General features: G+C 68.3%; 52 protein-coding genes and 1 pseudogene (1 of these 53 running past the window's edge). 26 read left to right on the plus strand and 27 right to left on the minus strand.

Annotated elements, in window-relative coordinates; translation table 11 throughout:
- Nucleotides 1–200, minus strand: a pseudogene (locus CKY51_RS03420) (GGDEF domain-containing response regulator); the annotation flags it as partial.
- A gap of 43 nt (nt 201–243) precedes the next feature.
- Nucleotides 244–864 carry a DUF4126 domain-containing protein gene (locus tag CKY51_RS03425; protein WP_022973634.1) on the minus strand — a complete coding sequence of 207 codons (621 nt, stop codon included), beginning with the start codon at nt 862–864 and terminating at the stop codon, nt 244–246.
- A 127-nt stretch (nt 865–991) separates the two neighbouring features.
- Between CKY51_RS03425 and CKY51_RS03430 the strand changes: the two genes are divergently transcribed.
- The 5 genes from CKY51_RS03430 (at nt 992) to CKY51_RS03450 (ending at nt 4,549) form a co-directional block, all read left to right on the plus strand.
- Nucleotides 992–1,732, plus strand: coding sequence for a DUF6776 family protein (locus CKY51_RS03430; protein WP_031340449.1), 741 nt, complete (start codon nt 992–994; stop codon nt 1,730–1,732).
- 3 nt (nt 1,733–1,735) lie between these two features.
- Entirely contained in the window at nt 1,736–2,200 is a 465-nt protein-coding gene (locus CKY51_RS03435) for a bactofilin family protein (RefSeq protein WP_022973636.1), read from the plus strand.
- Nucleotides 2,201–2,240: 40 nt separating this feature from the next.
- A complete protein-coding gene (erpA, locus tag CKY51_RS03440; RefSeq protein WP_022973637.1) occupies nt 2,241–2,627 on the plus strand; it encodes an iron-sulfur cluster insertion protein ErpA in 387 nt (128 codons plus the stop codon).
- A gap of 77 nt (nt 2,628–2,704) precedes the next feature.
- Nucleotides 2,705–3,592 (plus strand): NAD(+) diphosphatase, encoded by an 888-nt coding sequence (gene nudC / locus CKY51_RS03445; protein ID WP_022973638.1) that lies wholly within the window; start codon nt 2,705–2,707, stop codon nt 3,590–3,592.
- A 63-nt stretch (nt 3,593–3,655) separates the two neighbouring features.
- A complete protein-coding gene (locus tag CKY51_RS03450; protein ID WP_022973639.1) occupies nt 3,656–4,549 on the plus strand; it encodes a cobalamin biosynthesis protein in 894 nt (297 codons plus the stop codon).
- 107 nt (nt 4,550–4,656) lie between these two features.
- Here the strand turns inward: CKY51_RS03450 and CKY51_RS03455 are convergent, their stop codons facing one another.
- The 4 genes from CKY51_RS03455 to CKY51_RS03470 all read right to left on the minus strand — a co-directional run bounded on the left by CKY51_RS03455 (nt 4,657) and on the right by CKY51_RS03470 (nt 8,825).
- Nucleotides 4,657–5,067, minus strand: a complete 411-nt coding sequence (locus CKY51_RS03455; RefSeq protein WP_022973640.1) for a DUF2752 domain-containing protein — start codon at nt 5,065–5,067, stop codon at nt 4,657–4,659.
- Nucleotides 5,067–5,411: a CD225/dispanin family protein gene (locus CKY51_RS03460; protein ID WP_022973641.1), complete on the minus strand. Its 345-nt coding sequence runs from the start codon at nt 5,409–5,411 to the stop codon at nt 5,067–5,069. The genes CKY51_RS03455 and CKY51_RS03460 overlap by 1 nt, the downstream gene beginning before the upstream one ends.
- A gap of 265 nt (nt 5,412–5,676) precedes the next feature.
- A complete protein-coding gene (locus CKY51_RS03465; RefSeq protein ID WP_022973642.1) occupies nt 5,677–7,599 on the minus strand; it encodes an MFS transporter in 1,923 nt (640 codons plus the stop codon).
- Nucleotides 7,600–7,919: 320 nt separating this feature from the next.
- On the minus strand, nt 7,920–8,825 hold the full coding sequence (locus CKY51_RS03470) for a LysR family transcriptional regulator (protein ID WP_022973643.1): 906 nt from the start codon (nt 8,823–8,825) through the stop codon (nt 7,920–7,922).
- A 99-nt stretch (nt 8,826–8,924) separates the two neighbouring features.
- Between CKY51_RS03470 and CKY51_RS03475 the strand changes: the two genes are divergently transcribed.
- Nucleotides 8,925–10,121 carry an MFS transporter gene (locus tag CKY51_RS03475; RefSeq protein WP_031340450.1) on the plus strand — a complete coding sequence of 399 codons (1,197 nt, stop codon included), beginning with the start codon at nt 8,925–8,927 and terminating at the stop codon, nt 10,119–10,121.
- Here the strand turns inward: CKY51_RS03475 and yccS are convergent.
- The 4 genes from yccS to purH form a co-directional block, all read right to left on the minus strand.
- The gene (gene yccS / locus CKY51_RS03480) at nt 10,093–12,348 is read right to left on the minus strand and encodes a YccS family putative transporter (protein ID WP_152248897.1); all 2,256 of its coding nucleotides are present in this window, start codon (nt 12,346–12,348) and stop codon (nt 10,093–10,095) included. The two genes, CKY51_RS03475 and yccS, sit on opposite strands and share 29 nt — an antisense overlap.
- Nucleotides 12,349–12,410: 62 nt before the next feature.
- Nucleotides 12,411–13,697, minus strand: coding sequence for a phosphoribosylamine--glycine ligase (gene purD, locus CKY51_RS03485; RefSeq protein ID WP_022973646.1), 1,287 nt, complete (start codon nt 13,695–13,697; stop codon nt 12,411–12,413).
- Nucleotides 13,698–13,728: 31 nt separating this feature from the next.
- Nucleotides 13,729–14,580, minus strand: a complete 852-nt coding sequence (locus CKY51_RS03490; protein WP_031340451.1) for a hypothetical protein — start codon at nt 14,578–14,580, stop codon at nt 13,729–13,731.
- Nucleotides 14,581–14,592: 12 nt separating this feature from the next.
- Nucleotides 14,593–16,179, minus strand: coding sequence for a bifunctional phosphoribosylaminoimidazolecarboxamide formyltransferase/IMP cyclohydrolase (gene purH, locus CKY51_RS03495; RefSeq protein ID WP_022973648.1), 1,587 nt, complete (start codon nt 16,177–16,179; stop codon nt 14,593–14,595).
- A 73-nt stretch (nt 16,180–16,252) separates the two neighbouring features.
- On the opposite strand from purH, the gene CKY51_RS03500 reads away from it, so the two are divergent.
- The 9 genes from CKY51_RS03500 to CKY51_RS03540 all read left to right on the plus strand — a co-directional run bounded on the left by CKY51_RS03500 (nt 16,253) and on the right by CKY51_RS03540 (nt 25,488).
- Nucleotides 16,253–16,870 carry a CDP-alcohol phosphatidyltransferase family protein gene (locus CKY51_RS03500; protein WP_022973649.1) on the plus strand — a complete coding sequence of 206 codons (618 nt, stop codon included), beginning with the start codon at nt 16,253–16,255 and terminating at the stop codon, nt 16,868–16,870.
- Entirely contained in the window at nt 16,867–18,654 is a 1,788-nt protein-coding gene (locus tag CKY51_RS03505) for a bifunctional alpha/beta hydrolase/class I SAM-dependent methyltransferase (RefSeq protein WP_022973650.1), read from the plus strand. Before CKY51_RS03500 ends, CKY51_RS03505 begins: the two co-directional genes overlap by 4 nt.
- Nucleotides 18,651–19,988 (plus strand): phosphatase PAP2/dual specificity phosphatase family protein, encoded by a 1,338-nt coding sequence (locus tag CKY51_RS03510; RefSeq protein WP_022973651.1) that lies wholly within the window; start codon nt 18,651–18,653, stop codon nt 19,986–19,988. Before CKY51_RS03505 ends, CKY51_RS03510 begins: the two co-directional genes overlap by 4 nt.
- Complete coding sequence (locus CKY51_RS03515; RefSeq protein ID WP_022973652.1) at nt 19,985–20,425, plus strand: hypothetical protein; 441 nt, start codon at nt 19,985–19,987, stop codon at nt 20,423–20,425. The genes CKY51_RS03510 and CKY51_RS03515 overlap by 4 nt, the downstream gene beginning before the upstream one ends.
- Nucleotides 20,422–21,906: a TIGR04222 domain-containing membrane protein gene (locus tag CKY51_RS03520; RefSeq protein ID WP_022973653.1), complete on the plus strand. Its 1,485-nt coding sequence runs from the start codon at nt 20,422–20,424 to the stop codon at nt 21,904–21,906. Before CKY51_RS03515 ends, CKY51_RS03520 begins: the two co-directional genes overlap by 4 nt.
- Nucleotides 21,906–22,550, plus strand: a complete 645-nt coding sequence (locus tag CKY51_RS03525; RefSeq protein WP_022973654.1) for a CDP-alcohol phosphatidyltransferase family protein — start codon at nt 21,906–21,908, stop codon at nt 22,548–22,550. Before CKY51_RS03520 ends, CKY51_RS03525 begins: the two co-directional genes overlap by 1 nt.
- A complete protein-coding gene (locus CKY51_RS03530) occupies nt 22,547–23,179 on the plus strand; it encodes a lysophospholipid acyltransferase family protein (protein WP_022973655.1) in 633 nt (210 codons plus the stop codon). Before CKY51_RS03525 ends, CKY51_RS03530 begins: the two co-directional genes overlap by 4 nt.
- Nucleotides 23,176–24,150 (plus strand): phosphatidate cytidylyltransferase, encoded by a 975-nt coding sequence (locus CKY51_RS03535; RefSeq protein WP_022973656.1) that lies wholly within the window; start codon nt 23,176–23,178, stop codon nt 24,148–24,150. Before CKY51_RS03530 ends, CKY51_RS03535 begins: the two co-directional genes overlap by 4 nt.
- A gap of 255 nt (nt 24,151–24,405) precedes the next feature.
- Nucleotides 24,406–25,488 carry a sterol desaturase family protein gene (locus tag CKY51_RS03540; RefSeq protein ID WP_022973657.1) on the plus strand — a complete coding sequence of 361 codons (1,083 nt, stop codon included), beginning with the start codon at nt 24,406–24,408 and terminating at the stop codon, nt 25,486–25,488.
- Nucleotides 25,489–25,801: 313 nt separating this feature from the next.
- On the opposite strand, the gene fis is transcribed toward CKY51_RS03540, so the two are convergent.
- From fis to CKY51_RS03555, 3 genes are all read right to left on the minus strand, one after another.
- A complete protein-coding gene (gene fis, locus CKY51_RS03545) occupies nt 25,802–26,074 on the minus strand; it encodes a DNA-binding transcriptional regulator Fis (protein ID WP_022973659.1) in 273 nt (90 codons plus the stop codon).
- Between the two features lie 115 nt (nt 26,075–26,189).
- Nucleotides 26,190–27,215 carry a DUF3426 domain-containing protein gene (locus CKY51_RS03550; protein ID WP_152248898.1) on the minus strand — a complete coding sequence of 342 codons (1,026 nt, stop codon included), beginning with the start codon at nt 27,213–27,215 and terminating at the stop codon, nt 26,190–26,192.
- Between the two features lie 90 nt (nt 27,216–27,305).
- Entirely contained in the window at nt 27,306–27,683 is a 378-nt protein-coding gene (locus tag CKY51_RS03555; RefSeq protein WP_022970707.1) for a helix-turn-helix domain-containing protein, read from the minus strand.
- A 146-nt stretch (nt 27,684–27,829) separates the two neighbouring features.
- On the opposite strand from CKY51_RS03555, the gene CKY51_RS03560 reads away from it, so the two are divergent.
- Nucleotides 27,830–28,300 carry a hypothetical protein gene (locus CKY51_RS03560; RefSeq protein ID WP_031338332.1) on the plus strand — a complete coding sequence of 157 codons (471 nt, stop codon included), beginning with the start codon at nt 27,830–27,832 and terminating at the stop codon, nt 28,298–28,300.
- A 1-nt stretch (nt 28,301) separates the two neighbouring features.
- On the opposite strand, the gene prmA is transcribed toward CKY51_RS03560, so the two are convergent.
- Complete coding sequence (gene prmA / locus CKY51_RS03565) at nt 28,302–29,222, minus strand: 50S ribosomal protein L11 methyltransferase (RefSeq protein WP_022970709.1); 921 nt, start codon at nt 29,220–29,222, stop codon at nt 28,302–28,304.
- Nucleotides 29,223–29,407: 185 nt separating this feature from the next.
- On the opposite strand from prmA, the gene CKY51_RS03570 reads away from it, so the two are divergent.
- The 3 genes from CKY51_RS03570 to CKY51_RS03580 are packed head-to-tail and all read left to right on the plus strand — an operon-like array spanning nt 29,408 to nt 30,980.
- The gene (locus CKY51_RS03570) at nt 29,408–30,340 is read left to right on the plus strand and encodes a hypothetical protein (protein ID WP_425479844.1); all 933 of its coding nucleotides are present in this window, start codon (nt 29,408–29,410) and stop codon (nt 30,338–30,340) included.
- Nucleotides 30,337–30,699 carry a hypothetical protein gene (locus CKY51_RS03575; protein ID WP_022970711.1) on the plus strand — a complete coding sequence of 121 codons (363 nt, stop codon included), beginning with the start codon at nt 30,337–30,339 and terminating at the stop codon, nt 30,697–30,699. Before CKY51_RS03570 ends, CKY51_RS03575 begins: the two co-directional genes overlap by 4 nt.
- A gap of 59 nt (nt 30,700–30,758) precedes the next feature.
- Nucleotides 30,759–30,980 (plus strand): hypothetical protein, encoded by a 222-nt coding sequence (locus CKY51_RS03580; RefSeq protein WP_022970712.1) that lies wholly within the window; start codon nt 30,759–30,761, stop codon nt 30,978–30,980.
- Between the two features lie 262 nt (nt 30,981–31,242).
- Here CKY51_RS03580 and accC read toward each other — a convergent pair whose 3' ends face one another.
- The 10 genes from accC to CKY51_RS03630 form a co-directional block, all read right to left on the minus strand.
- Complete coding sequence (gene accC / locus CKY51_RS03585; protein ID WP_152248899.1) at nt 31,243–32,610, minus strand: acetyl-CoA carboxylase biotin carboxylase subunit; 1,368 nt, start codon at nt 32,608–32,610, stop codon at nt 31,243–31,245.
- Between the two features lie 138 nt (nt 32,611–32,748).
- Entirely contained in the window at nt 32,749–33,231 is a 483-nt protein-coding gene (gene accB / locus CKY51_RS03590; protein ID WP_022970715.1) for an acetyl-CoA carboxylase biotin carboxyl carrier protein, read from the minus strand.
- 86 nt (nt 33,232–33,317) lie between these two features.
- Nucleotides 33,318–33,764 carry a type II 3-dehydroquinate dehydratase gene (gene aroQ, locus CKY51_RS03595; protein ID WP_022970716.1) on the minus strand — a complete coding sequence of 149 codons (447 nt, stop codon included), beginning with the start codon at nt 33,762–33,764 and terminating at the stop codon, nt 33,318–33,320.
- Nucleotides 33,765–34,210: 446 nt separating this feature from the next.
- Entirely contained in the window at nt 34,211–36,196 is a 1,986-nt protein-coding gene (locus tag CKY51_RS03600) for a TonB-dependent receptor (protein WP_031338339.1), read from the minus strand.
- Nucleotides 36,078–36,806, minus strand: coding sequence for a DUF2946 family protein (locus CKY51_RS22930; RefSeq protein ID WP_162141689.1), 729 nt, complete (start codon nt 36,804–36,806; stop codon nt 36,078–36,080). The genes CKY51_RS03600 and CKY51_RS22930 overlap by 119 nt, the downstream gene beginning before the upstream one ends.
- A gap of 24 nt (nt 36,807–36,830) precedes the next feature.
- Nucleotides 36,831–37,538, minus strand: a complete 708-nt coding sequence (locus CKY51_RS03610; protein ID WP_022970718.1) for a superoxide dismutase — start codon at nt 37,536–37,538, stop codon at nt 36,831–36,833.
- 77 nt (nt 37,539–37,615) lie between these two features.
- On the minus strand, nt 37,616–39,094 hold the full coding sequence (locus tag CKY51_RS03615; protein WP_022970719.1) for a PepSY-associated TM helix domain-containing protein: 1,479 nt from the start codon (nt 39,092–39,094) through the stop codon (nt 37,616–37,618).
- Between the two features lie 460 nt (nt 39,095–39,554).
- A complete protein-coding gene (locus CKY51_RS03620) occupies nt 39,555–40,046 on the minus strand; it encodes a membrane protein (RefSeq protein ID WP_022970720.1) in 492 nt (163 codons plus the stop codon).
- Between the two features lie 210 nt (nt 40,047–40,256).
- On the minus strand, nt 40,257–41,012 hold the full coding sequence (locus CKY51_RS03625) for an SDR family NAD(P)-dependent oxidoreductase (protein WP_022970721.1): 756 nt from the start codon (nt 41,010–41,012) through the stop codon (nt 40,257–40,259).
- 99 nt (nt 41,013–41,111) lie between these two features.
- The gene (locus CKY51_RS03630) at nt 41,112–41,666 is read right to left on the minus strand and encodes a type 1 glutamine amidotransferase domain-containing protein (RefSeq protein ID WP_022970722.1); all 555 of its coding nucleotides are present in this window, start codon (nt 41,664–41,666) and stop codon (nt 41,112–41,114) included.
- A gap of 219 nt (nt 41,667–41,885) precedes the next feature.
- Here CKY51_RS03630 and CKY51_RS03635 point away from each other — a divergent pair, with 219 nt between their 5' ends.
- Complete coding sequence (locus CKY51_RS03635; RefSeq protein ID WP_022970724.1) at nt 41,886–42,794, plus strand: LysR family transcriptional regulator; 909 nt, start codon at nt 41,886–41,888, stop codon at nt 42,792–42,794.
- Nucleotides 42,795–42,881: 87 nt separating this feature from the next.
- Here CKY51_RS03635 and CKY51_RS03640 read toward each other — a convergent pair whose 3' ends face one another.
- The 3 genes from CKY51_RS03640 to CKY51_RS03650 form a co-directional block, all read right to left on the minus strand.
- Nucleotides 42,882–45,203 carry a protein-disulfide reductase DsbD family protein gene (locus CKY51_RS03640; RefSeq protein WP_022970725.1) on the minus strand — a complete coding sequence of 774 codons (2,322 nt, stop codon included), beginning with the start codon at nt 45,201–45,203 and terminating at the stop codon, nt 42,882–42,884.
- A gap of 5 nt (nt 45,204–45,208) precedes the next feature.
- A complete protein-coding gene (cutA, locus tag CKY51_RS03645; protein WP_022970726.1) occupies nt 45,209–45,541 on the minus strand; it encodes a divalent-cation tolerance protein CutA in 333 nt (110 codons plus the stop codon).
- Nucleotides 45,542–45,712: 171 nt separating this feature from the next.
- A complete protein-coding gene (locus CKY51_RS03650; protein ID WP_022970727.1) occupies nt 45,713–47,482 on the minus strand; it encodes an endonuclease in 1,770 nt (589 codons plus the stop codon).
- 271 nt (nt 47,483–47,753) lie between these two features.
- Here CKY51_RS03650 and CKY51_RS03655 point away from each other — a divergent pair, with 271 nt between their 5' ends.
- The 6 genes from CKY51_RS03655 to CKY51_RS03680 all read left to right on the plus strand — a co-directional run.
- Nucleotides 47,754–48,041 carry a co-chaperone GroES gene (locus CKY51_RS03655; protein ID WP_022970728.1) on the plus strand — a complete coding sequence of 96 codons (288 nt, stop codon included), beginning with the start codon at nt 47,754–47,756 and terminating at the stop codon, nt 48,039–48,041.
- Between the two features lie 133 nt (nt 48,042–48,174).
- On the plus strand, nt 48,175–49,815 hold the full coding sequence (gene groL / locus CKY51_RS03660) for a chaperonin GroEL (protein ID WP_152248900.1): 1,641 nt from the start codon (nt 48,175–48,177) through the stop codon (nt 49,813–49,815).
- Nucleotides 49,816–50,009: 194 nt separating this feature from the next.
- Nucleotides 50,010–50,588, plus strand: coding sequence for an RNA polymerase sigma factor (locus tag CKY51_RS03665; RefSeq protein WP_022970730.1), 579 nt, complete (start codon nt 50,010–50,012; stop codon nt 50,586–50,588).
- On the plus strand, nt 50,585–51,646 hold the full coding sequence (locus tag CKY51_RS03670) for a FecR family protein (protein ID WP_022970731.1): 1,062 nt from the start codon (nt 50,585–50,587) through the stop codon (nt 51,644–51,646). Before CKY51_RS03665 ends, CKY51_RS03670 begins: the two co-directional genes overlap by 4 nt.
- Before the next feature lie 196 nt (nt 51,647–51,842).
- Nucleotides 51,843–54,653 (plus strand): TonB-dependent receptor domain-containing protein, encoded by a 2,811-nt coding sequence (locus tag CKY51_RS03675; RefSeq protein WP_162141690.1) that lies wholly within the window; start codon nt 51,843–51,845, stop codon nt 54,651–54,653.
- An 86-nt stretch (nt 54,654–54,739) separates the two neighbouring features.
- Nucleotides 54,740–55,901, plus strand: partial view of a ComEC/Rec2 family competence protein gene (locus CKY51_RS03680; RefSeq protein ID WP_022970733.1) — the 5' portion only. The gene runs 137 nt beyond the window's last position; 1,162 of the gene's 1,299 nt are visible here — the first part of the coding sequence; it begins with the start codon at nt 54,740–54,742; its stop codon lies beyond the right edge, outside the window.

Below are 55,901 nucleotides of genomic sequence, written 5' to 3' on the forward strand. Positions count from 1 at the left end.
ACGGGTGCAGGGCTGGCTGCTGTAGCCGTGGCCGGCGCCGGGATGATCGCGGCGCTGACCGGGGTGGCGGCCGGCGCGTCGCTGGAGGCGTCGGCCCAGCGCTGCCAGTAGTCCGGCGGCGGGGTCTCGGCGCGCAAGGGGCGGTTGCGCGTGGCGGTGTCGTCACGGGTGGGGGGGGGAACCGGGTTACGAGCGGCCATCGAGACTCCCTGCAGTCGTGCAGATTATGCGATGAAGTTCACGTTAGTGGGAGCGGTGCGGAGCCGTGGTCGCGACACCGCGCACGGGCGCCACCAGCCGACGCATGCCGCGCCACAGCAGCCGCCATGTCCACCACACCAACAGGGCGGCCAGCACGCTGGCCGATACCGACAGTCCCAGCGCCAGCCAAGGATGCGCCAGTGCCAGTGCGAGCGCTGTGGTGGCGATGGTGTCTTCGGCCAGCGAGGCGATCCAGTTGCTGGCCGGTTCTGGCGAGGTGTTGAGCAGGGCGCGGCTACCGGCCTTGAGCGCGTGGCTGGTCAAGGCGATGCCGCCACCGGCCACCAGGGTGCCGGTGGCCAGGTCGCCGTCGGGCGAGAGCGTGGCGGCCGCCAGGAAGGCGCCGGCCGGGACCCGCGCCAGCGTCTGCAACAGATCCCAGCCAGAATCCACGCCCGGGATCTTGTCGGCGAAGAACTCGGCGATGGCCAGCGCGCCGGACGTGCCGAGCACCCACCACGACTGCGCCGGCTGCAGCGCCGGTGGCAGCGCGATCCAGCCGAGCAGGCCGGCCAGGCCGACGCCGAACACGGTCAGGTAGACCCGGATGCCAGCCAGCCAGGCCAGCAGGATGCCGATGACGAACAATTGGGCTTCGCCCATGGCCTGGCTCCGCGCGAACAAGACGGAACTATCGGATAACCGGCCGCCGCACGCCAGCACGGCGACTGTGCCGGCTCTGGCACACTACGCCGCCGACCCCAGCGCCGGCCTGGCCGGCTCGATGCCCATGAGACCAGCGACACGCGTGCACATCGTCCAACGTGACCGCAGCGGTGGCCCGGCGCCCCGCCGCTGGCCCTGGGCGGTGCTGCTGGCCATCGTCTGGCTGGCGTCGCTGGGCGCGGTGTGGTGGGTCGCCACCCGCAGTGCCGCGCCGCGGTTGGCCGATGCCGAAACGGCGTTGCAGCAGGCACGGCAGACCCAGGCCCAGCAGCGACGGCAGATCGAGCAACTGCAGCAGCGCCAGGTCAACCTGGCGATGTCCGACAAGATCAGCCGTGCCGCCAATACCGAGGTGCAGACCTCGTTGGCCGAGCGCGACGAACAGATCGCGGCATTGCGCGCGGACGTGGCCTTCTATGAGCGGCTGGTGGGTTCGACCGCGCAGCGCAAGGGGTTGAACGCGCATTCGGTGCAGTTCTCGCCCGAAGCCGGCGGTACCTGGAGCTATAGCGTGGTGCTGACCCAGAACCTGAACCGTGGCGCGATCAGTCAGGGCCAGCTGCGTTTTGCGGTGGAAGGCGTGCGTGCGGGCAAGTTGACCACGGTGAGCTGGAACGAATTGCACCAGAAGAACGAGGCTGCCGGGCAGCCGTATTCGTTCCGTTATTTCCAGCAACTGGACGGCAGCGTGATGTTGCCGAAGGATTTCACTCCGCAACGTGTCAAAATCACCCTGAGCGGCGACGGGGCGCCGATCAATCAGACCTTCGATTGGAAAGTCGCCGGCAACGGCGCGGGGGAGTAGCTCATGTTCGGTAACAAGTCCAACCGTGGTGGCCAGACCGTGGTCGATACCTTGATCGGCCCACAGGTGGTCATTCGCGGCGATCTGCTGTTCAGCGGCGGCCTGTATGTGGAAGGTCGCATTCTCGGCAAGGTGTTCGCCGAGGACGGCGCCAGCGCCACCCTGACCATCGCCGAGCAAGGCAGCATCGAAGGCGAGGTGCGTGCGCCGGTGGTGGTGATCAATGGCCAGCTGACCGGCGATGTCCACGCCGCCGAGCGGGTCGAACTGGCCGCCAATGCGCGTGTACAGGGCAATGTGCACTACCAGGTGGTGGAGATGAGCGCTGGTGCGCAGCTCACCGGTCGGCTGATCCATGCCGCCGCCGCGGTGACCGCCGCGCTGCCGGCGCCGGATGCCAGCGCAGCGAGCGAGAGTCCCGCCGCCGAGCCGGCAAAGTCGCGTCAGCCCGCCACCGCCGAGGCCTGAGGCGCTTGAAGTCGGGCGATCGAGCCCCCATGCTGATCGCATGAACACCCTCGTTTCGCTTCCGACCGCCGCGCCGGCACCGGACTATCAGTCGCTTGACCGTCCGCTGAATTTCTCCGCGGCCGCTGCGGCCAAGGTGCAGTCGCTGATCCAGGAAGAAGGCAATGCCGACCTGGCGCTGCGCGTCTATATCCAGGGCGGCGGTTGCTCCGGCTTCCAGTACGGCTTCGAGTTCGACGAAAACCGGGCCGAGGACGATTTGGCCGTGGTCACCGACGGCGTCACCTTGCTGGTGGATCCGCTCAGCCTGCAGTACCTGATGGGCGCGGAGGTCGATTACACCGAAAGCCTGACCGGCGCGCAGTTCGTGATCCGCAATCCCAACGCCAAGACGACCTGCGGCTGCGGCAGTAGCTTCAGCGTCTGAACGCCGGCCGCCGCCAGCGGCGACGCGGTGGCGGTCGATGGTTGCGGGTGTAGCCGATTGTCGGCAGGCTTGTGCAGATGCCTCCGACCTCTTCGCTGTCCGCCTTCGCCTTCGCCGATACCTCGCTCGATCGCGGCGATCTGCTGCGTGAAGACCCGCTCGCGCTGGCGCGGCTCTGGCCACAGGCGCAGGTGCTGCTGATCGATGCCAAGGGCCTGGTGCTGGCCGATGTCGCGGGGCAGCCGTTGCCGGTGACCGGCGCCGAGCTGTCGCTGGAGCCGGAGGCGGCCTTGTTCCTGGGCTTGCGCGAACAGCACGGCTGGTTCTGCGTGGCGGCCGAGACCGTCGAGGTGGCGGCCCCGCAACGGCTCGACCTGCGCCAGATCGCGGCCGAGTGGCCGGCGCCGCTGGCCAGCTTGGCCGCGTATGCGCGCGCGATGCTGCACTGGCAGGCGCGCACCCGCTTCTGTGGGGTCTGCGGTGGCGCCACCGTGCTGCGCCGTGCCGGTTTCGTCGCCCAATGCAGCCAGTGCCAGACCGAGCACTACCCACGCGTGGACCCGGCGATCATCGTCGCCGTCAGCGACGGTGATCGCTTGCTGCTGGGGCGTCAGGCCAGCTGGGCGCCCGGGCGCTATTCGGTCATCGCTGGCTTCGTCGAGCCCGGCGAGGCGCTGGAGCAGACGGTCGCCCGCGAGGTCTACGAAGAGACCCGGGTACGTGTCCAGCAGTGCCACTATCTCGCCTCGCAGCCGTGGCCGTTTCCTGGGGCCTTGATGCTGGGTTTCAGCGCCCAGGCCGCGGCCAGCGAGCAGCCGCAGGTCACCGGCGAGCTGGAGGATGCCCGCTGGGTGAGCCACAGCGAGATCGGCGCGGCGCTGGCGGGCGAGGGCCCGATCGGCCTGCCGCCGCCGATCTCGATTTCGCGCGCGCTGATCGAGCATTGGTTTGGCACGCATGCATGAGCCCATCCGCTGCCGCCAAGCCACGCGCGCGCGCTCGGCTAGACTGGGCTGAGGAGGAATCCCATGTTCACCACCCTGGTTGCCGTCGTTGTCGCATTGACGCTGGGCCATGTGGCGCCCGCGCAGGTGGCGCGCCTGCGTCGCTTCGACTGGTTCGGCCGTTGGCTGGGTCGGCTCGATGGCCAGGCGCCGGCGCGCGGCGCCTGGCAGGGGCGCTACGGCGTGCTGCTGGCGCTGCTGCCGATCCTGTTGGCGGTGCTGTTGCTGCAGTGGCTGCTGGCCGACGTCTGGCGCGGATTCCTGGCGCTGCTGTTTGGAGTGGCGGTGCTGGCCTGGACCTGGGGGCCGCGCGATCTGGACCGCGACGTCGAGGCGGTGATCGATGCCGACGAGCCGCAGGCGCGGCAGCGTGCTGTGGCGCAGTTGCAGGCTGCCGGCGGCAGCGTGCATGAAGACGCACCCTCGCTGGTGGAAGCGGTGGTGGTGAACGGACTGCGCCGTTGGTTCGCGGTGCTGTGGTGGTTCCTGCTGCTGGGCCCGTTCGGCGCGGTGCTGTATCGGTTGACCGCACTGGCGGTGGAAAGCCCGCTCGCCAGCCTGCTGCCGCCACGCAATCTGGCCGGCGCACGCTGGCTGCTGGCCGCGCTGGAATGGCCGGTCGCACAATTGATGACGGTGTCGATCGCACTGGTCGGCAACTTCGAGACCGTGTTTCGCGCCTGGCGCGACGCCAATGGCAATCGCTGGGTGCTGGAACCGCACTTCCTCGGCGCGGTAGCGCGCGCCAGCGTCAGTGACGACCTCCGCGCCGAAGCGCACGACTACACCGATGCCGGCCTGGTGCCGGTGTGGCGCCGCCTGCCGGAAGTACGCGATGCGATGAGCCTGGTCTGGCGCGTGCTGCTGCTGTGGATGGTGATGCTGGCGTTGCTGGTGATTGCTGGATGGGTGAGCTAACGCCCCTGTGCGCCGATGGGCGCGGCATGGCGTGAATCGGTGCGCCTTGCGCAGCGGTCTGTCATTGCGGCTGCGGCGTCTATGCAGCGTAGCAGCGGATTGGTCGCTCAGCCCGGCGCGAGCAGGGTGAAGGGAAACCACGGCAGATTCCGCGCGATCCAATACGCCGGTAGTCCCCACAGCCAGAACTTGGGCTCGGACATCACCGCCACCACCGGCGCAAACCAGCGTGCGCGCCAACCGGCCTTCCAGGCGATCAGGCCAGGCAGCGTGAACAGGCCGAGCACGGCGGCCGGATTCATCGCGAAGGCGCCGGGTAGATCGAAGTGCGCCAGCGCATACAACGCGCGTGTCATGCCGCAGCCGGGGCAGTAGCAACCAGTGACGGCGCGGAACATGCAGGGCGGAAACGGGCTGTCGGCCGCGTTGGGATCGAATCGGTAGAGCAGCGAGACGCCGACGGCGGCCACTGAGGTGACCGCCGTCGCTCCGAGCCAATGGCGCGGACGCAGTTCCATTAGCGCCCGTGCTGTAGCTGCTGGATGGATTCCATGTATGCCTGCATGCCGCCGGTGGCGACCATGCCGATATTGATCAGCAAACCGATCGCGGCCAGCACGGTGGTGACGATGCACCAGGTCTTGGCGGTCTGCGAGGCGCGGCGCGCGCCGTCGAAGTCGCCCTGGTTGAGCAGGCCGTTGACCTTGCTGGAGAACACGATCGCCACGATGCCGGTGATCAACGCCGGGCAGCACAGGCAAAACCCCAGCACGGTGGACACGATCGCCCAGACCAGATGATTGGGAACCGGGCCGGGGGCGTCCGTGGAGGTGGAATGGATCGGCGGTGGGACGGCACTCATGGTGAAGCTCCTTGGGTGGTAAACAACGGCAAAGTACAAGGGGATAGCGCAGATCCGTCCTGCGGTGGCAGGCTTACCGTCCAGCCCGGCACGGCGGCGGCACGCACTCGGCGCGCCGCCTGGGAGTACACCCCCTGGCACGGGACAACATGGTCTATCCCCGGTGCGCACGCCTGCAGCGGCACCAGGCCGCGGCGAAACGTGCGATCGCGCACAGGCTACTCGCGGCAGGCAGCGGACGCAAAGCTGCGGGTCGTTGACGTGCTCAGGCCTGGTCCTGGCGCAGCGCCCGCACCTGTTGTTCCAGCAGCGCCGCACTTGCCTGCTCGCCGGGCACGGCCGGGCCTGCGGCCACCTCGATGTGGGCGCGCATGCGCCGCGGCACGCGCATGCGTCCGAGCCGGCTGTCGCGGCGGCTCCACATGCTCGACCACATGCCGCGCAGCGCCAGCGGAACCACCGGCACGTTGCGGCGCTGCAGGATCTTTTCGACCCCCGATTTGAACGTGGCGATCTGTCCGTCCTTGGTCAATGCACCTTCGGGAAAGATGCACACCAGCTCGCCGTCGGCCAGGGCCGCATCGATGCGGTCGAAGGCCTGCTGCATCAGCGCCGGATCCTCACGCGCCCCGGCGATGGGAATGGCCTTGGCGGTGCGGAAGATCCAGCGCATCACCGGGATGCGGAAGATCTTGTAGTACATGACGAAGCGCACCGGGCGCGGGATCACCGCCGACAGGATCAGCGCGTCCATGTAGCTGACGTGATTGCACACCAGCAGCGCGGCGCCTTCGTCGGGAACATGGCGATCGATCGCGTGCGCACGCAGGCGATACAGCACGCTCACCAGCACCCAGCTGAGGAAGCGCATCAAGAATTCCGGCACCAGGGTGAAGATCCACAGCGCCACCAGCGTATTGGCGATGCCCAGCGCCAGGAAAACCTGCGGAATGCTCAACCCGGGCAAGGGGATGCGGTGGCCGAACAGCACCACCTGCGGCAGCTGCAACAGCACGCCGATGACCGCCGCGGCGACGATGAACAACGAGTTCTGGATATTGAGACCGGCGATCACCCGAGATAGCTCGCCTCGGGGCGTGCGGCTCTGGATCAGCGCGAACAGCGGTACCACGAACAGGCCAGTGAACAGTCCGATGCCGACCAGGTCGACGATCAGCCGCAGGTTGCCGGTCTGCTGCACGAACTGGCCGATGCTCAGATCGCTGACCGGGGCGGCGCCGGGACGGGCGAAGTACAGGTCCAGCAGAAAGGCGCTGATGCCGAAGGCACCCAACGGCACCAAACCAATCTCCACGGTGCGTCCGGACAGCCGTTCGCACAGCAGCGAGCCCACGCCGGTGCCGATGGAGAACAGCGCCAGCGCGAACACGTACAACTCCTGGCGGCCGCCGAGATTGAGCAGCGCATAGCTCGGCAGCTGCGCGGTGAGGACGGTGCCGATAAACCAGAACCACGACACTCCGAGCACCGAATTGCGCACCGCCAGCGTGCGCCGGGTCAGGCGCATGATCGCGCGCGATTCGGGAATGGGGTTCCAGCGCACCCGCAGCTCCGGCGCGCCGGCATCCACGCGCGGCACCAGCCGCGCCATCAGATTGCCGGTCACCGCGATGGCGATCACCGCCGTGGCGGCGACCACCGGGCCGTGGGCACCGGCGATCTGGAAGATCAGCCCGCCGACGATCATGCCGCACAGGATCGAGATCGACGTGCCCATCTCGACCAGACCGTTGCCGCCGGTCAGCTCTTCGGGCTTGAGCACCGAGGGCAGGATCGAATACTTCACCGGACCGAACAGGGTGGATTGCATTCCGGTACAGAACAGCGCCACCAGCAGCACCGGCATGTTCTCGCTGATGAAGCCCACCGCCGCCAGCGACATGATCGCGATCTCCATGCTGGTGGTGATCACGATGAGCTTTTGCTTCTCCAGCTTTTCGGCGATCTGCCCGGCGATGGCCGAGAACAGGAAGTAGGGCAGGATAAACAGCGCCGGCGCCAGGTTGGTGTAGAGCGTGCGCTCGGAGGCATCCACCCCCAGATAGAACAGCAGGCCGATAATGGCTTGGCGATAGACATTGTCGTTGAATGCCCCCAGCGACTGGACGGCGAAAAACGGCAGGAAGCGGCGCTGACGGAGCAGGGCGAACTGGGTATGGCCTGACATGCGGGTTCCTTGGCGATCGCGCGCAGCCTAGCAGGCTTACCGGGTCTCGGCAGGCGGCCGGTTGGCAAGAGCGTGTTATGTCCTCCGAGGTGGGTGCGAAGCGTCCTGTGGCGCGTCGAGACAAGGCGTGCCTGGCCGCCTGGGCAAGGCGCGCAACGCGGTCTCGGCGCGCCACAGGACGCGTCCTGCTGGGTTGGCCGTCAGCGGCACGGAGCCGGCGTCGCGCCGCTTGCCGTGGCGCCAGCCACGCCGGCGCCACGCAGCACCCGCCCCGCACCGCTGACGGTCAACGCATCTCATCTCGACGTGCGTAACACGCGCTAGGTATTCGTGCGCGGCACGCGTGGACGGGGCGGCGCGGTACGCGCCTGCAGCAGGGCGACAAAGGCGCGGGCGGCAGGGGTGGGGTCGGCGCGCCACACCGCATAGGTCAAAAAGCGGAAGCGCTCCTTGAGCGCCACTGCCGTCACACCGCCCATCGCCGCGGCCATGGTCTGCGGCACGATGCCCACACCCAGCCCGGCGGCGACCAGTTCGCGCACCAGGTCGGCGTGGGTCACCTCGTATTGCAGCCGCTGCCGCAACTGCTGCTGGGCGAATGCCGCATCGACGATGCCGCGCACGCCGGCACCAGGGATCAGCCCGGCCATCGGCAGGTTGTCCAGCTCGGCCACGGCGACCTGCTTGCGCCGGGCCAGGCGATGCTCCGGCGCGACGATCAGGGCCAGCCCCTCTTCGTGCAGCAACACGCGTTGCGCGGGCAGGGCGATGTGCGGGCCGACGCCGACCAGGGCCACGTCCAGTCGGCCCTGGGCCAGATCGGCGAGCAGGGCGTCGCTCATCGCGGTGCGCAGATGTACGTCTACCCGCGCGTGGGCCTGCCGGAAGGCCTGCAGCAAGGTCGGCACTTGCACCGTGGTCAACGAGGAGATCTGTCCCAGCGTCAAGCGTCCGCGCACCGTCCCCAGCGCCTGCGCCATTTCTTCGTGCAGGCGCTCGGCCGCGCGCAAGGTCTGCCGTGCGTTGTGCAGGAACACCTCGCCAGCGGCGGTGGGGCGTACCCGCCGCGGGCCGCGTTCGAACAGCCGCGCGCCCAGACTCTCTTCGATCTTGGCGATTTGGTGGCTGAGCGCCGACTGCACGGTATTGCAGCGGCGGGCTGCCGCAGTAAAGCCGCCCTCTTCGGCGACGGCGACGGCGAACTCCAGTTGCCGCAAGGTCAGCATGCAATCTCGAAACAGGATGGAAAGAGTGAAAACAATACATTGGAAAGATATGGCAATGCCGCCCACACTGCGCGCCACTTCTCCACCGTGGCCTCCTGCATGAACGCCGATCCCGTGCCCTCCACCCCGTTGCCCCGGCGCTTGGTGCTGCTGATGGCCGCCGCGACCGGCCTGGCGGTGGCCAGCAACTACTACGCCCAGCCGCTGCTGGAGACGCTGGCGCAGACCTTCGGCATCCAGGTGCGCAGTGCCGGCGCAGTGGTCACTGCCGCTCAACTGGCCTATGCGGCTGGTTTGCTGTTACTGGTGCCGCTGGGCGACCGGCTGGAGCGCCGCGGTCTGATCGTCGGATTGTTCGTGCTCAGCGCCGTCGGGCTGCTGGTCAGCGCCAACGCGCAGGGGTTCGGCATGTTGCTGGCCGGCACCGTGGTGACCGGTGCCAGCTCGGTGGCTGCGCAGATCCTGGTGCCGTTCGCCGCCACCCTGGCGGCGCCGCAGGAGCGCGGGCGGGTGATCGGCACGGTGATGAGCGGCTTGCTGCTGGGCATCCTGCTGGCACGCACGGCCGCCGGCCTGCTGGCCGGAGTGGGCGGCTGGCAGACCGTGTACTGGATCGCCTCCGGCTTGTTGCTGCTGACCGCCGTGCTGCTGTGGCGCGGGCTGCCGCGTCATCCCGGCAGTGCACAGCTGTCGTATCCGCACCTGGTGGGCTCGGTGCTGACCCTGCTGCGCGACGATCCGGTGTTGCGTTCGCGCTCGGTGCTGGGGGGCCTGCTGTTCGCCGGCTTCAGCATGTTCTGGACCACCCTGGCGTTCCTGCTGTCTGCGCCTGGCTATGGCTATGGCTATGGCACGGCGGTGATCGGGCTGTTCGGCTTGATCGGTGCGGCAGGCGCGCTGGCCGCCAATCGTTCCGGGCATTGGTCCGACCGCGGCCATGGCGATCGCGTCAGTTGGGGGGGATTGGTGCTGTTGTTGCTGGCGTGGGGGCTGCTGGCCTGCGCGCCACGCTCGCTGGCGCTGTTGATCGCCGGCGTGCTGTTGCTGGACATCGCCGTGCAGGGCGTGCATATCGCCAACCAGAGCGTGATCTACCAGCGCAATCCACAGGCGCGCAATCGCATCACCGCCGCTTACATCACCTGCTACTTCCTCGGCGGTGCGTTGGGGTCGACCTTGGGCACGGCGGCATACGCGCAGGCCGGCTGGGCCGGCGTGGCGACGGGTGGGGCGCTGCTGGCGGTGGCTGCGCTGGGCTGGGTGGCGCTCAGCGTGCGGCGTCGGCACTGGGTGTGAGAGCCGGCACGCTGGCCGTTGCGGGGGCGACCGCTTGCGCGGCGCCACGCAGGGCCGGCAGCAGGCGCAAGGCCAGGGCCAGCTGGTGGCGGACCAGTTGGTGTTTGGGTGGCAGTGCGCCGACATCCTGCTCCAGCGCATCGGCCAGCGCGGCCTCGTCCTGCTCATCGCCGGCCGGGACCGATTGACGCTGCTCCAGTGCGCTGGCGATCGCCGTCAGCGCGCGCTGCAACAGTTCGCCGGCCTGGCCGATGGCGGCATCGTGGGCATCTTCCAGCGCGCCGCGGTGCGCGCCCAGCGCCGAGAGATACCCCAGCAGCGTATTGGACAGCGCCAGGAAGCGAAAGCCGGCATCGAGGTTACGGCGGTAGCGGCCCGGTTCGCGCAGCATGTTGGACAAGGCGACCGACAAGGCGGCATCGGCGTTGTGCATGTCGCGGCGCGCGATGCGATACGGCAGATCGTCGCGCATGCCGCTGCTGTATTGCTCCAGCACCTGCGCCAGGTAACGCGCGCAGGCGCGCAGCACGCTGGCCATCACCTGGTTGAGTCGGCGGCCCTGCCAGTCGGGCAGGATCAGGAACGAGGCGGCCGCGGCGATCGCACAGCCGATCACGGTGTCGACCAGGCGTGGCCAGATCAGCACGAAGCCATCGCCGAGCAGGTTGAAGCAGAACAGTGCCATCACCGTGATCGCGGCGGTGGCGAGCATGTAGCGATCGGTGCGGGTGATGAAGAACACCAGCGTGGCGACCAGCGCCAACAGCAACTGCACCTGCTGTTGCGGGAAGAGCTGCATCAACGCCCAGGTGGCGCCCAGGCCGATCAGGGTGCCGGCCATGCGCTCGACCAGGCGGCGACGGGTGGCGCCGTAGTTGGGACGACACACGAAGGCGGTGGTCAGCAGGATCCAGTAGCCGTTGTCGGCATGGATGGATTGCATGACCGCATAGCCGGCGACCAGCGCGATGGCCATGCGCAAGCCGTGGCGGAACAGCACCGAACCGGGCGTGAGCTGCTGGCCGATGCGGGCCGCCATCTCGCGCAAGGTATGCGGCGAGGAATCGCGCAGGCGGGTATCGATCGGGTCGCTGGCGGTATCGGATTGCGCCGCTTCCGACAGCCGCCGCTCGATGGTCTGCAGATTGGTGACCAATAATTCCAGTGCGCCCAGCAGGCGCGCCAGCGCCGGGTCGGCGCGTGCGTGCAGATAGTCGAGCGATTGCCGCACGTCCTCGGTGGCCAGCTGGCTGTCCTGACCGTAGTCGAATGGCCGGCGCAGCCGGATCGCTTCGCCCAGCGCCGCACAGGCCTTGCCTTGCAGCGCCAGCAGGCGCTGGCAGCGATACAGCACGTCGCTGTGGAAGAACGCGTCGGTCAAGGCTTCGTAGGGATAGTGCGAAGAGCTGGCGCGTTCGTGGAATTCCTGCGCCATGTAATACAGGCGGAAGTAGCTGCCGGACTGCACGCCCGGCCGTCCCGAGCGTCCGAAGCGGGCGATGATGGCGGTCTTGGCGGCATTGAGCGCGGCCACCACGCGCGCGTTCTGCTCGGCCAGGGCCAGTCGGCGTGCATGCAGGTCGCTTTGCCGCACCGGCTCGAACAGATCGGCCTTCAGCCGCAGATAGCGGCCCAGTTCGAAGAACAGTCGCGACAGCCGCTCGCGGACCGGTCGGTTGGCAAACAGGATCGTCCACAGGATCGACAGCAGTCCGTACCAGCTGGCGCCGAGCAGCAGCAGGGCGATGCCATGCCAGGCGCTCGCGCCGACATGCCCGACCTTGCCGCCGTGATCGATGCCGATCATCGCGTAGATCGCCAGCGCCACGGTGGCCTGGGCGATCGAGGCATAGCGCTCGCCGAGCGCGCCCAGCAAGGTCAGCGCGAAGGTCGCCAGCGCCAGGCCAGCGACGAATGGCCACGGATAGGGGAACAGCACCACCACCGATGCGGCGGCGGCGGCAAAGCACAGCAGCGACAACAGCACCGACTTGATCCGCCCCAGCCAGTTGTCGTCGGTCTCGGCGATCGCGCTGGCGATCGTGCCCAGGAACAGCGCCGGCACCGCGGTCAGTTGCTGCAGGTGCCAGCAGATGCCCATCGCTGCGGCCAGGGCAATGAACACGCGCAGGCCATAACTGGCCTTTTCGTGGGCCCACAGGCGGCTGAGGCGGGAGTCGAGTGTCGGGGCGGCCACGGTCTCTGGAAGGCAAGCGTGCGCAGGCATTATTGCCACAGGCAGGCCTGGCCGGCGTGCAGGCCGGCTAGTCCTTTGTCAGTAGGGCAGGCTCACGCCTGCTCGCGGGCAATCGCGCGCCAGCCGATGTCGCGCCGATGGAAGGCGCTGGGCCAGCGGATCGACTGCACGCCGGCATAGGCGTTGCGCTGGGCATCGGACACGCTGTCGCCCAGCGCGGCCACGCACAGCACGCGGCCGCCGGCGCTGATCACCTCGCCGACGGCATTGAAGGCGGTGCCAGCGTGGAAGACCTTGGCGCTGGCCGGCACCGCATCCAGGCCGTGGATAACCTCGCCGGTCACCGGCGCGTCCGGATAAGGCGCGGCGGCGATCACCACGCCCAGCGACGGCCGCGGATCCCACTGCGCCTGTACGCTGTCCAATCGACCATCGATGGCCGCCTCGATCAGCGCCAGCAGCTCCGATTGCAGTCGCAGCATCACCGGCTGCGTTTCCGGGTCGCCGAAGCGCACATTGAATTCGATGACCTTGGGTGCGCCGTGCGCGTCGATCATCAGTCCGGCGTACAGGAAGCCGGTGAACGGCACGCCATCGGCGATCATGCCGCGCACGGTCGGCTCGACCACCTCGCGCATCACCCGCGTATGCACCGCGGCGGTCACCACCGGTGCCGGCGAATAGGCGCCCATGCCGCCGGTGTTGGGACCGGTGTCGCCATCGCCCACGCGCTTGTGGTCCTGGCTGGTCGCCATCGGCAAGGCATGCTGGCCATCGACCATCGAGATGAAGCTGGCCTCCTCGCCATCGAGGAATTCCTCGATCACCACCCGCGCACCGGCATCGCCGAAGGCATTGCCGGCCAGCATGTCGCGCACCGCCGCCTCGGCCTCGGCCAGGGTCATCGCCACGATCACGCCCTTGCCGGCCGCCAGGCCGTCGGCCTTGACGACGATCGGCGCGCCCTTTTCGCGCACATAGGCCAGTGCGGCCTCCACCTCAGTGTGCACGGCGTAATACGCGGTGGGAATGCCGTGACGGGCGAGGAAATCCTTGGCGAAGGCCTTGCTGCCTTCCAGCTGCGCGGCCTTGGCGGTGGGCCCGAAGATGCGCAGGCCGGCGGCATGGAAGCGGTCGACCACGCCCAGCACCAGCGGCACTTCCGGGCCGACCACGGTCAGCGCGACCTGTTCGCGCTGCGCCAGTGCCAGCAGGCCATCGAGGTCGTCGACCTTGATCGCGACGTTGCGGCACTTGGCCTCAGTGGCAGTGCCGGCATTGCCCGGTGCTACCAGCACTTCGCTGACGCGTGCCGATTGGGCGATCTTCCAGGCCAGGGCGTGTTCACGGCCGCCGGAGCCGATGACGAGGATTTTCAAGACGGTTGCTCGCTAGGAGGGAGTAAAGAGGTCAGCTGCAGCCTTCGCGCTGCAAGGTATCGGGAATGGGGTAGGTCCAGCTGCGCACATCGAACCGCAGCACGTGGGTGGCGGCGACCGGCGCACCGCAGGCGGTGCCGCGTTCGCGGATGGTCAGCGGCCAGCTGCGTGCCTGCGCATCGCTGGCGTCCACCGTCAGCACGAAGTCGACATCGAAGCCCTGGGCGCGGCAGTCGTCCTGGTCGTGCTCCGCTGCACCATCTGCATCATCGCAAGCGAGCGCGCCGTGATTGTCGATATGCCGACGCAGCCAGGCGGCCTTGACCAGGCCCTTGGGCCCAGGCACCACCAGGTCCTGCGATTCCAGCAGCAACCCCTGGCCTATCCAGGCGCTGGTCACGGCAAAGCCGTAGAAATCGCTGCCCAGGCGCAGAATGTCCACGCGCCCGGGGCGGCCACTGCTGCCGAAGTTCTCGCCTGAGTCTTCGGCGACCACCGCATACGCATCGCCGTCGTCGCGCAGGACAACGAAATCGATCATGCCGGGAGTGCCATCGCCGGCATCGCTGAGGCTGTGGCAGACCGCCAGCAGTTGTTGCACCTGGGCGCCGATCACCACCGGTTGCTCGGCGCAGACTGCGCTATCGACCGCCTGGCCATCGACCTCGCCGTGCCAGCCGTGGGCCAGGCCGGCGGCGTTGCCGTACCGTGCGCGCACGAAGCCGTCCAGGCGGGTGCTGCGGCTGCGCGTGCTGTGCGGAGGTGGCCTGTCCGCCATCGTCGCCGGTGCCGTGGTCGGCACCGCGTCGGCCGGCTGCTGCCGACAGGCAGGCAGCAGACCAGCGAGGAGGACGAGACCTGCGAGCCTGCGCAGCATGTGCATCGCCTGCTGCCGTCAGTGACGGAAGTGGCGCACGCCAGTGAACACCATCGCGATGCCGTGTTCGTCGGCGGCGGCGATCACTTCGCCGTCGCGCATCGAGCCGCCCGGCTGGATCACCGCCTTGATGCCGGCGGCGGCCGCGGCATCGATGCCATCGCGGAACGGGAAGAACGCATCGGAGGCCATCACCGAGCCGTCCACCACCAGATTGGCGTCGCCGGCCTTGATGCCGGCAATGCGCGCCGAATACACCCGGCTCATCTGCCCGGCGCCGACGCCGATGGTGCGTTGATCCTTGGCATAGACAATCGCATTGGACTTGACGAACTTGGCCACCTTCCAGGCGAACAGCAGATCCTCGAACTGGGTATCGCTCGGCGACAGCGTGGTGACCACCTTCAAATCCTCGCGCGTCACCACCCGGTCGTCGGCGGTCTGCATCAGCATTCCCGAGCCGATCCGCTTGGTGTCGATGAAACCCTTGGAGGCGGCTGCCAGCGGAATGCGCAGCACGCGCACGTTGGCCTTGCGGCTGGCGTATTCCAGCGCGCCGTCTTCGTAGTCCGGGGCGATCAACACTTCGACGAACTGGCGGTCGAGCAGGGTCTTGGCGGTGGCCGCGTCGAGCGTGCGGTTGAAGGCGATGATGCCGCCGAAGGCGCTGGTGGGGTCGGTCGCATAGGCCAACTCGTAGGCATCGCCGCAGGCCACGCCGACCGCCACGCCGCAGGGATTGGCGTGCTTGACGATCACGCAGGCCGGGGCGTCGAACTGGCGCACGCATTCCCAGGCCGCATCGCTGTCGGCGATGTTGTTGTAACTCAGCTCCTTGCCCTGCAACTGCTGGAAGGTGGCCAGCGAGCCGGGCGCCGGATACAGGTCGCGATAGAACGCCGCCTGCTGGTGGGGGTTCTCGCCATACCGCAGGTCGGCGACCTTGATGAAGCTGCCATTGGCCTGGGCGGCGAAGGCGCTGCGCACCGGGACCTCGGCGGAGATGTCGGTCACTGCCGACAGGTAGTTGCTGATCGCCGCGTCGTACTGGGCCACGCGGTTGAACGCGGCCACCGACAGCGAAAAGCGGGTGGCGGCCGACAGCTGCCCGTCGTTGGCGTCCAGCTCGGCCAGCAACGCGGGGTATTGCGCCGGCGCGGTGGCCACCGCCACCCGGGCGAAGTTCTTTGCCGCCGAACGCAGCATCGCCGGCCCTCCGATATCGATGTTTTCCACCGCCTCGGCCAGCGTGCAGTCGGCGCGGGCGGTGACCTGTTCGAACGGATACAGGTTCAGGACCAGCAGGTCGATCGCCACGATGCCGTGGGCGGCCATGACCGCCTCGTCCTGGCCGGCGCGGCCGAGCAGACCGCCATGCACCAGCGGATGCAGCGTCTTGACGCGACCGTCCATCATCTCCGGGAAGCCGGTCAGCTCGGACACGTCCTGCACCGGCAGCCCGGCCTCGCGCAGCGCCTTGGCGGTGCCGCCGGTGGACAGCAGCGCGACGTTGCGGGCGACCAGCGCGCGTGCCAGGTCGATCAGACCGGTCTTGTCGGAGACGGAGAGCAGGGCGCGGCGGACGGGGAGCAGATCGGAAGGCATCGGTGGGGGCAGTCGAAGCGGAGCAGCCGATATTGTAGGCTGCGGCAGCGCTTGAAGGGACTCAGACACGGCGATGGGCTCGATCTATGCATTGAAGGGACGCTTCCAGGCACTGCTGCGGCCGCTGGTGGGCGCACTGTTCCGCGCCGGTATCACCGCCAACCAGGTGACCCTGGTCGCAGCGGTGATCTCGCTGTTGGTGGCTGGGCTGGTCTACCGCGCAGGCGTGCACTGGCCGCTGCTGTATCTGCTGTTGCCGCTGTGGATGTTGCTGCGCATGGCGCTCAACGCGATCGACGGCATGCTGGCGCGCGAGTTCGGCCAACAGTCGCGCTTGGGCGCCTACCTCAACGAACTGTGCGACGTGGTCGCCGACGCGGCGCTGTACTTGAGCCTGCTGGGCGTGCCCGGCGTCGCTGCGGCCGCGCTGTGGAGCTTCGCCTGGTTGGCCGCATTGACCGAGTACGCCGGCGTGTTGGGGCTGATGGTCGGCGCCAGCCGTCGCTATGACGGGCCGATGGGCAAGAGCGACCGCGCCTTCGTCGTTGGCGTGCTCGGGCTCGGGTTGGCGAGCGGCCTGCTCGGCGGACGCGCGCTCACCGTCGTGGCGATCGTGCTGAGCCTGGCCTGCGTGGTGACGGTGTGGCGGCGCGTACGTGCCGGCCTGGCCGAGGCAGGGGTGCCGGCATGAGCGCGGTCGCGCCCGCAGCGTCCACCTCGCGCCCGCAGCAGGAGCGGGAATTCGCCAGCTTCGACGGCACGGCGCTGTTTTATCGGCATTGGCCGGCGCAGGCCGTCGAAAGCGGTCCCGCGCGTGCCATCGTGTTGCTGCATCGTGGCCACGAACATTCCGGGCGGGTGGTGCACCTGGCCGAGGAACTGCAATTGCCCGAGGCGGCGATCTTCGCCTGGGATGCGCGCGGCAATGGCCGCTCGCCTGGCGTGCGTGGCGATGCACCGGGTTTCGAGGCGCTGGTGCGCGACCTGGATGCCTTCATCGCGCATCTCGGCCAGGCGCATGCGATTGCGGTGGAGGACATCGTGGTGGTCGCGCAAAGCGTCGGCGCGGTGATCGCCGCCACCTGGGTGCACGACTACGCGCCGTCGCTGCGCGCGCTGGTGCTGGCCTCGCCGGCGTTCAAGGTCAAGCTGTATGTCCCGTTCGCGCGTAGCGGACTGGCGCTGATGCAGCGGCTGCGCGGCAATTTCTTCGTCAACAGCTATGTGCAGCCGCAGTGGCTGACGCACGATGCGCAGCGCGTGCAGAGCTACCGCGACGACCCGCTGATCACCCGGCCGATCTCGGTGCGCGTGCTGTTGGGGGTGTATGCCGCCGCCGCGCGCGTGGTGGCCGATGCGCAGGCGATCACCGTGCCGACCCAGTTGCTGGTCTCCGGCGCCGACTTCGTGGTCCATCGCGGGCCGCAGGATCGTTTCTACGAACGCCTGGGTGCGCCGATCAAGCAGCGCCACTGGCTGCCGGGCTTCTTCCACGACACCCTGGGCGAGCGTGATCGCGCACCGGCGATCGCGGCGATTCGCCAGTTCATCCAGGCGCGCTTCGCCGCGCCGCTGGTCCGCGCCGATCTGCGCAATGCGCATCGGGCCGGTCCCAGCTTCGAGGAGGCCGAGCGGCTGGCCTGGCCTCCGCAGCGCAACAGTGTGCAGGACCTGCGCTGGCGCGCGGTGCGCGCCGGGTTGCGGCTGGGCGGGCGGCTGTCCGACGGCATCGCCTTGGGGCTGCAAACCGGTTTCGATTCGGGCAGCACGCTGGACTACATCTACCGTGACCAGGCCAGCGGGCGCGGTCCGCTGGGGCGCTTGATCGATCGCCAGTATCTGGATGCGATCGGCTGGCGCGGCATCCGCATCCGCGGCGCGCATCTGGGCGAACTGCTGCGCGAGGCGGCCATGCGGCTGCGACAGGCCGGGTTGCCGGTGCGGGTGCTGGACATCGCCGCCGGTCATGGCCGTTACGTGCTGCGGGCGCTGGGCAGCGGCGCCCAGCGCGCCGATGCGATCGTGCTGCGCGATTTCAGTGCGCTCAATGTCGCGCAGGGCACCGCACTGATCCAGGCGATGCGTGCGGCCGACATCGCCCGCTTCGAGCAGGGCGATGCCTTCGACCCCGACGCCGTGGCCGCGGTGCAGCCTGCCCCGACGTTGGCGGTGGTGTCCGGCCTGTACGAGCTGTTCGCCGACAACGATCAGGTGGCGCGCTCGTTGGCCGGCGTCGCTGCGGCGGTGCCGCCCGGCGGCTATCTGCTGTACACCGGCCAGCCCTGGCATCCGCAGCTGGAGTTCATCGCCCGTGCGCTGACCAGTCATCGCGACGGCGCGGCCTGGGTGATGCGTCGCCGCAGCCAGCAGGAAATGGACGCGCTGGTGGAAGCGGCCGGCTTTCGCAAGATCGCCCAACGCATCGACGCCTTCGGCATCTTCACCGTGTGCTTGGCGCAGCGACGCGACGCATGACCGAGGATCGGCGCCCGCTTGGCCGTGCCGCGCTGTGGCTGGCGCTGCTCGGGCCGTTCTTTTTTCTCAGCTACGGGCTGGCCAACAGCATGGCGGCGCGTGCCGCGAACGTTCCGTCGGTGGTGTTCGAGTGGGAGCGCCAGCTGCCGTTCCTGGCCTGGACGATCGTGCCGTACTGGTCGATCGATCTGTTTTACGCGCTGTCCTTCTTCGTTTGCCGCACGCGCCGCGAACTGGAGACGCACGCGTTGCGCCTGCTGAGCGCGCAACTGCTGTGCGTTGGCTGCTTCCTGCTGTGGCCGTTGCGCTACAGCTTCCCACGACCAGCCACCGAGGGCGTGTTCGGTTGGTTGTTCGAAGTGTTGCTCGGCTTCGACAAGCCCTACAACCAGGCGCCCTCGCTGCATATCGTGCTGCTGGTCGTCTTGTGGGTGCGCTATGCGCAGCATCTTTCGCCGCGCTGGCAATGGGTGTTGCATGGCTGGTTCTGTCTGATCGGCGTGTCGGTGCTGACGACCTACCAGCATCATTTCATCGACGTGCCGACCGGGCTGGCGGTCGGTTGGCTGTGCGTGTGGCTGTGGCCGGAGCGGATCGCCGCGCCGTGGGTGGCTGCACGCTGGACACGCGATCGGCGGCGCTGGCGGCTGGCGGGCATGTATTTGTGCGGTGCGCTGTTCACCGCCGCGCTGGCCTGCTGGCTCGGCGGCGCCGGGCTGTGGCTGTGCTGGGGCACGTTGGCGTTGAGCCTGGTGGCCTTGAACTACGCATGGCTGGGCGCGGGCGGCTTTCAGAAGCGCGCCGATGGCTGCCTGAGCCTGGCGGCGCGTTGGTTGTATGCGCCCTATCTGCTGGCCGCCTGGGCCAACTCGCGCGCGTGGACCTGGCACGCGCCGACCCCGGTGGCCGTGGCCGATGGCGTCTGGCTGGGGCGGATTCCCACCCCTGCGCAACGGCGCGACGTCGCTGTCGTGGTCGATGTCAGCGCCGAGCTCTCGCTGCGCGGCGCGCACGCGCACGACGTGGTCGTGCCGATGCTCGACCTGGTCGCGCCGACGCCATTGCAACTGCGCGCGGCCGCGCTGGCGATCGCCGCCGCGCGCGTGCACGGGCCGGTGCTGGTCTGCTGTGCGCTGGGCTATTCGCGCAGTGCGGCGGCGCTGGCGACCTGGCTGCTGCGCAGCGGCCGTGCTGCCAGCGTGGACGCGGCCATCTCACAGCTGCGCCAGGCGCGTCCGGCGATCGTGCTGGGTCGGCAGCATCGCGCGGCGATCGCGCAGGCCGGCAGCGACGATGCTGCCGACGCCGCGCCGTCCCTGCAGGTGCCCGCATGACGCCGCCGATGCTGTTGGGCGCGATGCGCGCGCTGTTGCGTCAGGGCGCGCTGTTGGAACGCCTCGGCCTGGTGCTGCTGCTGGCGGCGCTGCTGGTGTTGGCCGGCACCGCAGCACCGGCGTGGGTGCGCTGTGTGTATGGCATCAGCGTCGTGGCCGGGTTGCTGCAGCAGTACTGGGCACTGCGCGTCGGCCTGGATGCGGAACTATTGAACGCGGCGATCGATCAATTGCAGCGCGGCGAGACTGCGCTGCAGACGGCGGGACACCTGGATCAGGCGTTGCATGCGCTGGGGCTGCGCGCCAACGACGCATCGCCGCGCGACTGGCCGGCGCGTTGGCGCGGGATGCGCGGGCTGCTGTTGCGGCAGGCGGTGTGGCTGGCCATACAGCTGTCGGCCTTGGCGATCGGCATCGGCGGAGCGGTATACGCATGAGCGAGACGGCTGGCATTCCCGCGCACGCCACGGCGGCCCAGCAGGCGCTATGGACGCGCCTGCAGGCGTATCGCTTCGGTGACGGCGAGGAGGCGCAGGCCGCGTTCGTGCGGCGCGTGGCGCGCGAGGCGCATTGCGGTCTGGCGCTGGCGCAGCAGTTGCTGGACGAGTACCGGCGCTTTTGCTTCCTGGCCTGCAGCAGCGATGAGGAGGCCTCGCCCAGCCCGCTGGTCGATCAGGTCTGGCACGCCCACCTGACCGATACCCGCGAGTATTGGCAGCGTTTCTGTCCGCAGATCCTGCAGGCCACGCTGCACCATCATCCCGGAAGCGGGGCCGACGATGCGCCGCGCCTGCGTGCGCAATACCAGCGCACCCTGGAACGCTATCGGCATCACTTCGGCGAGCCACCGCTCGCGTGCTGGCCGCCACCGCGTCCCACCGCGCCGCCGGTTGCGCCGGCAGCAGACGGCGATGCCCAGGCGACCTTGCAGGCCTTGCGTGGCGATCGCCCACCGTCCCCCGCACGCCGGCGGCTGCTCAGGTTGCTTGCCTGGGCGCTGGTCACCGCCGTGGTAGGGGCGCTGCTGCTGTCGCTGCAGCCGCAAGCCAGTTCGCCGCTGCAGTGGCGCGGACCGCAGTTCCTGTTGCTGTTTGCGCTGCTGATCGGACTGAGCTGGTCGGCCGGCGCTTGGTTGCGGCGGGTGTTGCGCCACCGGCAGCTTGCCGACGTGTGTCCGCTCGATCGCGGTGAGGTGGCCTATTTGAGCGGCGGCGCGGATCGGCTGGCCGATCAGCTGTTCACCGAGTTGCTGGTGAGCCAGGCGGTCATCCTCGAGCGCGATGACGACCGCCGTGCGCGGCCAAGCCTGCGCTGCGATCCGCGACGGACGGTGCCGCCTGCGCTGATGCCGGCGCTGGATGCCGTGCGCACCGCCGCAGAGCCGGGCGCAGCCTGGCGCGCCCTACGCGCGTTGGCCGCACCGGTGCAGCAAGGCTTGATCGACAAGGGCCTGTGGCTGGCGCCCACGGCGGCCCGTACGGCGCAGGCGATCAGCGCCTTGCCAGTGGCTGCGGTGTGGGTGCTGGGCGCCTGCAAGATCGTGATCGGGCTGCAAGGCCAGCATCCGGTCGGCTATCTGCTGGGTGCGATGGTAGTGGTCAGCGCGCTGGTGCTCGGGTTTGCACTGATCCCGTTGCGCCATACCACGGCGGGCGAGCGGGCGCTGGAGCGCTATCGCCAGACCCAGGTCGATTCGCGTGCACGTGCCGGAATCGCACCAGGCGAGCTGGTGGCGCTGTACGGCACCGCGGCGTTGGTGGGGACGCTGTGGGAGGACTATCACCTGGTCCGCGCGCCGCCGGGCTCCAGCACCCACAGCGTGGACACCACCAGTTGTGGCGGCGGGGGCGATAGCGGATGCGGCAGTGGTGGCGACGGCGGTGGCGGTTGCGGTGGCTGTGGTGGAGGCGGCGACTGATGGCAGGTCCTTCGCAGCGACAACGATGGCGTCTGCGCTGGGCGCGCCGACTGCGTCGTGGCGGCGCTACGCCCAATCGGGTGTCCTGGGCAGGTATCGGTTGCGCGTTGCTGGCCGCGCTGATGTTTTATCTCGCCCTGAGTGCACCCACGCGCGAGGGCGCGCTGCCGTTGCTGCTGGCGATCCTCGGTCTGCAGGGGCGGCTGTGGTGCAACCGCATGGATGGGGTGCTGGCGCGCAGTGCCGGCCTGGTAAGCCGGGCCGGCGAGGTCTACAACGACGCTCCGGATCGGTTGTCGGATGTGCTGATTTGCCTGGGTCTGGGCTACGGCCTGCAGGCCAGCGTGCCGTGGGCGCCGCAACTGGGCTGGGCCGCGGCGCTGTGCTGCGTGAGCACCGCCTATGTGCGCGTGCTGGGCCTGGCCTGCGGGGTGGTTGAGCCACGCCAGGGACCGATGGCGCGAGCGCACCGCATGCACTGGCTGTCACTGGCCACACTGTTGGCGTTGCCGCTGCAGTGGCTGGGCAGCAGCGAACAGGCCGCCTGGGTGCTACTGGGGGCGTTGGCGGTGCTGACTGCCGGCGCGGTGGTGACGGTGGTGCGGCGGCTGCGTGCGATCGTGCGCGCATTGGAGTGGACATGATTGCTCGTTTGATTGCCCGCGCCTGCAGCGGCGCCATCCGCACCCTGACCGGCGCACGCGCGCTCTGGCAGGGCTGCGCGCCCTCCAACGAACGCCGGGTCTATTACGGCAACCACGCCAGCCACGGCGATTTCGTGCTGATCTGGTCCTCGTTGCCGGCCGCCTTGCGTCGCGAGGTGCGCCCGGTCGCCGCTGCCGACTACTGGCAGCGCGACGCGCTGCGTCGCTATCTGATCCACGCGGTGTTCAACGGCGTGCTGATCGAGCGTGACCCGCAGCAGCGCACGCGCGATCCGGTGCAGTGCCTGTGCGAAGCGGTCGATGGCGGCGATTCGTTGATCCTGTTTCCCGAGGGCACCCGTAATCCCGACGAAGGCGTGCTGCCGTTCAAGAGCGGCCTGTATCACCTGGCACGGCAACGGCCGGAATTGGAATTCGTGCCGGTGTGGATCGACAACCTCAAGCGGGTGATGCCCAAGGGCACGCTGCTGCCGTTGCCGTTGCTGTGCACCACCACCTTCGGCGCGCCGCTGCGCCTGCACGCCGACGAGGACAAGGACGCCTTTCTGGCGCGCGCGCGCAGCGCGCTGCTGGCATTGGCGCCGGAGCAGGCGGAGGCACGCCGATGACACCGATGCTCTACAGCACTCAGTTGCAACAATCGTCGATGCAGCAGCAGACGATCTGGTTGTTCAGCGGCATCGCGCTGGTGTTGGTGCTGGCCACGCTGATCGCCGAGGGCTTGCGCTGGCGCGCGCGCGGGCGTCCGAGTGCGGTGCTGGACAACCTGGTGGCGCGCATCCGCGCCTGGTGGGTGATGGCGGCGGTGGTGGGGCTGGCGTTCGTGTTTGGCCGTGCCGGGGTGATCGGCCTGTTCGCGCTGGTGTCGTTGTTCGCGCTGCGCGAATTCATCACCTTGGCACCGACCCGGCGCGGCGACTATTACGCACTGGTGGCGGCGTTCTACATCGTCTTGCCTTGGCAGTACTGGCTGGTCTGGATCGGCTGGTATGGCATGTACACCTTGTTGATCCCGGTGTATGCGTTTCTGGTGCTGCCGATCCTGGCCACCATCGGCGGCGACACCACCCGCTATCTGGAGCGCACGGCCAAGGTGCAGTGGGGCCTGATGATCTGCGTGTTCTGCATCTCGCATGTGCCGGCACTGTTGAATCTGGAGATTCCCGACTATGCCGGCCGCAATCTGTTGCTGATCGCCTTCCTGGTGATCGTGGTGCAGTCCTCCGACGTGCTGCAATACGTGTGGGGGAAATTGGCCGGCCGGCATCTGATTGCGCCACGGCTGTCGCCGTCCAAGACGGTGGAAGGCTTCATCGGCGGGGTGCTGTCGGCCAGCCTGCTCGGCATGGCGCTGTGGTGGATCACCCCGTTCCGGCCCTGGCATGCGTTCGGGCTGGCCTTGGTGGCCAATCTGATGGGGTTCTTCGGCGGGTTGGTGATGTCGGCGATCAAGCGCGATCGCGGCATCAAGGATTGGGGCCACATGATCGAGGGCCATGGCGGGGTGCTGGATCGCCTGGACTCGGTGTGCTTCGCCGCGCCGGTGTTCTTTCATTTGATTCGGTATGGGTGGGGGTGAGGGGGGAGAGGCCGGGACTCGGGGTCCGGGACTCCGGGACCCGGGAAAGCGGGCTGCCGCGCGCGTTGGGTTCGCGAGCGATGTTGGATCGAAGGCGCACCTGCAGCAGTCGGAGCATGTGCCGCTACGCCATTGAAACGTCATACGTCATGACATGCTGGTGCGGGACCCGGGTCCCGGGTCCCGACAGCTTCACGAAAGGTGCAAGCGTCACCCTGGAGCGCCCGGTCGTCGTGCCGCCGTTGTCCTGTGCGCATGCTCCCTGTTGCCGTCGTTGCGGCCCCGATCCATGTCTGGTCTGCCCTGGTCGATCTGCTCGCCGATCATGCGGTGGCGCCGTTGCTTGCCGCATTGCACCTGACCGGGCTCAGCGATGATCCCCGCGACATCGCCGCATCGTTGCTGATCGCCGCCTTGCAATTGAGCATCATCGGTCTGGTGTTCCGACCATTGGAAAGTCTGTGGCCGGCCGAGCACTGGCCGCATCGGCGCCTGGCGCGCATCGACTTCCATTACACCTGGCTGATGCTGGTTGGGGTGTTCCCGCTGTTCTCGTTTCTGCTGTTGACTCCGCTGGTCAATGCGCTGGGCGGCGCCGATGCCGGCGCCGTGTCCGCGTCGGACCGGGGCCTGCGTGACGCCTGGCCGTGGCTGGGCCAGCATCCGCTGGCGCTGTTCGCGCTGTACTACCTTGCCTACGACTTCACCTACTACTGGATGCACCGGATCCAGCACTGGATGCCGTGGTGGTGGGCCATGCACAGCATGCACCACAGTCAACGCCAGCTCAGCTGCTGGAGCAACGATCGCAGCAATTACCTGGACGGCATGCTGCAGTCGTTCGTGCTGGCCGCGGTGGGGGTGGCGTTCGGGATCCAGGCCGACGAATTTGCCTGGCTGATGCTGTTGGGAGAGCTGGTGCAGAACCTCTCGCATGCCAACGTGCGTTTCGGTTTCGGCCCGGTATTGAATAAGCTCCTGGTGGATCCGCCGTTTCATCGCCTGCATCACATGCGCGTGGACCCGCAGCGGCCGAACCTGCACAACTGCAACTTCGGTCAGGTCTTCGCGGTCTGGGATGTGCTGTTCGGGACCGCGTTGTATGGCGAGCCGGTGCGGCCCACCGGGGTTGGCGATCCGATGGTCGACCGCGACAACGACCTGGGGCTGTTGGCCTTGCAGTTGGAAGGTCTCAAGCGCTTCTGGGGCGCGGTGCGCCGTCGTGCCGGCTGGATGCCCGGGGAGGTGGCATTCGGCGAGGATTACCGACCGATCCCGGTGGCCCATGCCGATGTCCCGGCGCAGAGCGAAGCGCCAGCGGCCGACTCGGTGGCGTAGCGCAGGGAAGGAGGGAGTCGACAGTCGGGACCCGGGACCCGCGGGTTATTCCGCGCGTTGGGTGTGCGAACGCTGGTGATCGAACGCCGCCTTGCCAGATGACAGTTCCTGGCGTTGTGCCATTGCAGTGCCGCGCATCACGACATGTGTTATCGGACCTGCGGTTTATCGCAGATGTCGGATCAACAACGGCACTGCGTGGCGCGCCTGCTTGGCGCGTATAACGTCAGCAACGCACGATTGCGAACCGCCCGTCATGACACGCTTTCGCCGGTCCCGGGTCCCGGGTCCCGGGTCCCGAACATCCCGCCCCTCAACTCAACCCATATTCCTTGAGCTTCTTGCGCAAGGTAGCGCGATGGATGCCAAGCAGGGCAGCGGCGCGGCTCTGGTTGCCTTCGCAGTGATTGAGCACCTCGACGAACAACGGGATCTCCATCTCGCGCAGCACGATCTCGTAGACATCGTCGGCGTCGCTGCCGTCCAGGTCGCGCAGGTAACGGCGTACCGACTGGGCGACGTGTTCGCGCAGCGGCGACTTGGGCGCGCCACGACTGGCGTCAGGACGGGAGGAGGCTGCGTTCAAAAGAGTTCCCAATGTCACGAGGCCGGGCCGCGCGGGCCGGCGAGGGGGAGTGAGTCTAGCGCGTGACCCGGCCCCTCGCCACGCCCGCGTGTCGCCCGTTCAAGGTCCGGTCCGCTTAGCGGAAGTCGAAGTTGAACGCGGCGGTGCTCGCGGCGGGTTCGCGCACCCGGAAGGCCACCTGCACCGCTTGTCCGGGCGCGAGCGTGTCCTCGGCGACGGGCGCCTTGCCCAGGTAGTCCTGCGGCGCGAACACCCGCGCGCCGATCACCCGCCCGTCGGTATCCGACAGCGACAGTTGCAGCCAGGGCCAGGCCTGCGCCCACCGCGCATCGTTGCGGAAGCTGGCCTGGATCTGCAGCACGCCCGGCATTCCGGCCAGTGGCCGGACCTCGCGCGTCAGCAGGGTGAAGGCGGCTGGCTCGCGCCAGGCCGGCACGCGGCAGCCGACCACATTGCAGACGCGGACGACCAGCGGGCGCCAGCGCGCATCGCTGGCCAGGTGCGCGCGGTCGGCCAGCACCATCTGTCCGGCCAACAGCAGCACCAGGCCGGCGAGCAGGCCCCAGTGGCGTGCGCCAGCGCGCAGGCGTGGACGCTGATGGCCACGGCGCAGGAAGGACGGTGCATTCGCACCCGCAGGACGGGGGGCGGCCGGCGCCGCAGCAGCGCTCTGCCGCGGGGCGTGGCTGGCAGCGCCCACGCCGGCGGCATCCGCCTCGGCCAGCGGCTGCGGTGCGTGCGTCCGCGCATTGGGCGTGGCGGCTGCGGTGTGCGTGCGCTCGGCCGCGGTGCGCCCCGTCTCGGACAAGGACGGCGCTGCGTCTGTCGGCGCCGCTGCGGTGGCAGGGGCCGGCTTGCGCTCGTCCCCAGCGGTGGCGGATGCCGAGGCGGTGGCTGCCGGATCGCTCGCCGGCACGGACACCTCGCCCGTGGGCCGGAGCGGTGGCGTGGGCGATGGCAGCACCGGCGCGCTCGCCGAGGCGTCCAGTGCAGCGCTGGAGGCAGGCGGTGCTGTCGGCGAGCTGTTCTCCGGCGCGGATGCATCGGCACCCACCGGCGGGGTCGGCAGCAACGGCGGCGCCGCCGGGTTGGCACGCAGAAAGGTGGCCAGGGGGCGGCGCGGAGGCGAGGTCTCTGACATCGGCAAGCGGGCGGCGGGAAGACCCCTATTCAATCACGCATGCGGCGCTGGGCGAACCCAGGCGACCGTCGTCGCCGTGGGCCGTGCTGCTCAACGGCGCCGGCGAGGCCGGCCCTGGGCCTGCAGCAGGTCGAGCAGGCCGCTGCGTTGGCGTGGCGCCAGTGCATCGAAACAGGCCAGCAGGGCTTGCTGTTGCTCATCCAGGCGGCGGTAGTGCGCCGGCTCTTCGGCAATGCCGATGGCCGGCGGCCCGAACACACGTTCGCCGCGACCGGTCGCCAGGTATTCAAACGCCATGCCGCTGCGCTTGGCCAGGCCAATCAGGTTCTCGACCGACGGCGCCGTGCCTTCGGCCATCTCCCATTGCGCCACGGCGCTGCGGGTCACCCCGAGTTCGCCGGCCAGGGACTCCTGCGTCAGTTTGGTGAGGCTGCGTGCATCGCGCACGCGTTCGTACAGCTTGCTCACTAAGCACCAGGGACGGTGGCGGGTCCGGAGATATAGCCCAGGCCCATCGCGCGATAGTTCGTATGCCTTTCTAATTCAGTGATGTTTGCGATACTGTCAAAGCGGCCGGTAGCGCTATGCCGGCGTGACGTTCAAGGAAGACGCGTATGCCCAGGACACATCGGTGCCGCCGCGCACCCCACGTCCCGCCAAGGGACTGGCCGGCAGCCTCCCCGTTGGATCCGGCCATCGTTCGCTACCGGGGCGCTCCGCGTCACCAGGTGTGGCGCCGTGGTGAGGCCTGGACGGCGGTGGCCGACGGCATCGATGTCGACGCTGCGCTGGTCCCGCGCGGATGGGCAGTGCGTCATCGACGCTGGACGCTGCTGCTCGTCGGCGTCGCCCTGTTGGGGTTGGCGCTTGCGGCCGCATGGAGACACGGCACGCCAGCATGGGTGTGGGCGGTGTTGCTGGTCGGCGAGCTCCTGTTGCGCGGTTGGGCGGCCGGCAGCGCCGCGGTCTGGCGTAACCGGGCCCTGCAGCGCGCCGGTTGGGAACCGGTGGTGCGCCTGCATGCGATCAGTTGTCGCGACGCGGTGACCACCGCGCAGATCCGCCAGTGCGGCCTGCGCCGCTGAGTCAATCGCGACGCACCCCGTCGATGCGCATCCAGTCCTCTTCGCGGGTGCACTGCAACTGGGTGAACCAGGCGGCGTAGCGTTCCAGCAGCGGCGCTTCCTGACCATGCAGGATGCCCGACAGCGCGATCCGCCCACCGGGCGTGACCGCCGCGGCCAGGGTCTCGGCCAGGGCGTCCAGCGCCGAGGCAAGGATATTGGCCAACACGATCGGGTAGCGCTGCGCCGGCGCGTCCTGCGGCAGGTAGACGCGCAACTGTGCCTCCACCGCGTTGCGGCTGGCGTTGTCGGCGGTGGCCAGCAAGGCCTGCGGATCGTTGTCCACACCCACCGCGCCGGCCGCGCCCAGCTTCAGCGCGGCCAGGGCCAGGATGCCGGAGCCGCAACCGAAATCCAGCACCTGTTGCCCTTGCAGCTGCCCCTGCGCGGCCAGCCCGTCCAGCCACCGCAGGCACAGCGCCGTGGTCGGATGGGTACCCGAGCCGAACGCCAGGCCGGGGTCCAGCCGGACCACCGCGGCCTGTGGCGTGTCGGCGGCATCCGGCAAGGCGTGGTTCCACGGCACGATGAAGGTGCGCTCGCCAAACTGCATGGGCCGGAACTGATCCAGCCAGGCGCGTTCCCAGTCGCTATCCTCCACCGTGCGAAAACTCACCTTGCGCCAATCCAGCCCAGGGTCGAAGGCCTCCAGCGCCGCCAGGATCGCCAAGGCATCGCTGTCGCCGTCGAACAGTGCGCTCAGCACCACCGCATTCCACAGCGGCGTTTCGCCGACACCGGGCTCGAGAATGGCGCGCTCGTTGCTGCTGTCGGCATCGGCGTCGAGCAAGGTCACCGCCAAGGCGCCGACGTCCTCCAGGGCGTTCTCGAAACGGGGCTGGGTGGCGTCGGTGCAGTGCAGGGTCAATTCGAGGAACGGCATTCGGTACGGTCGCGCGAGGAAACCCGCATCGTAGACCATCTGGACCATCCGACCGGCCCGCCCCGTGCGGTCCGGAGGCGGCGTCGGTGGCGCTGGCGCTCGTTTCCGCACCCGCCGGCCGACCGGCCGCTGATCGTGCGGGTGCTAGACTCCGCGCGTCGCCTTGCGGCCTTTGGCCCTGCCGCCTGCCCGTCATGCCGTCCTTGCGTGCCCGCCATCTCTGGTTGTTGCTTGCTCCTGCCGCCTGTGCGGCAGGTGTCTGGTGGCAGGCGCGCCGGCCGGAGACTGCGCCCACGCACGTCGTTGCCGGAGTCGCCACGCCGTCTGTCGCGACGCCGGTCGCACTGGCCGCACGGGCGTCCGATGGGGCGCAGCCGGCCACGCCGGTCGCTGTCGCTGCTGCGGTGGAGGCGCATCCGGATCTCTACCGCTATGCGCAGCAGCTGCAGCGCCAGGTGCGTGCTGGCGATGCCCAGGCAGGCTGGCGACTGAGCCGGGTCTATGACTACTGCGCGCCCTACGCCCACAGCCCGGCCGGCTATGCCGCCGACAGCGCCTGGATCGCCAGCCAGCACGCGCCGGGCATGGCCGCCATGCAGGCGGCGCGGGCGCAGGTGGCGCGCCGCTGCGCGGGCTTCGCACCCAGCGATGGCCTGGGGCTGGCAGCGGTGGTGCAACAACGTCGCGCCGCCGCGCGTGCGGGCAGCCTGGCGGCCGAAGCGGCGTTGCTGGCGCAAGGCGAGCCGCTGCAGCGCTCGGAGGAGTACAAGCGCCTGCTGGTGCAGCGGGTGCTGGCCTCGCGCGATCCGGAGGCGTATTTGGCGCTGGCGCCGGCGATGGGCGCGCGCGCCAGTGGCGACGACAGCCTGCACGGTTACGTGGCCGGCGACCAATTCGCCGAATTGGCCTGGCAGGTCGCCGCCTGCCGGCTGGGCCTGGATTGCAGCGCGCAAAGCACGCTGGTCACCAGTTATTGCGCCAACGCGGGCATCTGCTCGCGCGATCGCGCACAGGACTTCGTGTCCTTCGTATTCGATGCCGCGGTACCGCGGCAGGGGGCAGACAAAGTGGACGAGATGGCCGAGTCGTTGGTATCGGGATCGGGAGCGCAGTCATGAATGTTCGTCGTTGGGTGCATGGCGCCAAGTTCTGGTTCTGGGTGGCGCTGTTCGTGGCGTATTCGGCCGCGGCGGTCGGTGTGGTGATGATCGATACCGCCGATCACCGCTATCAGCCGCTGTCGGTGAAGCTGACCACGGTCAAGGCCGACGAGCAGCAGCGTCGGCACGGTGCCAGCCAGGTGGCGGCGGTGTATCGCGCCAGCAGCGGGATGCCGTTCGCAACCTTGCCCACAGGGTCGACCTTCCAGATCGTCTGGCCGGACGGCTCCACCGAGACCATGACCATCGTCGATCCTTCTTCGGCCAATGGCACGGTGCCGGTGGCCGGCAGCCAGCAGGCGCCGCCGCATCACTGAGCGCCGCGCCTGCCGCTGCTCGGGCGAGCAGGATCGGTGCGCACGCAGGCGTCGGGGCGGTGCAGGCAGCGATGTTGCGGGATGTCGTCGCGTTGCACGCCATGCGCAGTTACGTATTGACCAAGATGCTGCTGAATCTCGACAAGCCCACGCGCCGGGCCGTTCTGCATCAGGAGAGCTGTCGTTGCGTGCCGGTGCCGATCGGCACTCGCTACAAGCGCGTCGAGGCGATGGGCCGCGATGGCGGCTGGTTTTCGGTGACGTCCCCCGAAGTGGCGTAGCGGCGCGCAGTGCAGCTGCTGGCCGCTGCGGACTTCATCTATTGCGAGTACTGCACACCCGGGTCTTGATGTCGCGATGGCGTTACCGCGACGCACGTGTCAGGCACACCGCGTGTTGATGTATCGCGCGCAGGCATGACGGGCGATGGGCTGCCCGCGCGTTGCGTCAGTGCGATACATGCTTGCGTCATCCCCAAGGCCAAAACGACAACGGCATGCCAGAAGGCATGCCGTCGGAAGATGCCGCAATGTCCAGCCGGGATCAGGTCAGCGCGATCGACTTGTTCTTGCGCTCGGCCAGGCGCTTTTCCAGGTAGTGGATATTCTGCCCACCGGCCTGGAACCCCTTGTCGCGCATGATGCGCTGCTGCAGCGGGATATTGGTCTTGATGCCGTCCACCACCATCTCGCTGAGCGCCACGCGCATGCGCGCAATCGCAGTGTCGCGATCTGGCCCATGCACGATCAGCTTGCCGATCATCGAGTCGTAGTTCGGCGGCACCTTGTAGCCGCTGTAGATGTGCGTATCCACGCGCACGCCCGGTCCACCCGGCGGATGGAAGGCGGTGATCAGGCCCGGGTTGGGCATGAAGGTTTCCGGATCCTCGGCGTTGATGCGGCATTCGATCGCATGCCCGCGCAGCACAATGTCGCTCTGCTTGATGCTGAGCTTGTGGCCGGCGGCGATGCGCAGCTGCTCGCAGACCAGATCGATGCCGGTGATGCGCTCGGTCACCGGATGCTCGACCTGGATGCGGGTGTTCATTTCGATGAAGTAGAACCGCCCGTTCTCGAACAGGAACTCGAAGGTGCCGGCGCCGCGGTAGCCGATGCGGATGCAGGCATCCACGCAAACCTTGCCGATCTCGTTGCGTAGTTCTTCGGTAATGCCCGGTGCCGGCGCTTCTTCGACCACCTTCTGGTGGCGACGCTGCATCGAGCAGTCGCGCTCGCCCAGATGGATGGCATTGCCCTGGCCGTCGGCCAGCACCTGGATTTCCACGTGGCGCGGATTTTCCAGGAACTTCTCCATGTACACCTGGTCGTTGCTGAAGGCGGCCTTGGCTTCGGACTTGGTGGTTTCGATCGCTGCCTTGAGCGCGGCTTCCGAATGCACCACGCGCATGCCGCGGCCGCCGCCGCCACCGGCGGCCTTGATGATCACCGGATAGCCGATCTCGCGGGCGATCTTGGTATTGGCGACGATGTCATCGCCCAGCGGGCCGCCCGAGCCGGGCACGCACGGCACGCCGGCGGACTTCATCGCGCGAATCGCTTCGACCTTGTCGCCCATCAGGCGGATGGTGTCGGCCTTGGGGCCGATGAAGATGAAGCCGGACTGCTCCACCCGCTCGGCGAAATCGGCATTCTCCGACAGGAAGCCGTAGCCGGGATGGATGGCCTGCGCGTCGGTGACTTCGGCGGCGGCGATCAATGCCGGGATGTTGAGATAACTGTCGCTGGATGCGGCCGGGCCGATGCACACCGACTCGTCGGCCATGGCCACGTGTTTGAGATTGCGGTCGACCGTGGAATGCACCGCGACCGTGCGGATGCCGAGCGTATGGCACGCGCGCAGGATGCGCAGCGCGATTTCGCCTCGGTTGGCGATGACGACTTTATCGAGCATGGGATGGGATTCCGAACGCAAGGGGTGTTCGGGGCCCGGGACGCGGGACCCAGGACCCGGAAAAGCAGCAGCGGCACGTCAAGCTCGGCGCTCTTGCTCTTCCGGGTCCCGGGTCCCGGGTCCCGAGTCCCGGCTTCTTCAGCCGATCACGAACAGCGGCTGGTCGAATTCCACCGGCTGGCCGGTTTCGCCGAGGATGGCCACGATGGTGCCGGAGATGTCCGCTTCGATCGGATTGAACATCTTCATCGCCTCGATGATCGCCAGCGTGTCGCCGGCCTTGACCTGCTGGCCGACGCTGACGAAGGCCGGCTTGTCCGGGGCTGGCGAGGTGTAGAAGGTGCCGACCATCGGCGCGCGCAGCACATGGCCATCCGGCAGCGCGGCGCCTTGCTTGGCGCCGCCGGTGGACGCCTCGGTGGGCGACTGCATCGGCATGCTGGCAGCCGGCGCGGGCGCGGCCGGTGCCTGCACGTATTGCGGCGCCGGTGCGCTGGCCACGACGCTGCCCTTGGGCACGCGCGCCAGGCGCACGCTTTCTTCGCCTTCCTTGATCTCGATTTCGGCGAGATTGGATTCTTCGAGCAGGTCGATCAGCTTCTTGATTTTGCGGAGATCCATGAGGGCCTCTTGAGGTGAATCGGGCGAGTGGGCCGGCGCAGGCCGGCGAAAAGGAAAGCAGGTGGGCGATCGTTAGCGGGGTGGGCTCATGCGTCGCGCTCCAGGCGGGCGATCACCGCTTCCAGCGCCAAGCGGTAGCTGTCGGCACCGAATCCGCTGATCACCCCGGCGGCCTTGTCGCTGAGATAGCTGTGCTGCCGGAACGGTTCGCGCGCATGCGGGTTGGACAGGTGAATCTCGACGAAGGGCAGGCCAACGGCGAGCAAGGCGTCACGCAATGCCACCGAGGTATGGGTGAAGGCCGCCGGATTGATCAGAATGCAGGCGGTGCCGTCGTCGCGGGCGGCGTGGATGCGCTCGACCAGCACGTGCTCGGCGTTGGATTGCAGACAATCCAGTAGATGCCCGGCCGCCTGCGCCCGGTCCACCAGCGCCGCATCGATCTGGGCCAGGGTGGTGCGCCCATAGACCTCCGGCTCGCGGGTACCGAGCAGGTTGAGGTTGGGGCCGTGCAGGAGCAGCAGGTGGGCCATGGCAACCGCGAGAGTCGAAAGGCCGGGAGTCTGCGCGATGCCGGCGATGCTGTCCAGATTGGCGAAGTTATGTGTGTTTTAAACGACCGTTTTAAATCTGCCGTCCGCTAGGGCAGGCCGCAGCGGTCACGGCACTGGAGGGCGAGAGGCGCCTGGCAGCAGCCAGCGAGCCAACGCAAAGGTAGCGCTCGCTTGCGGGCGGTATCGCGCGCTGGCGACCTCCGCATCGTGCGCGGCGCAGGCCACCACCGACGGTGCTGCCCAGTCCGCCCCACGGTGTTTCTTGCGCGCGGCACCGGAGGTCGCCCCGACCGGTGTCGCGGGTCGTCCGCGCATTCAGCAGCATCAGATCGCGCCCGTGATCCAGCCGGACGCCCGCCTGACGCTTGGCAGCGCCATGCCTGCGGGGCCGCCGCGCCCCCCGATGTGGACGCGGCGGCGGCCGCTCAGAACCGCTGCTCCAGGGTGAGCTCGATGCGGCGGTCCGGGCCGACGAACCACTGGGTGTCGGTGTAGTACGCGGTCGTGTAATAGGTGCGGTCGAAAAGGTTGAAGATCCGCGCGCTCAGACGGGTGGCCGGGCGCGCCTGCCAGCTCAGCGCCACATCGGTCGTGGCATAGCCCGGCAGCACCAGGGTGTTGGCGTTGTCCGCATAGCGCTTGCCGACGTAGCGCACGCCGCCGGCCAGGCGCCAGTCCGGATGCAGCTGCCAGCTCAGCCAGGCAGTGGCCAGCCGTTCGGCGACGTTTGGCGGGACATTGCCGTCGCGCGACACCACCACGCCCGCTGCGCCGCTGCTGTCGAGGAAGTTGGCGAACGCGGCGTGCAGCGCGCTGGCAGTGAGGTCCAGCGACCAGGCGTCGCTCAACGCATAGGTCAGCGCGGCCTCCACGCCGCGGGAGGTCTGTGCACCGATCTGTACGCTGCGGTCCGGGTCGGCCGGATCGCGGCTGAGCAGGCCGGTCTTACGGATGCGATAGGCCGCCAGCGTCCACTCCCCACGCGCGAAGGCCTGCTTCCACCCGATCTCCAGTTGCCTGCCGCGCGCAAGGTCGAAGTTGGCATTGGCGGGGCTGAGCATCAGCAGCCCGCCGATCGGGTCGGCGGCGGCCGAATACTGCGCGTAGAACGACTGCGAGGGTTGCACCGCGAACACTGTGCCGACCCGCCAGCCAGTCGTGCTGTACACCCGGGAAAACGCTTCTTGTCCACTGATCAGGTCGGTGCGTTCGAGCGTGGCACGGTCATGTCGCACACCGGCCAGCACCGACCAACGCGCGCTCAGTGCGAGGCGATCTTCCAGGAAGGCCGCCGCCTGACTGGCGTGGTTGCGATAGCGCGGCAGGGTGGGCGCGGCGCTGACGAACAGCCCGGGAATCGGGTCGAACGGATCCACCGGCCCGGAGCTGCCGGTGTAGGTGTTGTTGGTGTGGCGGAAGTCGGCGCGATTGGCATCCACTCCCAGCGCCATCGTATTGCTCGCCGCGCCGATGGCGTGGCGCACGCGCAGCGTCGAGGTCATGCCGGTCTGCTCCTGCTGGTGCAGGATCTGGGTGTTGTCGGAGCGGTCGATCAGGCCGCTGGCAGGGTCGTAGAGGTAGCCTTCGGCATTGCGCCACTGCCGCCGGCTGTCGATGCGGTACAGGCGGGTGCGCCATTCCAGCGCGTCGGTGGGTGTCCACAGCGCCTCCATCTGGCTCCAACGGTCGCGGAAATGCATCAGGCTGTCGGCGACGTTGTAGTTGCGGTGGCGCACGGCGGCAAGCTGCTGTCCGTCGATCAGCGGCGTGCCGAAGTAGCGCATCGGGTGTTGATCGCCATCGGCATGGCTGAGGGTGAGCTGCAGATCTGGACTGGCCTGCCACAGCAGTGCGGCAGAGACGGTGGCATCGCGTTGCTCGCCGCGGTCCACCCAGCCAGCGCTGCGATTGCCGCTGACCGTGGCGCGATAGGCGAGCGTGGGCGCCAGCGCGCCGCCGCTGTCGATGCCCCAGCGAGCGGTCTCCTGGCTGCCGAGCGTTGCTGAGAGCAGGTTCTCGATCGCGCCGAAATGCGGTTTTTTCGGCACCACGTTGACGACTCCGCCGATGGCGCCATCGCCATCGATGACCGAGGCCGGCCCGCGCAGCACCTCGATACGCTCGATCGAAAAGGTGTCGAACGGAAACGTGACGCCGATACCGCCGTATTGGCGCAGGCCGTCGTACAGGCGCATGACCGACGTGCTGTCGGTGAAGCCGCGGGTGGACAGCGCGCTCAGGCTATTGCCGGGATGCGCCATCGCGCTGATGGCACCACTGCGGCTGATCGCATCATTGAGGTTGGCATCGCCAGCTGCGTCCAGTTGCGCGCGCGTGCGCACGCTGATGCTGGCGGGCGTGTCGATCAGGCGCAGGCCCAGCGCCGAACCGGTGCTGCTGGTGTCCTGCAGCGTCCCCGGGCGGTCGTCGACGACGCGGACGGTGTCCAGGGTGAGCGGATCGTCGAGCTGTTGCGCAGTGCCCGGTACGGGTGGCAGCGCGCAGGCACCGAAGGCCAGGGCCAGACGCCCCGGGCGAAAATGGGAAAGAAAGACAGGCATGGTCGTTCCAGAACAGGTGAGGCGCCGTTGGGCGCGGACGTCGGAGAGACAGAAGCGACGTCGCTGCTGGAGGACCACGTGGGCGGTGTGCCGGGTTGCCGGCGCAGGGGAAGACGGCGCCTGGCCGGGCAGGTGCGCGCAAGACCATCGACGATGGTGCAAGCGGCTGCCAACGGCCCAGCGGCGGCGTCAGCAAGCCGCTGGCGAGAACGCAGTAGGCGCAGGCTTCGGCTGATGGCAGGCGATGATCGTGATGATGATCCGCTGCCGGCGCGCTCGGCCATCCGGCGCTCGGCAGCGCATGCCCTGCGGCATGCGCGCTGCACAGGGGGCCAGCCCAGGCAGCGGTCGGGGCGGCCGCCAGCCAATGGCTGACGGCCGGTGCCGCTGCCAGCAACAGCGCCGCCAACACGGCCAGGCCGCGAAGCACGCCGGTGAACGGGTGGGAGCGCAGGTGCATGGGCGGCGGTGGGGCGGCGCGCGATCAGTGCGTGTGGGTCGCCGCTGCGTAGCGGGTGTTGACCTCGTTCCAGTTGACCAGCGTCCACCACGCCTTGATGTAGTCGGCGCGCTTGTTCTGGTAGTGCAGGTAATAGGCGTGCTCCCACACGTCCAGCGCCAACAGCGGCGTGCCTCGCTCGGACACCACATCCATCAAGGGATTGTCCTGGTTGGGTGTGGTGGTGATGGCCAGCGCTCCTTCCGGCTTGACGATCAGCCACACCCAGCCGGAGCCGAACACCTTGCTGGCGGCTTCGGAGAACTTGCTCTGAAAGGCCTCCTGCGAGCCGAAGGTCTGCACGAGCTTGGCCTTGAGCGCAGGCGACGGCGCCCCACCCTTGCCGACGGGAGCCATCAACGTCCAGAACAGGCTGTGGTTGTAATGGCCACCGGCGTTGTTGCGCACCGCGGTGTCGTAACGCGAGATCTGCGCTTGCAGATCTTCCAGCGAGATCTGCGCCAATGCCGGATAGTCCTTCACCTTGGCGTTGAGGTTGTCGACATACGCCTTGTGATGGCGATCGTGGTGAATCTGCATGGTTTCCGCATCGATGGCCGGCTCCAGCGCGTTGGTGGCATACGGAAGGTCGGGCAGGGTGAAGGGCGTGCGGGTGGCGTCGGCCGCCGACACCAGCGATGTGGCCGACAGCAGGGCGGTGATGCACAGGGCTTTCAGGGCGATGCGTTGCATACGTGCTTGCCTCCAGTGATGGTGAACTGCGTTGCGGGCTGCCCGGATGGGCGGTGGATTGTGGTGTCTAGAGCGCGTTAGGTACCTTGAGGTGAGTGCGAAGCGTCCTGTGGCGCGTTGCGCCAGCCGCGTGTGAATCGCCAATCGAGCAGGCCGACCACCAGCAGCGACAGGCCGACCAGGGGAAACAGTGCACCGCCAACACAGAGCAATGCGAACACGCCCGCGACGCTGCGGCCCTGTTTGGGCAGCGGTGGCACGCCCAGCCCGCCCAGTGGACGGCGCTTCCACCACATCACCGCGCTGCTGACGCATAGCAGCACGATGGCGAGGCAGGCGAGCAACAGGAACACGCGATTGGCGGTGCCGTACTCCTGGCCGAGATGGACATTGATGCCCCATTCCAGGCCACGGCCAAGTGCGCCGTAGTCGCGATACCCCATGTCCAGCAGCACCTGACCGCTGTACTGATCCAGATGCACCACCCGTTGGCGCGCCACCGCCTCCGGATAGACCGAGGCGGTATAGACCCCGCGCGGGCCGCGCGGCAGGCTGACGCTGAAGCCCGGCGCCAGGCCGAGCGCCTGGAAGCGCTGCATCGCGGCGTCGATGCCGATGGCACCCGGCTGCGGCGTCAACGTGGCGAGCACACTGTCGCCTTGGTCGCCTTGGTCGCCGTGGTCGCCGTGGTCGGCATGATCGGCATGCGCTGGCATCGTGCTGGCATGCGCGTGCGCAGGTGCTTGTGAGGTCGGCAACTGCGCCTGCTGCAGCGACCAGGTCGGCGTGGTCAGGTCGGTCAGGTGCTGCTGCGACATCGGCACCTGCACCCGCACACCGGCCGGATACCCATAGTGGTGTCCATTGGCCCAGGCATTGACTTGCTTGCCCCACACCAGCGACCAGGGCATGCCGGTGATCGCCAGGAAGATGAGCACCGCGCCGACCCACACGCCGGTGACGGCATGCAGGTCGCGCCAGAACAGCCGCTGGCCGGGACGACCGCGCACGCTGGTGACGCCGCCGCGCTGGCCACGTGGCCACCACAGGTACACGCCGGTCAGCACCAACAGAATCGCCCAACCCGCCGCGATCTCCATCAACGCACGTGCCGGCTCGCCGACCAGCGCCAGGCTGTGCAGGCGGCGCACGATGCCGGAGACCGTGCCCTTCTCCGGCAACTGCCCCAGCACCCGCGCGGAGGTGGGATCCACGTAGTACACCGTGCGCGCGCCATCCGGACGCAAGACGCCGATCTCCACGCTGCCGTCCGGCCGCTCCGGCGTGGTGTAGCGAAACACTGCGCCATCGGCCACTGCCCTCACCGCCGCGAGCTGGGCGCTGGGCAGGGTGGGCGGTCGTGTGCTGGTCTGTACCACCTTCAACGCGTGGTGGGCCCAGCGATCGATCGGCTTTTGGTAGAGGTAGAGCGCACCGGTCAGCGCCAACCAGGCGACGAATGGCACGACCAGCAGGCCGGCGTAGAAGTGCCAGCGCCACACCGCGCGATAGAAGCGCAACGGGTCGCGCGCGCGCTGCATCGTGTGCGTCTGCATGTCAGCGTCCTCCCGTGGAGATCGTCGCGGCGGCGGCCAGTGTGCCGCGCTGCGCGCGCCGCGGTACGCGCTGACAGTGCGCGTTGCGACGACGATGATGCGGTGCGCGCAGCGCGCGGCCGGCTTGCGGGTGACTGCGGCGATATCCGTCGTCGCCGGGATGGCGCAGGCGGCACGGGCGCGCGCGGCCGCTGAGGTCGACGCGCAGGGGCTTCGGCAGACACCGGTCCTCGCAGCGTGGTGTTTGCTGGCGCGCACGTGCGACAACGCAGCCGTGTGCCCAGCATCGGCAGGAGGAAGCAGAGAAACAATCGCGAGACATGAGGTCGTACCAAGCGACGCCGCCCCGCCGAAGGCGAGGAGCGTGAGCAAGAGGGATGCAGCGCCGACGCCGCGTTGCAGGCAACGCAGTGCGGGGGCGCGCAGGCATGTCGACGGCGGGGCAGGGACCCGCCGTGGCTTACGCCATGCAGGGCGGGCCGCGCGCGCCCAGTTGCCCGGTTGGTCCGCGTGGCACGCGCGCCAGCCGCTGCGGCAGCCAGTCGCGGATCAGCGGGACCACCAGCAATACGGCCAACAGGGCGACCGCGAAGACCAGCAGACGCGCGGCGATCGCACAATACGCGCAGTCGCCGTCCTCGCCGCGTCCGGCCGGGTGCTGCGGAGTCGGTGCGGCCTGGACGTGCATCGGCGGAGGCACGGAATCCGCGTTCGCCATCGCGTGCGCGCCGTGGTGATGCGGATCGGCCGCGGTCGTGGGGGCCATTGCCGGCGTGCACATGGCCGCTGGCGCGACCGCCTCCGGGGCGGCAGGCGCATGCATGCTCTGCATGTGCGCAGTGCTTGGCGCGCACGCCAGCATCCCGCGACTCACCAGCGGGGCGAGCAACATCAGCAGCATGGCCAGGCAGGCCAGCCAGGACACGCTGCGCTGGAAGGCGAGGGAGTGCACGCCCCCATTGTAGGTGCATGGCGTGGTCGGGTTATCACGCCTCCCGCAGGTCAGCTGCGACGCGTTGTCGCAGCCTGCGGACACCCAAGCGCAGCCATGCGGATGTGACAGCGGGCGCAGGTGCCCGGTATGACCAAACTGGCAGGCGTGGTCTTGCCTGGATCTGGCAGCGCGCCCGCCGGCGGGGGGCAACAGGCGATGCCGCCGGCGTCAGATGACCTGGCCACCGGAGACCTCGATGCGCTGTGCGGTGATCCAGCGATTGTCCTCCGACAACAGGCTGGCGATCATCGCGCCGATGTCGTCGGGCACGCCGACACGGCCCAGTGCGATCATTCCGGCGAACTGCGCATTGAGATCGGGCGTGTCGCGGACCGCGCCACCAAGGAAGTCGGTGGCGATCGCGCCGGGCGCCACCGTGTTGACGGTGATGCCGCGTGCGCCCAGCTCTTTGGCCAGGTAGAGCGTCAGGATCTCCACTGCACCCTTGGCCGCCGCGTAGGCCGAGAAACCGGCAAACGAGATGCGGGTCAGACCGGAGGAGGTGTTGACGATGCGCCCGCCATCGATCAATAGCGGCAACAGCGCCTGGGTCAGAAAGAACACGCCCCTGACATGGACGGCGAACAAGCGATCGAACTGCTCGACCGTGGTATCGGCAAAGCTGGCCATCTCGCCGTGCCCGGCATTGTTGACCAGATGGTCGAACTGCTCGCGCCCCCAGACGTTCTGCAGTGCCTGCTGCAGGCGCTTGGCGAACTCGGCAAACGTGGCGACGTCGGCCACATCCAAGGGCAGCGCGACGGCCTTGCGGCCCATGGCGCGGATCGCATCGACCACGGCCTGCGCCTCGGCTTGGCCAGTGCGATAGGTGACGATGACATCGCCACCATGACGGGCGATCTGCAGTGCCGTATTGCGGCCCAGGCCGCGGCTGGCACCGGTCACGAGGGTGAGTGTGTGCATGGAGTGTCCTGTGGGGTGCGGCTGCAGCGCTGCCCACGTCGCCACCGCCTGTGGTGGCGACTGAAGAACGGCTTGCGCTTGGCAGCGAGCGTGCAGTGATCAGTGCAAGGCCTGGATGATGGCGTCGGCGAAAGCAGGGATATCCGCCGGCATGCGGCTGGTGATCAACTTGCCGTCGATCACGACGGGCGCATCGATCACTTCCGCACCGGCATTGGCCAGATCACGGCGGATGGAATACCAGCCGGTGACGCGCCGGCCGTGCAGGCGGTCGGCCTCGACCAACAACCACGGCGCATGGCAGATGGCCGCCACCACCTTGTCTTGCTGCATGAAGCTGCGCACGATCTCGATGGCGGCAGGCTCCATGCGCAGCGTGTCCGGATTGCTGAGTCCGCCTGGCAACACCAGCGCGTCGAATTCGTCGATCGTCACCGCCTGCAGCGTGCGATCGGGGGTGATGTGTTGCGTGGAGGCGCGCGAGGCGCCCGCCTGCGCATTCCAGACAACGCCCTTGAGCGGGCGCGTGTCCGGCGCTGCCAGGGTGACCTGGAAGCCTGCGCCCAGCAACGCGGCGCGCGTGTCGAACAATTCGCTGTCTTCGTAACCGTTGGTGGCCATCATCAGGATGGACGCCGATGGGGCATGCGACATGAGTCACTCCTTGCAGTGATGTTGCTACGATGGGGGGATGCGCGACACACCCCTGTCGCTTGCGCTGGAGCTGATGCAACCGGCGCGAGCGCGGCGCGTGCGCGAGGGTGATGGTGGGGCGGGGGAGGTGTCTGCGGCTGTCGGCAGGTTAGGCAGCGGCAGCGCGGAGGAGAAAGACTTTGTGTGATGGCCAGCGATGCTTGTGAGGCATGGATCGGCATGGAGCTCAGACACCTGCGGTATTTCGTCGCGGTCGCCGAAGAAGGCAACGTCACCACTGCGGCAAGCCAGCGCTTGTTCACTTCGCAGCCGTCCTTGAGCAGGCAGCTCAAGGATCTGGAGCTGGAAGTCGGTACCGAGTTGTTGATTCGCTCCGCCCGCGGCATCGAGCTGACTGCCGCGGGCGCCGCCTTCCTGGAGCAGGCACGGCTGGCATTGAGTCATGCCGCCGCGGCGGTAGATGCGGCGCGACGCACCGCCCGCCTGTCCAGGGAGAGCTTCACCGCCGGCTTTCTGACCGGGCAGGAGGTCGACTGGTTGCCACACCTGACCCGGTTACTGCGCCACGAGTTGCCCACTATCGAATTCAAGGTCGTCAGCCTGCAGTCGCCCTCGTTGGCCGATGCCCTGCAACGTGGCGAGGTCGACCTGGGCTTCCTGCGCGTCGAGCCGCGGCCGGACCTGCGCTTTGAGGTGATCGCGCAGGAGCCGTTGTTGGTGATCCTGCCCAGCGACCACCGGCTGGCCGGCGAACCGGCCATCGATCCGCAGGAACTGGAACGCGAGACGTTCATCGGCTACTCGGACATCCCGCATGTGCTGCGCGAGGTGGTCACGGCGTATTGCAGGGACAATGCGATCACGCTGGCGCCCAGCGGGTATCAGTTGGACGACTTCGGCACCGGCATCTCGCTGGTCAGTTCCACCCGCGGGGTGACGCTGCTGCCGCGCTATGTGGAGCCGCTGCTGCCGTGGTCGGTGGTCAGTCGTCCGCTGGCCGGGCCGCAGCCGACCATCGATATCGCACTCGGCTATCGCAGCGACAATCCCTCGCCCATCCTGCAGACGGTATTGGCCAATCTCCCGCAGTTGATCGACGCCGGCCCGGCCGGCATCCGCCGCCGTTGACGGCAGGCCGACACTGTCGGTGCAGGCCGCGCGACGGCGCGCTCAGTGGAGGCAATGGCTGCGATCGGGGTCTGCGTGCAGCGCTGCTCAGCGCGCTGCGCGCAGTAGCGCATCCTCGGTGATCGCGTTGGTCAGCACCGTCGGTAACACCGCCGGTGGCGTGCCGGGCCCGTAGACCACGTATAGCGGCACGCCGACTGCCTGGTGCTGATCGAGAAAAGCGCTGATCTGCGGATCGACATTGGTCCAGTCGCCCTTCATGTACACCGCATCGACGCGGCGCAAGGCATCGCGGAATTCGGCGCTGGACAACACGTTTTTCTCGTTGGCCTTGCAGGTCACGCACCAGTCGGCGGTCATGTTGACAAACACCACGCGGTTGTCGGCGCGCAGCCGATCCAGCAGTTGCGGGGTATACGCCACTGCACCTTCGGCGGCCGCGCTGCGCGGCGGGCTGAGCCGGGTCACCGCCACCACCGGCACGATCGCCAGCAGCAGCATCGCCGCGGCCAGGCCCATGCCCAACCGGTGGCTGTGCCAGCGGCTGCGTTCGAACCACCACACGCCCAGCGCCAGCAAGGTGGCGCCGACCAGGATCAGCGACAGCGCATCCACACCGCGTTGCTTGCCCAGCACCCACAGCAACCAGATCGCCGTCAGATACATCGGGAACGCCAGCACCTGCTTGAGCGTTTCCATCCACGCGCCCGGCGTCGGCAGGCGCCGGGCCAGCGACGGGACGAAGCCGATCAACAGGAACGGCAGCGCCAATCCCAGGCCCAGCACCAGGAACACCAGCATCGCCAGCACCGCCGGGGCGGTGAAGGCATAGGCCAAGGCGGTGCCCATGAACGGGGCGATGCACGGGCTGGCGACCACGCAGGCCAGCACGCCGGTGAAGAAGTCGCCCAGCGGGCCGTTGCGCGCGGCCAGCGACTGACCGATGCCGCCGAGATTGCCGCCCAGGGTGAACACCCCCGACAGACTCAGGCCGACCGCGAACATCAGGTAGGCGAGCATCGCCACGAACCAGGGTTGCTGCAGCTGGAAGCCCCAGCCGGCAGCCTGGCCGGCCGCGCGCAGGCCGATCACCAGCCCGCCGATCGCCGCGAACGACACCAGCACGCCCAGCGAATACCAGATGGCGTGGCTGCGCGCATGGCTGCGGCTCTCGCCGCTATGTGCCAGGCCAAGCACCTTCAGCGACAGGATCGGCAGCACGCAGGGCATCAGATTCAACACCAGCCCACCGAGCAGGGCCAGCAGCAGGATCACCGGCAGGCTCTTGTCCAGGTGCGGCGGCGTGGTGCGCTGCGCATTGCCCGCCGCCGCATCGGCGGCCGGCGCGGCGCTTGCGGCCGCCGGTGTTGGTGCCGGTGCCGAAGGGGCGGATGGCTCGGCGGAGGCCTGTCCGGCCGTCAGCGGCGCGATCATCAGCGGTGTGGCCTGCGCCTGGTTCTGCGGCGAGACGGTGCCGGCCGGCAGGTCCAGCGTCACCCGGCGTGTCATCGGCGGGTAGCAGATGCCATCGGTCTGGCAGCCCTGGAACGTGCTGACCAGGGTCATGCGCGCCGGCTTGGCGTGGTCGCGCAACAGCGGCAGGGTGACGTCGGCCTGGTCGAAGTAGACCACCACGTCGCCGAAATGCTCGTCGCGATGCGGCTTGCCCTGTGGCCAGCGCGGTACGCCGGGGCGGATGCCGCTGGTTCCCTCGACCGCCAGCGACGTGCGGTCGCGATAGATGTAATAGCCCGGCGCCGGGGTGAAGCGCAGCAGCAGGCGATTGCCGTCGCCGACGATGGCTTCGAAGCGAAACGCCTGATCGGCCGGCAGCGGCAGCGCATCCATCCCGGCCATCGTCCCGGGCGCACCGAACAGCGGCGTGGCGCTGGAGGCGTTCGGCGCCAGCGCGGCAGGCGCTGCCGCCGCGGCGGCGGCCGGTGCCTGCTGCAACGCCACCCGCAGTTCGCGCCGCTGTGGCGGATAGCACACGCCGGCATCGGCGCAGCCTTGGTATTGCACCTGCAGGACCGCTTCCCGCTGTCCGGGCGCGGCCTTGCCGGGCAACTGCGCATGCAGCTGCTGGCGATAGGTCTGCACCTGGCCGAAGAATTCGTCGTGCTTGTGCTGGCCTTCGGGCAGCACCAGCGGCTGGGCGACGAAGCCATCGCCGGCAGTCACGCGGATGCGGTGGCGATACAGGTAGTAGCCCGGCGCGATCTTCCAGTCCAGGGCGATGTGGTCAGGGTCGGTGGCCTGCGCGCTCAGCACGAAGGCCTGGTCCACCGGCAACAAATCGGCCTCGGTCACGGCGGCTTGCGCCGACGTGGACAGCAAGGCGAAGGGGGCAAGCAGCGACACGCTCAGGCGCAGGGCGCGATGGGCGATCCAGCGGGACAGGGACTTCATCAACGTCAGGGCTCCTCGCGGGTTTCGGCCCGAACCCATTCCAGATAGGCCGGCAGGACTGCGCTGGCAGGCAGCGCGACCGCTTCCGGCAGGTCGTAGGGATGTAATGCCTGCAGCCGTGCAATCGCGTCGGGCAGGCGGTCCTCCCAGGTCTTGATCAGCAGCTGGATTTCCTGGCTGCGTTCGATCGCACCATTCCAGCGATACAGCGACTGTGCCCCGGGCCATTGGGTCACGCAGGCGGCCAGCCGTTCGTCCAGCAAGGCCTGCGCAATGCGCTCGGCGCTGGCCGCATCCGGGCAGGTGCTGAACAACAGATGGAGGGAACTGGCGCTCATCGGACCCGGCAGTGTAATCCCCCTATCGGCGGGCGCGCGATTCCTGCTTCCGCCATCGCGCAGACGTTTCGTCCGTGGGCGCGGAGCCGGCCCGGCCGGGCCGGCCGGGCCGGCCGTGGGCGGCGGGCGGCAGGTCCCGCCCGGCGGCTGTGCCGGGCGGGAGGCCGTGGTTCAGTTGGCCAACTGGCAGCTGGCTGGCTTTGCCGAGGTGAACAGGCTGGCGGTGGCCCATTCGGGATGGTCGATGAAGGGGTTGCGGTTGCCCTGGAAGCTGAAGATGACCTCGTTGCGTGCGCGCTCGGCATCGTCCGGCGGGTCGGCCTGGTGCCAGGCCAACAGCGTGGACAGCAGCCCCATATACGCCGGCGAGGCGGCGGTCTGCACGATCTTGCTACGGTCGTCGGTCAGTTCCAGGTCCGGTTCGGACTGTCCAGTGGCCGCATCGGTGCCGCCTTCGTAGCGGATCGCCATGTACATCACCGCCCGCGCCAGGTCGCCCTTGCGCCGGCCCCAGACCTCGAACGTGCCGCTGTTGCCGTCGGGCGTGCGCACCCAGTTGGAATTGCCTGGATAGCGCCCGCTGCCGCCCCCGCTGCCGTCGTTGACCTCGGTCGCCCGTTCGCCGCAGCTGCTGGTGCAGTTGCCGTAGGGCTTGTTGCCGCGGTCGGCGTTGTAGGCGGTGTCGGTCAGATACAGCATGTGGGTGTCGGTATAGGGCGCATACGGCAGCCCGCGGTCGCCGGTGGCGCTGCCAAAGCCCAGCGAGTTGGGCCAGCTGTGCTCGCGGTTGTAGGTCAGTCCGCTGCCGGTGCCGGCACGGTCGCTACCCTTGGCATAGCTACGGTTGCGATAGGCGTCCAGGATCCGCCCACTGTTGTTGGGATCCTCGTCGGCCATCTCCAGGATGGTCCAGGTGCTGGTGCCGCTGCCGCTGTAGGGGTAGACCGTGTGGCCCTTGATGGTGGCGTGCAGCGAGCAGCGCAGCTGGCTGGGACTGGAGGCGTTGACGCGCTGGTAGTAGCCGGTGGCGCCGTTGCTGGCGCTGGCCACGGTGAAGCCGATGCGTTGGTCGGCGCCCGGGCTCAGGCCGCTGGCATCGCGGATGGCCGCAGCGGTGATCGCCAGTGTGCAACGTTCGCCGCCGACCAGGGCGGTATTGGTGGACAGCGCGAACCGGGTGCCGCTGCTGGGGTAGCTCAGCGCCACCTCGCCGGAGCTGGCGCAACGCAGCGCGAACGCGCCGTTGCCCAGGGTCACTGGCCCACTGAACGTCACCGCCAGGTCGCCGGCGGCGGGAAAGCCAGTAGCGCCGTCGCTGGGGACGGTGCCGGTGATGGTCGGTGCGCCGCCGGGCGTCCCGCTGCTGCCGGCGAAGCGCTGGCCCAGGTTGCAGGCGCCAAAGGTCTGCGCCGCGCCGCTGGTCCAGCGGAAGTCGCTGGCGCCGCTGCCGCTGCCGGTCAATTGCAGCGAGCTGCCGACCGGGGTGTTGCTGCTCTCGCTGACCGGCAGATTCTGGCTGGTCATGCCCGCCGCCGGGCCGCCGCTGGCGGTGATGCTGCCTTCGTAGCTGAGGAACTGCACCACCTGGCCGTTGCCATCGACCAGGGCCAGGCCGTCGTTGGGGCCGTTCTGGATGCCGTTGCTGGCATAGGCGACGGTGGCGATGCGAACCTGGCTGCCGCACTCGACCAGGCTGCCGGCCGGCACGGCGGTGTTGGCATAGACCGTGGCCGCGCTGGGCGTGCTGCCGTTGTACAGAGAGAGCCGGTAGCCGCTCAGCGACTCGCCGGCGGTGGCGACGATCTCCACCGCCTCACCGCTATCGCCGGACGCGCCGGCATCGTCGTAGTGCAATTCGTTGATGAAGACCGCCGCGTGGGCGTTGGGCAGGGCCAGCGCCACGGCGCTGAGCAGGGGAAACACCAGATGAGGCAACCGCATCGACAACTCCTTGTGATCGGGGGACTGCGCGCTCGACTGTACGGGCGCTCCATGACACCGAAGGGAACCTGGTCGCAGTTCGGCTCCCTGGCGAAGCTCGGCTGCAAAAAATTTTTTGCCGCCAGCCCTTGAAACCCGCCACCCCAGCACAATCTCTGGCCCGCACCCGTTCGTCGGGTTTTTTCCGCGCGCTGTGCTGGCACTCGTCACCTTCGAGTGCTAACATCGCCGATAATTTCCAGACCAATCAATCACTTAAGAGGGTCTTTCAATGAGCATCAAGCCGCTTCACGACCGCGTGGTAGTCAAGCCGATCGAAGCCGACGAGATTTCCGCAGGCGGCATCGTGATCCCGGATTCGGCCAAGGAAAAGTCCACCAAGGGTGAAGTCGTCGCCGTCGGCGCCGGCAAGCCGCTGGACAACGGCAGCCTGCGCGCGCCGGTGGTCAAGGTGGGCGACAAGGTCATCTACGGCCAGTACGCCGGCAGCAGCTACAAGGCCGAAGGCGTCGAGTACAAGGTGCTGCGCGAAGACGACATCCTGGCCGTCATCGGCTGAAGCCGTTGACGGCGGGAGTGGGGAGTCCAGAGGTGCGATGGGTCGTTGCGCGACGCCGCCTCCCTCCGCACCTCCTCCCTGACTCCGCTGTTGCCAACCTCAATCCCCAATTACACATTCCGGAGTAAAGACAATGGCTGCCAAAGACATTCGTTTCGGTGAAGACGCCCGTACCCGCATGGTGCGTGGTGTCAACGTGCTCGCCAATGCCGTCAAGGCCACCCTGGGCCCGAAGGGCCGCAACGTCGTGCTCGAGAAGAGCTTCGGCGCCCCGACCATCACCAAGGACGGCGTCTCCGTCGCCAAGGAAATCGAACTGGCCGACAAGTTCGAGAACATGGGCGCACAGATGGTCAAGGAAGTCGCTTCCAAGACCAACGACAACGCCGGTGACGGCACCACCACCGCCACCGTGCTGGCTCAGGCCCTGATCCGCGAAGGCGCCAAGGCCGTCGCTGCCGGCATGAACCCGATGGACCTCAAGCGCGGCATCGACAAGGCCGTGGTGGCCGCCGTCGCCGAGCTGAAGAAGATTTCCAAGCCCACCGCCGACGACAAGGCGATTGCCCAGGTCGGCACGATCTCGGCCAACTCGGACGAGTCGATCGGCAACATCATTGCCGAGGCGATGAAGAAGGTCGGCAAGGAAGGCGTGATCACCGTTGAAGAAGGCTCGGGCCTGGAGAACGAGCTGGACGTGGTCGAGGGCATGCAGTTCGACCGCGGCTACCTGTCGCCGTACTTCATCAACAACCAGCAGAGCCAGTCGGCCGACCTGGACGACCCGTTCATCCTGCTGCACGACAAGAAGATCTCCAACGTGCGTGACCTGCTGCCCGTCCTCGAGGGCGTTGCCAAGGCCGGCAAGCCGCTGCTGATCGTCGCCGAGGAAGTCGAAGGCGAAGCGCTGGCGACCCTGGTGGTCAACACCATCCGCGGCATCGTCAAGGTCGTGGCCGTCAAGGCGCCGGGCTTCGGCGACCGTCGCAAGGCGATGCTGGAAGACATGGCCGTGCTGACCGGCGGTACCGTGATCTCCGAGGAAGTGGGCCTGTCGCTGGAGAAGGCCACGATCAAGGATCTGGGCCGTGCCAAGAAGGTGCAGGTCTCCAAGGAGAACACCACCATTATCGACGGCGCTGGCGACACCTCGGCCATCGAAGCGCGTGTTGGCCAGATCAAGACCCAGATCGAGGACACCTCCTCGGACTACGACCGCGAGAAGCTGCAGGAGCGCGTGGCCAAGCTGGCCGGCGGCGTTGCGGTGATCAAGGTCGGTGCCTCGACCGAAATCGAAATGAAGGAAAAGAAGGCGCGCGTCGAAGACGCCCTGCACGCCACCCGTGCAGCCGTCGAAGAAGGCGTGGTCCCGGGCGGCGGCGTGGCCCTGGTGCGTGCGCTGGTGGCCGTGGGTGACCTGAAGGGTGCCAACGAAGACCAGACCCACGGCATCCAGATCGCCCTGCGCGCGATGGAAGCCCCGCTGCGCGAAATCGTCGCCAATGCCGGCGAAGAGCCCTCCGTGATTCTCAACAAGGTCAAGGAAGGCAGCGGCAACTACGGCTACAACGCCGCCAATGGCGACTTCGGCGACATGGTCGAATTCGGCATCCTGGACCCGACCAAGGTGACCCGTTCGGCGCTGCAGAACGCCGCCTCGATCGCCGGCCTGATGATCACCACCGAAGCCATGGTGGCCGATGCGCCGAAGAAGGAAGAGCCGGCGATGCCGGCCGGCGGTGGCATGGGCGGCATGGGCGGCATGGATTTCTGATCCAGCCGGCTTCGGCCGACCTGCAAGACCGCAGTCCCAAAGAGCCCCGCAGCGATGCGGGGCTCTTTTTTTTTGCGCGCCGCGCTCGCGTGTCGCGACCGTCCTGCGGCGCCGGTTCGCGTCACACGCCGATGTCATCGTGCCGGCATGGCGATGCGCTATAAGAGCGCACGCACTGCTGCCGACTTCCCACCATGGTGACCCCGGCTTGCCATCTCGATCAGCACCGGCTGGATCAGCACCGGCCGGCGCTGCACCGCTTCCTGTTCCGGCGCACCGGCGACTGGGCGCTGGCCGAGGATCTGGTGCAGGAAACCTTTCTGCGCCTGGTGGTGTACGCGCGCGAGCATGCGGTCATCGACATCGCTGCGCTGGCGCGCTCGATCGCCCTCAACCTGCTGCACGACCATGTGCGCCGGCGCCAACGCCAGCGCACCGAACCGATCAGCGACGACGTGCCCAGCCCGGCACTGAGCGTGGAGGAGGCGGCGATCCAGCGCCAGCGGGTGGAAGGCTTTGCACGCGCGCTGCAAGGCATGCCGCCGCTGCGTCGCGACGTATTCGTGCGCAGCCGCCTGCGTGGGCACAGCTATGCGCAGATCGCCGCCGAGCTGGGTTTGAGCGAAGCGGCGGTGGAAAAGCACGTCAGCCGAGGACTGCGTTGGTTGCAGGACGCGGTGGCACGGCGCGACGCCACGCCGTCGCCTGCAGGTCACGGTCTGGGCGAGCCTGACCGCTGTGGGCAACCGCGCCCAGGCGAGGACCCGGCATGAGCGACGCCCCGTTGTCCCTGGCTGCCAATGCCGCCGATCCGGTGCGCGATGCCGCCGCCGCGTGGGTCGCGCGCAAACTGGCCGACGCGGCCGGCGACCCGCCTGGCCTGCGCGTGTGGTTGGCGGCCGATCCGGCGCATTGCGCGGCCTTCGAGGAATTGTGGTCGCTGGCCCACGACGCCGCGCTGCTGGAAGCGCTGGCCCAGTTCGCCGAGCCGGCGCCGGTCCCCGCGGCTGCCCCGACCGCTGCGGTAGCCGCGCCAGCGGTCGGCGCGTCGTTGCCTGTTGCCGCCGCGTCAGCGCAGGCCGTTCCGCAACTGCGGCCAAGGCGTCGGCGCTGGGTGTTGGCGGCGGCGCTGGCGGCCAGCCTGGGCCTGCTGACGGTGCTGCTGTGGCCTTGGCTGCGCCCGGATCCTGCCCCGCTGCTGGTCGCCACCGCGCCGGGGCAGACGCACGTGCTGCGGCTGGACGACGGTAGCGTGCTGACCCTCAATGGCGGCAGCCGGGTGCGTGTGCAGTTGCGGGCGCATCGCCGCGACGTGGCCCTGGAAGCCGGCGAGGTGTTCTTTGCCGTGGCCCACGACCCGCAGCGCCCGTTCGAAGTGGCGCTGGGACCGTCGCGGGTGCGCGTGCTCGGCACGGTGTTCAACCTGGCGCGCGATGGCGCAGTCAGCGAACTGTCGGTGTACTCGGGGCGGGTGGAGATCCGTAGCGGCCACGCCCGTCAGGTGCTGGCCGCCGGGATGCGCATCATGGCCGCTGACGCACATCTGGAGCCGCTGGCGCACTTCGATCCGGATGCCGGCGATTGGCGCGATGGCTGGCTGCAGACCGCCGGCATGCCGATGGCGCAATTGGTCGTGCGGCTCAACCGGCGCTCGTCACAGCCGATCGCCATCGCCGACCCTGCGATCGCCGCGCTGCAAGTCTCCGGACGTTTCCGGCTGGACCGGCCGGAGCAGACGCTGGGCCACCTGACCCAGCTGTATCCCTTGCGCATCCAGCGGCGCGCCGATGGCACGCTGCTGCTGGAAGCTAGGCCGCCGACGGGCCGCTAGCGCCGGCCACGCTGCGCCCGACCCGGTGGCGGGCGCCGCCACCATGGCCGCCGACCTCGGACAGGCGCGATGCGGGAGCGCTACCCGTGCACGCCGATGCGCGTCACAAAAAATTCATCGAATTCGCTGTCGGATTCGGCGGCCTGCGACGTCCTTGTTCTTTGCCACGCCACGTTGGCGACTTGACGATCGACCGATGCCGCCCCGCCTTATCTTCTGTTGTCCTTCCCGCACGCCGCGTGCGACGACGCTGGCCCTCGCCCTGGCGGCGAGCCTCGCACTGCCATGCGCCGCGCAGTCGGCACCGCCGGCTGCCACCGCCATGGTGCTGCCCGCTGGCGATCTCGGCGCCACCCTGACGGCGTTCTCGCGTGCCACCGGCTTGCAGGTGATCGCCGATCCCGCCTTGCTGCGCGCCAAGCGCAGCCCCGGTGGAAGCCTTGCCGGCGATGCGCGCCAGGTGCTGAGCGCGCTGCTGCGCGGCACCGATCTGGCGTTTCGGCTCGATGGCGACACCGTGATCGTGCAGCGTGCCGAGCCGCCCGCGACCACTCCAGCTGCAACGACCGTCGACGTGTCTGCGGCGATCGACCTGGATCGGGTGGTGGTCACCGGCACCGCCACCCAGCAGCCCAAGTTCCTGGCGCCGTATGCGATCTCCACCATCGGCGCCGAAGCGATCGCCCGGCAGGCGCCGCGCAGTGTGGTCGACATGCTGCGCGCGGTCCCTGGCATCACCGTGGAGAACTCCGGTGGCGAAGCCGGCGGCGAGAATGTGGTGATCCGCGGTCTACCGTGGTCGGGCTTCCGTCTGCTCGACGTGCTCGAGGACGGCCTGCCACTGTTCGAGTCCAACTACGAGCGGCAGTTGCAGATCGACGAGGTCTATCGGTTGGATCTGGGGACGACCGATGCCGAGATCGTGCGCGGCGGCACCGCGCCGATCTACAGCAACAATGCGTCCGGTGGCGTCCTGAACTTCATCACCAACCACGGCACCGACACCCCGCAGGGCGCGGTCAAGCTGACCGCCGGATCAAATGCGCTCGGCCGCATCGACGGCGTCGCGTCCGGGCCGGTGCAGGGCAACGATCGCCTGCAGTATGCCGTCAGCGGCTTCTATCGGCAGAGCGACGGCCTGCGCGATCCGGGCTTCGGCAACGGCAACCAAGGCGGCCAACTCAAGCTCGGTGGCAGCTACCTCTTCGACACCGGCAAGCTGTTCGCCGACGTCAAGTATCTCAACGATCGTGGCGTGTTCTATAGCGCCATTCCGCTGGCCGATCCGCGCAATGGCGCCTCGCTCGCCGGCTTGATCGATCCGGGCACCGGTACGCTCAACAGCGCGGCCTTCCGCAATGTCAGCTTCCGCACGCTCGATGGCAGCGGCGGCAGTCGGGTGGAAACGCGCGATCTGGCCGATGGCGTGCACCCGATCACACGCACCCTGACCGTCGGCGGCGAGACCGAGTTTTCCAATGGCTGGCGACTGAGCGACAAGGCGCGCTACGTCGACGGCGACGTTGGCTTCAATGCGTTGTTCAATGGCTCGCCGGTGGATGCGGCCGGGCTGCTGTCCGGTCGTCTGGCGGCCGCGCGCGCCGCATTTCCCGGCACCTCCGCACTGCGCTACGTGCGCGCAGGCACCAACACTGCGTTCGATCCGGCGGCCACCGCCGGACTGGCGATGATCAACACCTGGTCGAGCACGCAGACCCACTACAGCGATCTGCTCAACGACTTGCGCCTGGGCCGGCTGTTCGAGTCGAGCAACGGCAGCAGCCATGATGTCTCGATGGGCCTGAGCTTCAGCCGCTTCGCGATGCGCCAGGCGCAGCTCGGCAGCGCCTTGCTGACCGACGTCAAGAGCAATCCCGATGCGCTCGACATCCAGGCGCTGGATGCGGCCGGGCAAGTGCTGGGCAGCCTCACCGAGAACGGCTTCACCGCCTATGGCAGCGGCGATCTGATCGGCAACAGCCATGGCACCGCCACCGCGCTCTATGCCGCCGACACCTGGAAATTGAACGACGCCCTGGAAGTGGACGCCGGTGTGCGCCGCGTGTGGCGGCGCGAGGAAGGCAACCGTGGCGTGATCGGTACCCAGACGATCGCCAGCAGCGGCCCGCTGGCCGCTCGCAGTGTCACCGGGCTGGTCGGCAGCGTGCCCTACAGCAAGAACATGGCAGGCACGTCGTGGACGCTGGGAACCTCCTACAAGCTCGCAGCGCCGCTCAACCTGTTCGGCCGCTATACCGAGAGCTTCAGCTTTCCGCGGCTCAGCGAGCAATGGAGCAATGTGGTCGATGGCGTGGGCGGACGCCTGCCCGATGGTCGCGCCACGCCGGTGACGCCGATTCGCCAGGCGGAGATTGGGGTGAAATACGCTTCGCGACCGCTGGAACTGGTGCTGATCGGCTTCTACAGCGATTTCAAGAAGCTCAACTCCAGTACCTATGTCGCCAACGCCAACGGCCTGCTCGTCAATGTGCCGCTGCTGATCGATACCCGCACCAAGGGCATCGAGCTGGAAGGTACCTGGCGGCCGCTGGATGGCCTGGAACTGACTGGCTCGATGACCGTGCAGGATCCACACCTCAGCGGCGCCGATACCTTCAACGGTCTGTCCGGCAATGCCTTGGTCGACAACGAGATCCCACGGGTTCCCAGGCTCAGCTGGTCGCTGCAACCGAGCTACCGCTTCCATCTCGCCGATGTGGAAGCGCGCGCCTATGCGACCTGGTTCGGTATCGGGCGCCGCTTCCAGGACTTCACCAATGCCAGTGTGCTTCCGGCCTACCGCACGCTGGATCTGGGCCTGCACCTGCAGCTGGACGCGCATTTCAGCGCGCAATTGCTGTGCACCAACGTCACCGATGCGCATGGACTGACCGAAGGCAATGCGCGCGCGCCTGGGGTATCCGGCGACCTGGTGCAGGCCGACGCCACCGTCGGGCGACCGATCTTCGGTCGCAGCTACGTGGCCTCGCTGCAATGGGACTGGTGACGCGCAGTTAGCGTGGCCGGTGGCGCGCCGATGCCGGCCGGCGCGCATGCATACCGCTCTGCCGGCCCAGGTTTGGAAGGATTTTCATGCATTCGATGCAGATCAACCGGCGCCGCTTTCTCGGCGGCCTCGGCGGCACACTGGCGGCCACGGCGACGCCGCTGTCCGCCTTGGCGCAGACAGCCAGCACGCCGCCACCGGCCAGCGTGGCCGCCGATCAGGTGCGCGAGCCGCTGCGCGGCTGGTCGCCCGGCATGCTCGACATCCACCACATCGGCACCGGCCGCGGTAATGCGACGCTCCTGGTGTGCCCGGATGGCACCACGATGATGATCGATGCCGGAGCGATCGACGGACTGGATAAATATCTGATCGATCCGCTTCCCAACGCCTCGCGTCGGCCCGGCGAATGGGTCGGGCGCTACGTGCGCCGTCACCTGGCGCAGGCCGGACGGCACGAACTCGACGACTTCGTACTGACCCATTTCCATCGCGACCACATGGGCGAATGCCTGCCCGACACGCCGTTGGCGCCTGGCGGTGCGTACGCCTTGACCGGCGTCACCGACGTCGCGCACCTGGTGCCGATCCGGCGCTATCTGGACCGTGGTTATCCCGACTATGCGTATCCGCAGCCGTTGAACGATCCCAGTCAGCGTAACTACCGTGCCTTCATCCAGGCCGAGCGCGCACGCGGCGCGACGGTGGAGCGCTTCCGCGCCGGCGCTGCCGATCAACTTGAGCTGCAACGCAGGCCCGGCGCCTATCCGCAGTTCGCCGTGCGCAACCTGGTAGTCAATGGCGAGCTGTGGACCGGCGAGGGCGAGCGCACCCGTTCGCTGTTTCCAGCGGGCGCCGTGCCGACCGAAAATCAATGCTCGCTGGCGCTGCGACTGCACTATGGCGCGTTCACCTATTACAGCGGCGGCGACCTCTCCAACACCACCAACTACTACGGCGATGACCCCTGGCGCGACGTGGAGACGCCGGTGGCGCAACTGGCCGGCGCCGTGGATGTGGCAGTGGCCAACCATCATGCCTATGCCGATGCGATGGGGCCGGCCAGCGTGCGTGCCCTGCGCCCGCGCGCCATCGTGATCCTGACCAACGACTCGGCGCATCCGTCGGTGACGCCATTGGAAAACCTGCTCAGCGAGCGGCTGTATCCGGGGCCGCGGGACATCTACGCCACCGCGATGAAGCCGGAAAACATCGTCGCCAACAAACGTGTGGCCGAGCTGACCAGCC

This window comes from Xanthomonas maliensis (genome assembly GCF_009192945.1).
Taxonomy (GTDB): domain Bacteria; phylum Pseudomonadota; class Gammaproteobacteria; order Xanthomonadales; family Xanthomonadaceae; genus Xanthomonas; species Xanthomonas maliensis.

What these genes read in the sequence shown, in the direction of transcription:
- CKY51_RS03615 (WP_022970719.1), bottom strand. Translation starts at nt 39,094, where the DNA reads ATGCAGACGCACACGATGCAGCGCGCGCGCGACCCGTTGCGCTTCTAT.
- yccS (WP_152248897.1), bottom strand. Translation starts at nt 12,348, where the DNA reads ATGCCTGCGCACGCTTGCCTTCCAGAGACCGTGGCCGCCCCGACACTC.
- cutA (WP_022970726.1), bottom strand. Translation starts at nt 45,541, where the DNA reads ATGAGCGCCAGTTCCCTCCATCTGTTGTTCAGCACCTGCCCGGATGCG.
- CKY51_RS03455 (WP_022973640.1), bottom strand. Translation starts at nt 5,067, where the DNA reads ATGGAACTGCGTCCGCGCCATTGGCTCGGAGCGACGGCGGTCACCTCA.
- CKY51_RS03520 (WP_022973653.1), top strand. Translation starts at nt 20,422, where the DNA reads ATGAGCGAGACGGCTGGCATTCCCGCGCACGCCACGGCGGCCCAGCAG.
- CKY51_RS03665 (WP_022970730.1), top strand. Translation starts at nt 50,010, where the DNA reads ATGGTGACCCCGGCTTGCCATCTCGATCAGCACCGGCTGGATCAGCAC.
- CKY51_RS03530 (WP_022973655.1), top strand. Translation starts at nt 22,547, where the DNA reads ATGATTGCTCGTTTGATTGCCCGCGCCTGCAGCGGCGCCATCCGCACC.
- CKY51_RS03670 (WP_022970731.1), top strand. Translation starts at nt 50,585, where the DNA reads ATGAGCGACGCCCCGTTGTCCCTGGCTGCCAATGCCGCCGATCCGGTG.
- CKY51_RS03535 (WP_022973656.1), top strand. Translation starts at nt 23,176, where the DNA reads ATGACACCGATGCTCTACAGCACTCAGTTGCAACAATCGTCGATGCAG.
- CKY51_RS03450 (WP_022973639.1), top strand. Translation starts at nt 3,656, where the DNA reads ATGTTCACCACCCTGGTTGCCGTCGTTGTCGCATTGACGCTGGGCCAT.
- CKY51_RS03550 (WP_152248898.1), bottom strand. Translation starts at nt 27,215, where the DNA reads ATGTCAGAGACCTCGCCTCCGCGCCGCCCCCTGGCCACCTTTCTGCGT.
- accC (WP_152248899.1), bottom strand. Translation starts at nt 32,610, where the DNA reads ATGCTCGATAAAGTCGTCATCGCCAACCGAGGCGAAATCGCGCTGCGC.
- CKY51_RS03650 (WP_022970727.1), bottom strand. Translation starts at nt 47,482, where the DNA reads ATGCGGTTGCCTCATCTGGTGTTTCCCCTGCTCAGCGCCGTGGCGCTG.
- CKY51_RS03460 (WP_022973641.1), bottom strand. Translation starts at nt 5,411, where the DNA reads ATGAGTGCCGTCCCACCGCCGATCCATTCCACCTCCACGGACGCCCCC.
- CKY51_RS03625 (WP_022970721.1), bottom strand. Translation starts at nt 41,012, where the DNA reads ATGCACACACTCACCCTCGTGACCGGTGCCAGCCGCGGCCTGGGCCGC.
- nudC (WP_022973638.1), top strand. Translation starts at nt 2,705, where the DNA reads ATGCCTCCGACCTCTTCGCTGTCCGCCTTCGCCTTCGCCGATACCTCG.
- CKY51_RS03475 (WP_031340450.1), top strand. Translation starts at nt 8,925, where the DNA reads ATGAACGCCGATCCCGTGCCCTCCACCCCGTTGCCCCGGCGCTTGGTG.
- erpA (WP_022973637.1), top strand. Translation starts at nt 2,241, where the DNA reads ATGAACACCCTCGTTTCGCTTCCGACCGCCGCGCCGGCACCGGACTAT.
- CKY51_RS03560 (WP_031338332.1), top strand. Translation starts at nt 27,830, where the DNA reads ATGCCCAGGACACATCGGTGCCGCCGCGCACCCCACGTCCCGCCAAGG.
- CKY51_RS03610 (WP_022970718.1), bottom strand. Translation starts at nt 37,538, where the DNA reads ATGCAACGCATCGCCCTGAAAGCCCTGTGCATCACCGCCCTGCTGTCG.
- prmA (WP_022970709.1), bottom strand. Translation starts at nt 29,222, where the DNA reads ATGCCGTTCCTCGAATTGACCCTGCACTGCACCGACGCCACCCAGCCC.
- CKY51_RS03575 (WP_022970711.1), top strand. Translation starts at nt 30,337, where the DNA reads ATGAATGTTCGTCGTTGGGTGCATGGCGCCAAGTTCTGGTTCTGGGTG.
- CKY51_RS03630 (WP_022970722.1), bottom strand. Translation starts at nt 41,666, where the DNA reads ATGTCGCATGCCCCATCGGCGTCCATCCTGATGATGGCCACCAACGGT.
- CKY51_RS03500 (WP_022973649.1), top strand. Translation starts at nt 16,253, where the DNA reads ATGGGCTCGATCTATGCATTGAAGGGACGCTTCCAGGCACTGCTGCGG.
- CKY51_RS03655 (WP_022970728.1), top strand. Translation starts at nt 47,754, where the DNA reads ATGAGCATCAAGCCGCTTCACGACCGCGTGGTAGTCAAGCCGATCGAA.
- groL (WP_152248900.1), top strand. Translation starts at nt 48,175, where the DNA reads ATGGCTGCCAAAGACATTCGTTTCGGTGAAGACGCCCGTACCCGCATG.
- accB (WP_022970715.1), bottom strand. Translation starts at nt 33,231, where the DNA reads ATGGATCTCCGCAAAATCAAGAAGCTGATCGACCTGCTCGAAGAATCC.
- CKY51_RS03490 (WP_031340451.1), bottom strand. Translation starts at nt 14,580, where the DNA reads ATGCACATGCTGCGCAGGCTCGCAGGTCTCGTCCTCCTCGCTGGTCTG.
- CKY51_RS03505 (WP_022973650.1), top strand. Translation starts at nt 16,867, where the DNA reads ATGAGCGCGGTCGCGCCCGCAGCGTCCACCTCGCGCCCGCAGCAGGAG.
- CKY51_RS03515 (WP_022973652.1), top strand. Translation starts at nt 19,985, where the DNA reads ATGACGCCGCCGATGCTGTTGGGCGCGATGCGCGCGCTGTTGCGTCAG.
- CKY51_RS03675 (WP_162141690.1), top strand. Translation starts at nt 51,843, where the DNA reads ATGCCGCCCCGCCTTATCTTCTGTTGTCCTTCCCGCACGCCGCGTGCG.
- CKY51_RS03510 (WP_022973651.1), top strand. Translation starts at nt 18,651, where the DNA reads ATGACCGAGGATCGGCGCCCGCTTGGCCGTGCCGCGCTGTGGCTGGCG.
- CKY51_RS22930 (WP_162141689.1), bottom strand. Translation starts at nt 36,806, where the DNA reads ATGCACCTGCGCTCCCACCCGTTCACCGGCGTGCTTCGCGGCCTGGCC.
- CKY51_RS03525 (WP_022973654.1), top strand. Translation starts at nt 21,906, where the DNA reads ATGGCAGGTCCTTCGCAGCGACAACGATGGCGTCTGCGCTGGGCGCGC.
- CKY51_RS03430 (WP_031340449.1), top strand. Translation starts at nt 992, where the DNA reads ATGAGACCAGCGACACGCGTGCACATCGTCCAACGTGACCGCAGCGGT.
- purH (WP_022973648.1), bottom strand. Translation starts at nt 16,179, where the DNA reads ATGCCTTCCGATCTGCTCCCCGTCCGCCGCGCCCTGCTCTCCGTCTCC.
- CKY51_RS03425 (WP_022973634.1), bottom strand. Translation starts at nt 864, where the DNA reads ATGGGCGAAGCCCAATTGTTCGTCATCGGCATCCTGCTGGCCTGGCTG.
- CKY51_RS03465 (WP_022973642.1), bottom strand. Translation starts at nt 7,599, where the DNA reads ATGTCAGGCCATACCCAGTTCGCCCTGCTCCGTCAGCGCCGCTTCCTG.
- CKY51_RS03640 (WP_022970725.1), bottom strand. Translation starts at nt 45,203, where the DNA reads ATGAAGTCCCTGTCCCGCTGGATCGCCCATCGCGCCCTGCGCCTGAGC.
- aroQ (WP_022970716.1), bottom strand. Translation starts at nt 33,764, where the DNA reads ATGGCCCACCTGCTGCTCCTGCACGGCCCCAACCTCAACCTGCTCGGT.
- CKY51_RS03635 (WP_022970724.1), top strand. Translation starts at nt 41,886, where the DNA reads ATGGAGCTCAGACACCTGCGGTATTTCGTCGCGGTCGCCGAAGAAGGC.
- CKY51_RS03470 (WP_022973643.1), bottom strand. Translation starts at nt 8,825, where the DNA reads ATGCTGACCTTGCGGCAACTGGAGTTCGCCGTCGCCGTCGCCGAAGAG.
- CKY51_RS03435 (WP_022973636.1), top strand. Translation starts at nt 1,736, where the DNA reads ATGTTCGGTAACAAGTCCAACCGTGGTGGCCAGACCGTGGTCGATACC.
- CKY51_RS03540 (WP_022973657.1), top strand. Translation starts at nt 24,406, where the DNA reads ATGCTCCCTGTTGCCGTCGTTGCGGCCCCGATCCATGTCTGGTCTGCC.